The organism is Caulobacter sp. Root655 (genome assembly GCF_001427665.1).
Lineage (GTDB): Bacteria > Pseudomonadota > Alphaproteobacteria > Caulobacterales > Caulobacteraceae > Caulobacter.
This window is the reverse complement of sequence record NZ_LMHC01000022.1, coordinates 112,705-170,375: the sequence shown is the minus strand read 5'-3', so window position 1 is coordinate 170,375 and position 57,671 is coordinate 112,705. Positions and strand designations below refer to the sequence as shown.

32 protein-coding genes and 1 pseudogene (1 of these 33 running past the window's edge) are annotated in these 57,671 nt (G+C 66.2%); 15 read left to right on the top strand and 18 right to left on the bottom strand.

Annotated features, from left to right (window positions below):
• Both ASD79_RS14590 and ASD79_RS14585 read right to left on the bottom strand, forming a co-directional pair.
• Positions 1-697 carry the 5' portion of a TorF family putative porin gene (locus tag ASD79_RS14590; protein ID WP_056722858.1) on the bottom strand. The gene continues 20 nt to the left of window position 1, outside the view, so the window shows 697 of its 717 coding nt (coding positions 1-697); it begins with the start codon at positions 695-697; the stop codon falls past the left edge of the window.
• 256 nt (positions 698-953) lie between these two features.
• On the bottom strand, positions 954-1,757 hold the full coding sequence (locus ASD79_RS14585; RefSeq protein WP_056722856.1) for an SDR family NAD(P)-dependent oxidoreductase: 804 nt from the start codon (positions 1,755-1,757) through the stop codon (positions 954-956).
• Positions 1,758-1,847: 90 nt separating this feature from the next.
• Between ASD79_RS14585 and queF the strand changes: the two genes are divergently transcribed.
• Positions 1,848-2,303 (top strand): preQ(1) synthase, encoded by a 456-nt coding sequence (gene queF / locus ASD79_RS14580; RefSeq protein ID WP_056722854.1) that lies wholly within the window; start codon positions 1,848-1,850, stop codon positions 2,301-2,303.
• Between the two features lie 132 nt (positions 2,304-2,435).
• Here queF and ASD79_RS14575 read toward each other — a convergent pair whose 3' ends face one another.
• Complete coding sequence (locus ASD79_RS14575) at positions 2,436-3,050, bottom strand: nitroreductase (RefSeq protein ID WP_056722852.1); 615 nt, start codon at positions 3,048-3,050, stop codon at positions 2,436-2,438.
• 76 nt (positions 3,051-3,126) lie between these two features.
• Here ASD79_RS14575 and ASD79_RS14570 point away from each other — a divergent pair, with 76 nt between their 5' ends.
• Positions 3,127-3,750 carry an NUDIX hydrolase gene (locus ASD79_RS14570; RefSeq protein WP_056722850.1) on the top strand — a complete coding sequence of 208 codons (624 nt, stop codon included), beginning with the start codon at positions 3,127-3,129 and terminating at the stop codon, positions 3,748-3,750.
• A 104-nt stretch (positions 3,751-3,854) separates the two neighbouring features.
• A complete protein-coding gene (gene cysE, locus ASD79_RS14565; RefSeq protein ID WP_056722849.1) occupies positions 3,855-4,685 on the top strand; it encodes a serine O-acetyltransferase in 831 nt (276 codons plus the stop codon).
• A gap of 222 nt (positions 4,686-4,907) precedes the next feature.
• Here the strand turns inward: cysE and ASD79_RS14560 are convergent, their stop codons facing one another.
• Entirely contained in the window at positions 4,908-5,846 is a 939-nt protein-coding gene (locus ASD79_RS14560) for a hypothetical protein (protein ID WP_056722848.1), read from the bottom strand.
• 185 nt (positions 5,847-6,031) lie between these two features.
• Between ASD79_RS14560 and ASD79_RS14555 the strand changes: the two genes are divergently transcribed.
• Positions 6,032-6,580, top strand: a complete 549-nt coding sequence (locus tag ASD79_RS14555) for a PAS domain-containing protein (RefSeq protein ID WP_056722847.1) — start codon at positions 6,032-6,034, stop codon at positions 6,578-6,580.
• 110 nt (positions 6,581-6,690) lie between these two features.
• Here ASD79_RS14555 and ASD79_RS14550 read toward each other — a convergent pair whose 3' ends face one another.
• Together ASD79_RS14550 and ASD79_RS14545 are read right to left on the bottom strand one after the other, a co-directional pair.
• Positions 6,691-7,638 carry an aldo/keto reductase gene (locus ASD79_RS14550; RefSeq protein ID WP_056722845.1) on the bottom strand — a complete coding sequence of 316 codons (948 nt, stop codon included), beginning with the start codon at positions 7,636-7,638 and terminating at the stop codon, positions 6,691-6,693.
• A gap of 192 nt (positions 7,639-7,830) precedes the next feature.
• Positions 7,831-9,510: a choline dehydrogenase gene (locus tag ASD79_RS14545; RefSeq protein ID WP_056722843.1), complete on the bottom strand. Its 1,680-nt coding sequence runs from the start codon at positions 9,508-9,510 to the stop codon at positions 7,831-7,833.
• A gap of 307 nt (positions 9,511-9,817) precedes the next feature.
• Between ASD79_RS14545 and ASD79_RS14540 the strand changes: the two genes are divergently transcribed.
• Entirely contained in the window at positions 9,818-12,523 is a 2,706-nt protein-coding gene (locus ASD79_RS14540) for an RHS repeat domain-containing protein (RefSeq protein ID WP_235524468.1), read from the top strand.
• Positions 12,524-12,534: 11 nt separating this feature from the next.
• Positions 12,535-13,302: a hypothetical protein gene (locus ASD79_RS23955; RefSeq protein ID WP_156400512.1), complete on the top strand. Its 768-nt coding sequence runs from the start codon at positions 12,535-12,537 to the stop codon at positions 13,300-13,302.
• Positions 13,303-13,517: 215 nt separating this feature from the next.
• Here the strand turns inward: ASD79_RS23955 and ASD79_RS14535 are convergent, their stop codons facing one another.
• The gene (locus ASD79_RS14535) at positions 13,518-13,745 is read right to left on the bottom strand and encodes a hypothetical protein (protein ID WP_056722840.1); all 228 of its coding nucleotides are present in this window, start codon (positions 13,743-13,745) and stop codon (positions 13,518-13,520) included.
• A gap of 92 nt (positions 13,746-13,837) precedes the next feature.
• Between ASD79_RS14535 and ASD79_RS14530 the strand changes: the two genes are divergently transcribed.
• Positions 13,838-15,628: an RHS repeat domain-containing protein gene (locus ASD79_RS14530; RefSeq protein WP_056722839.1), complete on the top strand. Its 1,791-nt coding sequence runs from the start codon at positions 13,838-13,840 to the stop codon at positions 15,626-15,628.
• Between the two features lie 239 nt (positions 15,629-15,867).
• On the opposite strand, the gene ASD79_RS14525 is transcribed toward ASD79_RS14530, so the two are convergent.
• Genes ASD79_RS14525 through ASD79_RS14515 form a run of 3 tightly spaced genes read right to left on the bottom strand, consistent with a single transcriptional unit; the run spans position 15,868 to position 23,752 of the window.
• Positions 15,868-18,159 (bottom strand): pentapeptide repeat-containing protein, encoded by a 2,292-nt coding sequence (locus ASD79_RS14525; RefSeq protein WP_056722838.1) that lies wholly within the window; start codon positions 18,157-18,159, stop codon positions 15,868-15,870.
• A complete protein-coding gene (locus ASD79_RS14520) occupies positions 18,156-19,832 on the bottom strand; it encodes a hypothetical protein (protein ID WP_056722836.1) in 1,677 nt (558 codons plus the stop codon). Before ASD79_RS14520 ends, ASD79_RS14525 begins: the two co-directional genes overlap by 4 nt.
• A 23-nt stretch (positions 19,833-19,855) precedes the next feature.
• Positions 19,856-23,752, bottom strand: coding sequence for a hypothetical protein (locus ASD79_RS14515; protein WP_156400511.1), 3,897 nt, complete (start codon positions 23,750-23,752; stop codon positions 19,856-19,858).
• 505 nt (positions 23,753-24,257) lie between these two features.
• Between ASD79_RS14515 and ASD79_RS14510 the strand changes: the two are divergent.
• Positions 24,258-24,428, top strand: a pseudogene (locus tag ASD79_RS14510) (integrase); the annotation flags it as partial.
• A gap of 84 nt (positions 24,429-24,512) precedes the next feature.
• Here the strand turns inward: ASD79_RS14510 and ASD79_RS14505 are convergent.
• Entirely contained in the window at positions 24,513-24,986 is a 474-nt protein-coding gene (locus ASD79_RS14505; RefSeq protein ID WP_082584948.1) for a GatB/YqeY domain-containing protein, read from the bottom strand.
• Positions 24,987-25,484: 498 nt separating this feature from the next.
• Between ASD79_RS14505 and ASD79_RS14500 the strand changes: the two genes are divergently transcribed.
• A complete protein-coding gene (locus ASD79_RS14500) occupies positions 25,485-26,432 on the top strand; it encodes a helix-turn-helix domain-containing protein (protein WP_235524455.1) in 948 nt (315 codons plus the stop codon).
• A 27-nt stretch (positions 26,433-26,459) separates the two neighbouring features.
• Here the strand turns inward: ASD79_RS14500 and ASD79_RS14495 are convergent, their stop codons facing one another.
• The 3 genes from ASD79_RS14495 to ASD79_RS14485 form a co-directional block, all read right to left on the bottom strand.
• Positions 26,460-27,740, bottom strand: coding sequence for a CynX/NimT family MFS transporter (locus tag ASD79_RS14495; protein WP_056722825.1), 1,281 nt, complete (start codon positions 27,738-27,740; stop codon positions 26,460-26,462).
• A 194-nt stretch (positions 27,741-27,934) separates the two neighbouring features.
• On the bottom strand, positions 27,935-29,332 hold the full coding sequence (locus ASD79_RS14490; RefSeq protein ID WP_056722823.1) for an amidohydrolase family protein: 1,398 nt from the start codon (positions 29,330-29,332) through the stop codon (positions 27,935-27,937).
• 64 nt (positions 29,333-29,396) lie between these two features.
• On the bottom strand, positions 29,397-31,769 hold the full coding sequence (locus tag ASD79_RS14485) for a TonB-dependent receptor (protein WP_235524454.1): 2,373 nt from the start codon (positions 31,767-31,769) through the stop codon (positions 29,397-29,399).
• Between the two features lie 167 nt (positions 31,770-31,936).
• Here ASD79_RS14485 and ASD79_RS14480 point away from each other — a divergent pair, with 167 nt between their 5' ends.
• Positions 31,937-34,543: an acetamidase/formamidase family protein gene (locus tag ASD79_RS14480; RefSeq protein ID WP_235524453.1), complete on the top strand. Its 2,607-nt coding sequence runs from the start codon at positions 31,937-31,939 to the stop codon at positions 34,541-34,543.
• A gap of 15 nt (positions 34,544-34,558) precedes the next feature.
• Here the strand turns inward: ASD79_RS14480 and ASD79_RS14475 are convergent, their stop codons facing one another.
• Positions 34,559-36,088: a carboxylesterase/lipase family protein gene (locus tag ASD79_RS14475; protein WP_156400510.1), complete on the bottom strand. Its 1,530-nt coding sequence runs from the start codon at positions 36,086-36,088 to the stop codon at positions 34,559-34,561.
• Positions 36,089-36,393: 305 nt separating this feature from the next.
• On the opposite strand from ASD79_RS14475, the gene ASD79_RS14470 reads away from it, so the two are divergent.
• The 5 genes from ASD79_RS14470 (at position 36,394) to ASD79_RS14450 (ending at position 55,296) form a co-directional block, all read left to right on the top strand.
• Positions 36,394-38,022, top strand: a complete 1,629-nt coding sequence (locus ASD79_RS14470) for an ABC-F family ATP-binding cassette domain-containing protein (RefSeq protein ID WP_056722818.1) — start codon at positions 36,394-36,396, stop codon at positions 38,020-38,022.
• 543 nt (positions 38,023-38,565) lie between these two features.
• The gene (locus ASD79_RS14465) at positions 38,566-42,690 is read left to right on the top strand and encodes a hypothetical protein (protein ID WP_056722817.1); all 4,125 of its coding nucleotides are present in this window, start codon (positions 38,566-38,568) and stop codon (positions 42,688-42,690) included.
• Complete coding sequence (locus tag ASD79_RS14460) at positions 42,687-45,455, top strand: RHS repeat-associated core domain-containing protein (RefSeq protein WP_056722815.1); 2,769 nt, start codon at positions 42,687-42,689, stop codon at positions 45,453-45,455. The genes ASD79_RS14465 and ASD79_RS14460 overlap by 4 nt, the downstream gene beginning before the upstream one ends.
• A gap of 18 nt (positions 45,456-45,473) precedes the next feature.
• The gene (locus ASD79_RS23950; RefSeq protein WP_156400509.1) at positions 45,474-45,833 is read left to right on the top strand and encodes a hypothetical protein; all 360 of its coding nucleotides are present in this window, start codon (positions 45,474-45,476) and stop codon (positions 45,831-45,833) included.
• Between the two features lie 766 nt (positions 45,834-46,599).
• A complete protein-coding gene (locus ASD79_RS14450; protein ID WP_056722812.1) occupies positions 46,600-55,296 on the top strand; it encodes an autotransporter outer membrane beta-barrel domain-containing protein in 8,697 nt (2,898 codons plus the stop codon).
• A 97-nt stretch (positions 55,297-55,393) separates the two neighbouring features.
• On the opposite strand, the gene ASD79_RS14445 is transcribed toward ASD79_RS14450, so the two are convergent.
• The 3 genes from ASD79_RS14445 to ASD79_RS14440 form a co-directional block, all read right to left on the bottom strand.
• Positions 55,394-56,491: a 3-deoxy-7-phosphoheptulonate synthase gene (locus tag ASD79_RS14445; protein ID WP_056722810.1), complete on the bottom strand. Its 1,098-nt coding sequence runs from the start codon at positions 56,489-56,491 to the stop codon at positions 55,394-55,396.
• A 95-nt stretch (positions 56,492-56,586) separates the two neighbouring features.
• On the bottom strand, positions 56,587-56,670 hold the full coding sequence (locus tag ASD79_RS23940; protein WP_145688053.1) for a hypothetical protein: 84 nt from the start codon (positions 56,668-56,670) through the stop codon (positions 56,587-56,589).
• A 159-nt stretch (positions 56,671-56,829) separates the two neighbouring features.
• The gene (locus ASD79_RS14440; protein WP_056722809.1) at positions 56,830-57,606 is read right to left on the bottom strand and encodes a transglutaminase family protein; all 777 of its coding nucleotides are present in this window, start codon (positions 57,604-57,606) and stop codon (positions 56,830-56,832) included.
• Positions 57,607-57,671 lie beyond the last annotated feature (65 nt).

The window sequence follows — 57,671 nt, the reverse complement described above, 5'->3', positions numbered from 1 at the left end:
AGACGGTCAGGGCCGAGCCGTACAGGCTCTTGCCGAACTCGTGCTGGTCGGTGTCGGAGTAGCGCAGGTCGCCCGTCAGGTGCTCGGTGATCGCCGCCGAGATGCCCAGGTTCCAGGTGGTGTACTTGTTGCCCACGCCGGAGAAGTAGCCGTCGGCGTCAACGCTCTGGTGGCCCACGGCGCCGCTCAGGGTCAGCTTTTCGCCGATCGGAGCCGAGCCGTTGACTTCGAAGTAGAACGCTTCGCCACCCTCGCTCGGGAATTCCGGCGAGTAGTAAAGCGCGGCGCCGATCGTGCCCGGACCAACGGCCTTCGAGGCGGCGGCCTTGACTTCGACGTAGCTGTACGAGCCCGGGATGCCGTTCTTGTCCTTGGAATAACCGTAGTAGATCATGCCGAGGTCCAGACCGACGTCACCGACCGTCGGCTTCACGCCGGCGTAGACATCGATTTCGGCTTCGGGGTTCTCGGTGCCGAAGTCGACGTTCGAGGCCCAGACGCCCGCGTAGCCGATGCCGTAGGTGGCGTCGACGCCGCCGAACACTTGCGGATCGTTGTTGGTGTTGCTGATGCCGCGGAAGATGTAGTCGCTGGCCACGCCAACATTGTACGAAAGCTTCAGTTCTTCAGCCATCGCGGCGCCGCCCATGGCGACCGAAGCGGCGGCGGCGACCAGCGCCAGTTTCAGAAATTTCATGTGTTCTATCCCCTTATCTCTGTTTTGCCGTTCGAAGGGTTTTGGAGCCTTCGACGTCCAGCGACGCCTGCAAGCGTGTTTGGGCACAACGGGAGTAGTTGTCGGCAACGCCCTTGTTGCAATCTTGCTGGTTAAATCGCCAGCAGAAACGCGCCCGGTGGTGCAAAGTTTGGGCGTAGTGTGACGATTTTGCTTCAGAACTGACGTTGGGCGCCACAGTGTCGAGGTCTGGTTTGTTTACGCTTTACCTGCGGCTTTAACGCATCGCCAGACTCGCCCCGCCCAGGTGCAGGCCGGCGTCGACCAGCAGGGTTTCGCCGGTGACGTGGCGCGAGGCGGGCGAGGCCAGGAACACCGCCGCGCCGGCCACGTCCTCGGCGGTCGAGGCGACCTTCAGCGGCGTGGCCGCCGCCGATTTAGCGCGCAACCGGTCGGTGCGTTCCTCGTCCATGACCTTGCTGAACCACGGGGTGTCGATGAAGCCGGGACATACGGCGTTGACCCGAATGCGGGGCGCCAGGGCTCTCGCCAGCGACAGGGTCATGGTGGTCAGCGCGCCCTTCGAGGCGGCGTAGGGCACCGACGAGCCGTTGCCGACCACGCCGGCGATCGAGGCGGTGTTGACCACGGCGCCGGGTTGGGGCGCGGCCTCCAGCAGGCTGCGCGCGGCCCGCACCATCTGGAAGGCCCCGACCACATTGACCGCGTAGAGGTTCAGGAAGTCCTCGGCGCTGACCGCGTCGAGGTCGGCGTGGTCGGGCGCGAACTTGGTGATCCCGGCGTTGTTGAACAGGGCGTCGATGCGGCCGAAGGCGGCGGCGGCCTGGGCGATCCTGCGGCAGTCGGCGTCCTGGGCGACGTCGCCCTGCACCAGCACGGCCTTGCCGCCCTCGGCGGCGATCAGCCGGGCGGTCTCTTCGGCCTCTTGCGCGCTACGGGCGAAGTTGACGACCACCAGGGCCGCGCCGCGCCGGGCGGTTTCCACCGCCATGGCCCGTCCCAGGCCCGTGGAGGCGCCGGTGACCACCACCGTGAACCCGTCGAAATCCCGTCCGCTCATCTGTCGTCTCCGCCTAAACGTTTGTTTGAGGCGACGATAGCGACACCGCGCGCGCTTGTCTCGCTGGGCCGCGAGGCCTAAATCCCGCCCATGACCGAACTTCACGTGACCCAGCTGGGCCAGGCCGTCCGGCCCGCCGCCAGCCCTGACCAGGCCGTCCTCGAGCGCGTGCCCAACCCGCAGAGCGACGTGACCTATCTGGCCCGCTTCGTGGCCCCGGAATTCACCTCGCTGTGCCCGGTGACCGGCCAGCCCGATTTCGCGCACCTGGTCATCGACTATGCGCCCGGCGACTGGCTGATCGAGAGCAAGTCGCTGAAGCTCTACCTGACCAGCTTCCGCGACCACGGCTCGTTCCATGAGGACTGCACGGTCAAGATCGGTCGCAAGATCGTCGAGATCGCCCAGCCCCGCTGGCTGCGGATCGGCGGCTACTGGTACCCGCGCGGCGGCATCCCGATCGACGTGTTCTGGCAGACGGGTCCGGCGCCGGAAGGCCTGTGGGTGCCGGAGCAGGGCGTGGCGCCGTATCGCGGGCGGGGGTGATCTGCACTCACCCGCTCCAACATTGTCATCCCGGACGGAGCAAAGCGAAGATCCGGGACCGGCGCGTGAACGCCGCGCTTCCGGCGGTCCCGGATCTTCGCGCTACGCGCTCGTCCGGGATGACAGAGAAAGCTACGCCGACCACGTCGTGGTGATCGCCGCCACGTCCGGCCGCGCCCGCTCCTGCGGGGCCTCGGTGGCCGTGCCCAGGTACAGGAAGCCCGCCACCTGCTCGCCGGCCTCGACGCCGAGGATCTCGCGGCCGCGCGGATCGTAGCTGTACCAGTCGGTGATCCAGTTGGCGCCCCAGCCCATGGCGGCGGCGGCCAGCAGCATCTGCTGGCAGACGGCGGCGGCGCTCAGGCGCTGCTCCCACTCGGGGATCTCGCCGGGGAGGTAACGCGAGATCACCGCCACCGCGACCGGCGGCCGCGTCAGCTTGCGCAGGGCGGCGTTGGCTTTGGCCGGATTGGCCTGGCTGTCGGCCAGGGCGGTGATCTTGGCGGCGAAGGCGTCCTTGGCCGCGCCGCGCAGGATCACGAACCGCCAGGGCGACAGCTTGCCGTGGTCGGGAACCCGGGCGGCCAGGCGCAGCAGGTCGGCCAGCTGGTCGTCGTCGGGGCCGGGCGCCGTCAGGGTCATGGCCGAGGCCGACCGGCGCTTGGCCAGGAAGTCCAGCACCGCTTGCGAGGGCTCGATCGGCAGGATGTCGCCAAATTGCGGGGCGAGGGGAACGGAACCGGTCAAGACGACCTCCAGGAAGCGCGCTAAGCCTGCACACCTATGGCCGCGCTCCGGTCGCCACAAGTCGCGAGTCGTTCGCATGTCCAATAAACCCGCCAGCCCCAAGCCAGAATGGCTGAAGCCGCACGGCCAGCCCTGGGGCGCCGACGGCGGGAAGACCGTCTACGACAACCCATGGATCACCCTGACCGAATACCAGGCCATCGCCCCGACCGGCCGTCCGGCCCTGTACGGCAAGGTGGCGTTCAAGAACCGGGCGATCGGCGTCGTGCCGCTGCACGACGACGGCACGGTGACGCTGGTCGGCCAGAACCGTTTCCCGCACGGCAACTACAGCTGGGAGATCCCCGAGGGCGGCGCGCCGCTGGACGAGGAGCCGCTGGACGGCGCCAAGCGCGAACTGGCCGAGGAAGTGGGGCTGGAGGCCGCCGACTGGCGCCAGATCCTGACGATGGAGCTTTCCAACTCGATCACCGACGAGTTCTGCCACGGGTTCCTGGCCATGGGCCTGACCCCCACGGCGACCGCGCCGGACGAGACCGAGGACCTGGCGATCGCCCGCGTGCCGTTCGGCGAAGCCCTCGACGCGGCGGTGGCCGGACACATGCCGGACTCCTTGACGGTGGCTTTACTGCTCCGGGTGCACCATATGGCGGTCAGGGGCGAGCTGCCGGCCGATCTGGTCAGGCGCGTCCTAGGGTAGGGCGGCGACCGCGGACGGTTTCGCGCGTTGGTCGTCAAGAGTCGTGGGACTGGAGCATTTCCTAAAAAGATGCTCTTGTATCGCGAGGCAAGAGGGAGATCCCGGTGGCCAAGCATCTCGAAGTCGTGACGCACGACGCCACGCCCCCCGTCTGGGCGGCGCTGCGCAACCAGGCCGAACACGCCGCCAAGGCCGAGCCGGCCCTGGCGTCCCTGCTCAACGCGGTGATCCTCAGTCACGACAACCTGGCCGACGCCCTGACCTTCCAACTGGCGCGCAAGCTGGGCGACCAGGAGATGCGGGCCATGACCGTCCGCGAGTTCGCGGCCGCCGCCTTCGACAGCGACCCGGCCCTGGTGGCCGCCGCCGAGGCCGACCTGATGGCGGTGTTCGAGCGCGACCCGGCCTGCAAGGGCTATGTCCAGCCGTTCCTGTTCTTCAAGGGCTTCCTGGCCCTCCAGACCCATCGCGTGTCGCACTGGCTGTGGAGCCAGGGCCGCGAGACCCTGGCCTTCTACCTGCAGAGCCGGGCCAGCGAGGTCTTCCAGGTCGACATCAATCCGGCGGCCCGCATCGGCCAGGGCGTGTTCATCGACCACGGCACCGGCATCGTCATCGGCGAGACCGCGGTGGTCGGCGATGACGTCTCGATGCTGCACGGCGTCACCCTGGGCGGCACCGGCGCCGAGCGCGGCGACCGCCACCCCAAGATCGGCAAGGGCGTGCTGCTGGGCGCGGGCGCCAAGGTGCTGGGCAACATCACCATCGGCGAATACGCCAAGATCGCCTCGGGTTCCGTGGTGCTCAAGCCCGTGCCGCCGCACTGCACGGCCGCCGGCGTCCCGGCCCGCATCGTCAACTGCCCGACCTGCGAAGAGCCGGCCCGGACGATGGATCACACCCTGGCCGACGTGGTCTACGACTACGTGATCTGACGCCGACGACCTTGGCCGATCGTCCCTCCCCCTTGCGGGGAGGGTGGCGGCGAAGCCGACGGGTGGGGGCCGGTGCAGGGCGCCTTGAGTCAGCAAGCCCCACCCGACCCCTTCGGGGCCACCCTCCCCATGAAGGGGAGGGAAAGCGCTTAAAGCTTGGACCAGATACGAAAAGGGCCGCCTCATCGGCGGCCCTTCTGCATTCTTGAGCGCGCTCGGCGCCTAGTACACCACCCCGCCGACGCCGCCGTCGAGGCTGAGGCTCATGCCCGACATGCTCGACTCGCGGACCGTTTCCTCGCGGTAGGCGGTGTATTTCTCGACGGTGAGGATCGTCAGGATCTTCACGCCGGCCCCGTAGCGGCGCAGCAGCGAGCGCTCGTTGCAGTCGCGGGCCGAACGTTGCGGACGGCAGCTGACCGCGCCGCCACGACCATCGGGACCGCCGGCCAGGCCGGAATCGCCGCGGCCGCCGCCGCCATAGTAGAGCGCTTCGTTCTTGCCGCAGAGATAGGTCTCGCCGCCCGAATTGATGTCGCTGATCCCCTCATAGGCGCCGACGACGTACTGCATCCGCGAGCCGGCGATGCAGCGATAGAGCTCGCCGTCGTAGCCGCTGTCGATGTCGCGGTCGGGGGTGACCTGCGAGGCGGGGTGGGGGATGTCGCGGTCGTCCAGGCAGACGGCGCGGATGACCACGCGCTTGAACCTGGTGCGGGTGGCCTCGTAGGCGGCGCGACGGCGGGCTTCGCCGCCTTCGACATTGAGGCCCTGGATGTAGCCGGTCGAGACCGGGCCGGAATAGTAGCCGCCGTGCGTGCCGCCGCCGTAATAGACGGTCGAGCCGGCGGAAGCTCCCGCGCCGGCTCCGGCGCTCGAACCGGCCGAGGCGTTGCTGGTCGCCGAGGCGCTGGCGTTGACCACGATCGAGCCGCCGACATGGATGTTGATGCCGGGGATGTTGACGTTGTGACCGCCGCCGCAGGTGTTGCAGCCGGGCGGTGGCGCGGGCGGACGCGGCGGGGCGGGCGGCGGCGCGCAGCAGGGCGGCGGCGGCGGCGAGCAGCACTGGGCGTAGGCGACCCCGCCGAGCACCAGCGCGCCCAGTCCGGCGGCCAGGCTGAGCACCAGCTTGGGCAAGGTCATTTTCGGCGCCTGCATCAGCGTATCCCCTTCACAACTCGTCGGCGTCGCGCGTGGCCGAAAGCCAAGCAAGAACCACGCCATGCCCGCCGCTCCATCGGATAACTGTCCCAGGACGGCACGGTCCGGGGGCTGGTCCGATTCTCCTTGCAAGCTCGATGCGGTCGAAAAGGACCGCGGAGCGAGCCGCGAGGGGAACGACGATGTTCCATCCAAGCACACAACGGTTGATAGACTATTGGCGTGGCCGGGCCGTTAACGACGCCGTGCCGACCCGCGCCAGCGTCAATCCCGGTGATTTCCTCGACCTTCTGCCGCAGATCTTCATCCTGGGGCGCGACGGGACCGGCCGCTATCCGGTGCGCCTGGCCGGCGGTTTCGTCACCGACCTGCACGCCCGCGACCTGCGCGGCGAGGACGCCCTGGGCCTTTGGGCCCTGTCGCATCGCCTGGAGGTCAAGTCGGCCCTGGAGGTCGCGCGGCGTCGAGGCGAGCCCATGGTGGTCACCGCCGACATCCGCGCCGTCGGGGTCCCCTCGGTCGGCATGGAAGTGCTGTTCGCGCCGATGACCGGCATGGACGGCCAGACCGACCGTTTCCTTGGTCTTTACCAGCCGGTCGCCATGATCCAGCGGCTGATGGGCCGTCCGGCCTCGGAACTGGGCGTGCGCGAGATCCGGAGCCTGGGCCCGGCCAACGAGGAATCGCCGCGTCTGCGGCTGGCGACGCTGCACGGGCGGCGGATCGCCTGACGACATCGAGCTTTTCCGTCCGGGGGGGCGGAAAGGGACGGCGCGCCGCAGGGGGCGCGCTGTTGATGGGAAGGGGGCGCTGGAAAGCGACCCCTTCCCATTTTTACGTTTTAGGCCGTTTCCGCCGCGTTCAGCTTGGCGATCACCTCGGCGGGCAGGACCAGTCGCGCCGCGCCCATCAGCTCGGTCAACTGCTCGACGCTGGTGGCGCTGGCGATCGGGGCGGTGACCGACGGGTGGGCCATGATCCAGGCCAGGGCGACCTGGGCCTGGCTGGCCGACACCGCCTTGGCGGCCTCATCCAGCGCCGCCAGGATCTTCAGGCCCTTGGGGTTGAGATAGTCCCGGGCCACCGTCCGGCCGCGCGCCTTGCCTTCCAGGTCGGCCGGGGTGCGGTACTTGCCGGTCAGGAAGCCGGCGGCCAGGCCGTAATAGGGGATGACGCCGATCTCTTCCCGGGTCGTCACGGCGTCGAGCGCGCCCTCGACCTCGCCGCGGTCATAGAGGTTGAACTTCGGCTGGATGGTCTCATAGCGCGCCAGGCCCTTGTCGGCCGAGACCTTCAGGGCCTGGCCCAGGCGGCCCGGCGTGAAGTTCGAGGCGCCGATCGCCCGCGCCTTGCCGGCCTTGATCAGCCGGTCGAAGGCCTCCAGCGTCTCGTCCATCGGGGTTTCGGCGTCGTCCTGGTGGGCCTGGTAGAGGTCGATGTGGTCGGTTTGCAGCCGCTTCAGCGAGCCCTCGACCGCCGAGACGATATTGGTCGCCGACAACCCCGGCTGGGCCGGCCACATGGCGACCTTGGTCAGCACCAGCACGTCGTCGCGCCTGCCCCGCGCCTTCAGCCAACGGCCGATGACGCTCTCGGACTCGCCGCCGGTGTGACCCGGAACCCAGGCCGAATAGACGTCGGCGGTGTCGACGGCGTTGAAGCCGCCGTCGACGAAGGCGTCGAGCAAGCGGTGGGACATCGCCTCGTCGGCCGTCCAGCCGAAGACGTTGCCGCCGAACACCAGCGGGGCGATCGACAGGCCGGAGCGGCCAAGGGGGCGGTGGTTCATGGGGTGTCCTTCGCTTTCTTGATCCTCTCTCGGGGGAGAGGAAGGGGCCCGCCGCGCAGCGGTGGGAAGGTGAGGGGTCACGCTCTCACCGGCCATCTCAAACGCCCTGCCGGCACGCCGTTCGACGTCTAAACCCCTCACCCTCCCAACTGCTCCGCAGTCGGGCCCCTCCCTCTCCCTTTGGGAGAGGGTTTACGCCGCGACCGCCCGCCCGTCCTCGAACACCGGCACGTCGATCGGCGCGGCCACGGCCTTGCCCCGGATCAGGTCAGAGGCCCGTTCGGCGATCATGATCGTGGGCGCGTTGGTGTTGCCGCCGATCAGGGTCGGCATCACCGAGGCGTCGATCACCCGCAGGCCCGCGATCCCCTGCACGCGCAACTCGCCGTCGACCACGGCCAGCGGATCGCCCGCCGCGCCCATCCGGCAGGTCCCGACCGGGTGGTAGATGGTCTCGGCCTTGGCGCGGATCCAGGCATCGAGCTCGGCGTCGCTCCTGACGTCGGCGCCCGGCGCGTATTCGGCCTCGCGATAGGGGTCCAGCGCCGCCTGGGCGACCACGTCGCGGGCGATGCGCACGCCCTCGCGCAGGGCCCGGCGGTCCTCGTCGGCGGCCAGGTAGTTGGCCAGGATGGTTGGGTCGTCGAACGGGTCGGCCGAGCGCAGCCCGACCTTGCCGCGGCTCTCGGGCCGCAGCTGGCAGACATGCAGCGTGAAGCCGTCCTTCTCGATCAGCGTCTTGCCATGGTCCTGCATGATGGCCAGCACGCCGTGGATCTGCAGGTCGGGGCGATCGAGGTCGGGGCGCGACTTCAGGAAGGCGCCCGACTCCAGGAACTGCTGGCGGCCCAGGCCCTTGCCCAGCAGCATGTAGGACAGGCCGGTGCCCAGTTTCCGCAGGCCCTTGTTGGCCGAATAGGCGGTGGTCAGGCCCCGGGTGGTCCACGACAGGCAGACGTCGAGGTGGTCCTGCAGGTTGGCGCCGACGCCCTTGGACTCGTGGACGGTGGCGATGCCGTGGGCCTTGAGGTCGTCCGGGGCGCCGATGCCCGACAGTTGCAGGATGTGCGGCGACTGCACCGCCCCGGCGCTGAGCAGGACCTCGGCGTCGGCGTGGGCGACCTGTCTCTCGCCGCCCCCCTTGTCGCCGATCGGCCCGACCACATACTCCACGCCGACCGCGCGGCCCTTCTCGACCAGGATCCGGGTCGTGCGGGCCTCGGTCACGCAGGTCAGGTTCGGGCGGGCCAGGATCGGGGTCAGGTAGGCGGCCGCCGCGCTGCAGCGCTGACCGTCGCGGATGGTCAGGTCGTAGGGGCCGAAACCCTCCTGCTGGTAGCCGTTGAAGTCCTTGGTCACCGCGTGGCCCGCCTGGCGGCCGGCCTCGATCAGGGCCCCGTAGAACGGGCTCTTGGACTCGCCGTGCGAGACGTGCAGCGGGCCCGACCCGCCGTGATAGGCGTCGCCGCCGGCGTGGTGGGTCTCCGAGCGCTTGAAATAGGGCAGGACCTCCGCATAGGACCAGCCCGACAGACCCATCTGCCGCCACTGGTCGTAGTCGCGGGCGTGGCCGCGAATGTAGATCATGCCGTTGATCGCCGAGCTGCCGCCCAGGCCCTTGCCGCGCGGCCACCACAGCTTGCGGTCATTCAGGTGCGGCTCGGCCTGCGTCCAGAAACCCCAGTTCTGGTCGCCCTTGGCCTTGATCAGCTCGCCGACCCCGGCCGGCATCTTGACCAGCAGCGAGGTGTTCTTGCCCCCGGCCTCCAGCAACAGGACCTTGACGCTCGGGTCCTCGGTCAGGCGCGCGGCCAGGACGCAGCCGGCCGAACCGGCGCCGATGATGACGTAGTCGTAGCGCGCGGTGGACATGGCCCGACGTCGCCTCCCTGGAATGTTATCGTTGTTAAGGCAGAGAGTGGTCCGGGTTCTCGCGGCGGGCAAGAGGGGTTGGTTGTCGCGGAGGGCTGGAGCGCACAGCGAAAAGGCGCGCCACGGATTTGACGCCTCGCCCGCGTGCAAACTCTGGGTGGTTTTTGATCAATCCGACTTAGAGATCTTTGCGGCCAAGCTTTATGTTCGAAGGGTGCCTAGGGTTGAGCTCTCTCGACTCGGCGTCGGATGCGTTCTCGCGGCGATACGGCGTGATCGACGATTTGCAGGGGCGTGGTTGACTGAAGTGGGGCTGGCGATGCGGGGAAGCGGACTTTGGGCGTTGCGGCGTCGTCTGGACCGGGCCGGCGCGATATGGCGCGACCTCTTCCCCTTCCCGCTGATCCCAAGGCTTTCCCGTGATCTCGAAGTCCTTCGTTCCGCGGGCCGATGCGGCTGCCGCCGCACCTCGACAAAAGCGTCCCCAATGAACCGGCGTGTGAAGAACCGAACGCGATGGGCGTTGCTGGCGGCGGCCTTGACGGCCGGGACGATCGCCGGCGCGGCGCGGGCCCAGTCGACCGAGGACATGACGATCTATAACCGCTGGGACGCCTCGCGCCGGCTGGAGATGAAGATCGGCGCCGACCCTGACGAAACAGGCCCGCTGAAGCGGCGCGCCGAGAAATATGCCTATGACCCCGACGGCCGGGTGATCCGCGTGGACATCGGAACGACGACCAACATCACGGGGTCTGATTTCCTGGCGTCGCAGAGCATATATTTTCGATACGATGCGGTGGGGAACAAGACCCAGGCCTATAGCAATCCCGGCTCGTCGGTCGCCAACCTGACCCAGTTCAGCTATGACGCGCTGGACCGGCCAGTCTGCACGGCGATACGGATGAACCCGGCGGTGCTCCAGGCCTTGTATGACGCCACCGATCGTCCGGCCGCCTGCACCGTGGGCACGGTCGGCGCGACCGGCGAGCCGGACCGGATCACCAAGGCGCTCTACGATTTCGCCGGCCAGAAGACCGAGATCCTGCAGGCCTTCGGAACGGCCGACCAGCGATCCTACGCCGTCTATACCTATACGCCGAACGGCAAGCAGGCGAGCGTCAAGGACGCCAACAACAACCTCACCCAGCTGACCTATGACGGCTTCGACCGGGTGTCTCAGCAGACGTTCCCGTCTCCGCAGCGCGGGACCCAGACGGTGAACGGCGCGGATTACGAACAGTACGGCTACGACCCCAGTGGCAACCGAACCAGCCTGCGAAAGCGGGACGGCTCGGTCCAGACCTTCACCTATGACGCCCTGAACCGCGTGGCGATCAAGAGCGGCGCGAACATCGCCGGCGTCACCTACGGTTACGATCTCCTGGGCAAACCCACCTCGATCCTGTTCACCGGCAGCGGTCTGGGCGTGTCGTCCAGCTACGACACCGCCGGCCGCCTGACGGGCGAAACCAGCTATGGCCTGGCGCAGACCTACGAGCTCGACAAGGCCGGCAACCGGACCAAGCTCACCTGGCCGGACACCAACTACGCGACCTTCACCTATGACGGCGCCGATCGTCCCCTGACCGCCGCGGCGAACGGGGCGTACGTCTCCAATGTCTATGACAACCTGGGACAGCGCACGTCGGTCGAGCGCGCAAACGGGGCGCGGGATCTCTTCGCCTACGACGTTCCGGGGCGCCCGGCCGGCTCGACTCTCGACGTCGCCGGCGTCCAGGACGATCAATCCGAGACCTTTTCCTACAATCTGGCCAGCCAGCTTACCGCCGATACGCGCAGCAACTCGCGCTACGACTGGCGCTCGGCCCCGCGCACGCTGAACGCCACGGCCGACGGCCTGAACCGCGACGCCGCCACCGTGTCCATCGGCGGGTACGACGCCAACCAGAACCTCACCAAGCTCGCCGACCGGGTCTTCGCCTATGACGGCGACAACAGGCTGGTCTCCGTGACCGGTCCGGTGTCCGGGACCTTGGCCTACGACCCCGCGGGCCGCCTGCGCCAGACCACGTTCAACGGGTTCACGACCCAGTTCCTCTATGACGGTGATCAACTGGTCGCCGAATATGATGGAGCGGGGGTGATGCTGCGTCGCTACCTGCATGGGGCCGGGGTCGATGACCCGCTGATCTGGTTCGAGGGCGCGGACCTGTCGAACGCGCGCTACCTGCACGCTGATCGCCAGGGCTCGATCGTCGCCTGGACCAACAGCGCCGGCGCCAGCCAGGCGACCTATACCTATGGCCCTTATGGCGAACCGGGCGAGAGCTGGAGCGGATCCCGCTTCCGCTACACCGGCCAGGCGGCCCTGCCGGAGCTGGAACTCTATCACTACAAGGCCCGGGTCTATGATCCGATGCGTGGCTGGTTCCTGCAGACCGACCCCATCGGGTCCAAGGATGACCTGAACTTGTACGCCTACGTCGGCAACGATCCGGTGAACAAGAGTGATCCGAGCGGGACGATGGGGTGTGGCACTCTAACAAGGACCGACTGTGAGACGTTTAAGGCCGCTCAAGAGACGCTGAAAAAGGATCTCGGCGTTCTACAACAAGCCTCTGCGGCATATAAGCGCGCGAAAGCTTCTGGAGAGCAAACAGCGCTATCGGCCGCTTTCGAGAAGGGCTGGTCCAAATTCGCGGCCAAGGGCGAGGCGCTCAATAGCAAGAATTTGGCAAAATTCGATAGGCAGGTAGCTCACGTTTTAGTTGTAGCTAATAATAATGTAAGGTATCAAGCAACTTACCAAGCTGCGGGTGTCTCGAGTAGTACGGATAATCAACATTGGGCTTTCTTCGAGCCGTCTGAATTCAAGCAAAATGCACCTCGTCTGGAGCGCGTTATTGGGCACGAATTCAACCACTTCGATGGGGCTCCAGTGGGTGGGGCTGGTGATTTTTCTCATCCAATATATCCCAACAATCTCATGTTGATGATGCTTGGCATTGTAGGGAAGAATTGCACCGCTCCGGCTTGTGCCGGCCGATGAGGGGCGTGCCGATGTCGAGAACGCTCGCCGCTTTTTTGATCGGAATGTGCGTAGTCGGTTGCACTGAGGGTGAGCCGCGTCCTGGGGGAGGCGGGCAATCCATTGCCATTCGGTCGGGGGAATTCACTGGGAAGCAAGCGATCGATTTGGCCCGTGAAATTCCTATTCCGAATGCCGGTCAAATCGAAGCCGCTCATGTTCAATCTACGCCGGTCGGAACCGAGCGCTCTTCAAGCTACGTAGTGGACTTTTGGGGGCCGGTCGCAGCGAGTGATGCTTCTGATTTATGTACGGCCCAAAAAGTGTCGCTCATCCTAGAGCGTAAGTTTGCCGCCGACGCATCTCAGAAAGATCTTCTGAAAGATTATGCGGTCACCGAGGTACGAGCGGCTCCTGTGTTTAAAATGAAGCAGAAGTACTCTAACCAAGAAAAGGGAGCGAGAGCAAATGTTTGCTCGTTCGTGAGTAAGGAGACATTCTTCTCTGCCGAGAATTATTCTGTGGCTTTCTTGGGGTATAGATTCTTTACTGATATGATGGGCAGCATGGATTATCCGCTCGTTCCCGGATCTCACCTACAAGATGTACGATCGATGCCATGTGAGACTGATGGGGCTGTGGCCGAGCAATGCCTTTCTATAACTGTTTTGCGTAACAAAGCTGCAGGCGAAGAATTTTATGCCGACATCATCGCGAAAATAGAATTGGGGCCAGACGGTGTTGGTGGAGAATACAAGGTAACTGAAAAGAAAGTCATTCTTCGCAGGCGTGTCTTTTAGGGCCAGGGATTGTCGGGCTTTCGTCGACTTGACGACTCGCGTTCTCTTTTGGGCCGGTGATGTGGGGTCGCTCCAAGCTTTCGTCGGCGCCAGAAGCCGCCCCAAAGGCAATCGGCGCTCCGGGCAAGTCTCGCCCGTGCGAGCCACCGCAGAGCCAAGTGGCATGGGGGCTAAGCGCCTAATCTAGAAGGGGCGCATCGGAGGAATCTGTTCCTCTAGACCGCCCCTATCGCGTTCGAACGGAACAACCGGCTGCGCTCCGTCTGGGACGATGGGCGCACAAAGAAGAATTTCTGGGGAACAAGATCATGGACGCCGAAGAAGTCGCTCGCCTGAGCAAGGTGGTTCAAGATGAAATCGTCGGTCTCGAGATAACGGGCTTCGTCCTGTAAAAAGACGAGAAGGAAGCTGTGATGAAATTCTCCAATGGACTGGTGTTCCATCTCTACTCAGAGGCGGATCTTTTCCTGGTGGACAAGTCCTTCAAGGCTTGAGTGAATTTAAAATGGGGTCCGGTATGGGGTGGGAGAAGTCGATGTCCGAGAACGCCAGCGTGAAGCCCATGTCGGATCTGGCGCGCCGGGCCACGCGGTTGTCGAAGTGGGCAGGGGGGAAGCGGGCGTTCGCGGCGGTCCTGGCCATCGGCCTGGGCCTGGCGCCGATCGGCGCGCTGGCCCAGTCCTACACGCCGCCGAGGCCGGACAATCTGGCGGGAGCGACCGACCAGGGCGTCAACGTCACCACTGGCTCGTTCTCGCTGACGTCCAAGGATCTGACGGTCGGCGACGAAGACAACATGCTGGTCGTCTCCCATACCTACGCCGTGCCGGCGGCCGAGCGGGCTGGCGACTACATCACTTATTACGGCTTCATGGGGATCGGGAACCTGATGAACCTGTTGCCCACCATGTATGTCTACGCGGATCCGGATAGCGGCCCGTCGCACGCCTATGTGACGATCGGCGACCATTCCTACGAGTTCTACGGCTTCGATCATTGGCTCAATTACAACACGTCCGGCGTCTACCTGGGGGGCGGGCCCACCGCGGCGCCCAGCGGGCGCCCCCTGGGACAGTACACCGCGGAGTTTCGCGACAAGGACGGCAGCCGGATCATCTTCTCGCCGATTGGATCCTCGTCGCAGGGCCTGGTGATCGGCACTCCGATCGTCTTCACGCCGGTACTGATCGAGTCCCCGAACGGCGAGAGCACGACGATCGTCTACGAGAACTCGACGACGTCCAATACCAACCTGTTCTATCTGCGCCCGGCCTATGCGGTGAACACCAAGGGCTTCGGCGTGCGGTTCTACTACACCCAGCCCGCCGGCGGCGGCAGCCTGATCAACCGGGTCGAAGCCTATCGCAACACCTGCGCGATCGCCCAGACGTCCGATTGCGACAAACCCAACCTGGCGAACGTCTATTTTGGATACACCGTGCTGACGGGCAGCGGAGCCAACAGCGTTCACGGTCTTACGTCCTACACCGACCCGAGCGGGGCGATCACGACCTACCAGTACGACTCGTTGCAGCGGCTCCAGTCGATGCGCAAGCCCTCCGCCCCATCGACCAACGTGTTCTTCAACACCTACGACAACCAGAACCGGGTGGGGTCCCAGCGGGACGCCCTGAACCGGACGACCACCTACACCTACGGCGGCGGCATGACCGACGTGGTCGACCGCGACGGCAAGACGACGACCTATGAAAACAGCTCCCTTGGCCGTCCCTGGGCCATTATCGACCCGTTGGGCCGCCGGACCGACTTCCAGTACGACCCGGGCGATCCGCGCATCACGACGTTCCAGAAGAACCCCGAGGGCGACACCGTCACGCGCACGGTCGATACCCGCGGCAACGTGACCAGCGTCGTCCTCAAGGCCAAGCCCGGCTCGACCCTGCCTGACATCACCATCAGCGAGACGTTCGTCGAGTGCACCGGAACCAACTACAAGGTCTGTAACAAGCCCGTCTCGCGAACCGACGCCAACCAGAACGTGACCACGCTGAGCTGGGACACCGCGACCGGAAACCTGCTGTGGGAGCAGGGGCCCAGTGTCGGCGGGGTGAACGCCAGGACCGACTACGCCTACACGACCCTCGCCGGTATCGAGACGCCGGCCTTCAGCGCGCTGTCGTCGATGACGCGCAAGGCGACCGGGACCCGCAACGAGGTGATCGCCTATGAATATGACAGCCAGAACGGCCAACTGCTCAAGGCGGTCATCAACGATCCGAACGGCGTGAACATTCGCCAGTGCCGCGCCTATGACGGCATCGGGAACGCCCTCACAGCCTCGAACCCGCGCTCACCCAGCTGTTGATGGGCGAGCGGTTGGTGGGCGCCGTCCCCTTTGCGCGCCAGTGGGACGACACGCTGGGACAGCTGAGGACGCTCGTGGAGCACGACGCCCCTTGAGCTGTCATCTCGGGCGTAGCGAAGCGAAGACTCGGGAGACCGCGCGAAAGCGCATTCGTTTGGTCCTGCGGTGACGGCGGTGGGCGAGTGGCTGGACGAACGAGGTTCCGAGGCCGCCGCGTGCCTCGACCTGAAGCGTGACCGCTAGGTCCCGATCAGGAAGCTCGTCCAGTCGATCTTGCCCGCGGCGACCCAGGCCATCGGCAGGCCGCTGGGTCCGATGCTGGCGGGATTGAGCGCCCCCTGGATCGCGTTGGTCGCCGCGAAGGCCAGTCCCCCCGGATATTGCGGCCAGTCGCGCATGCGCAGCAGCGTGGAGCCCAGCACGGTCAGCACCGGATCGCCAGGCGTGATGGTGAACTGGCTATAGGCGAAGGCGAGCGGCGACATGGCGTCGGCCCCGGCCTTGAGGGTCCAATAGGATATGGGCGCGATCCCGGCCGTCGCGACCAACCCGTAACCAGCCTTCGAGAAGGCCTGGATCAGCAATGATGCGGGATTCGGCTTGGCCAGCTGGACGGCGAACGAGGCGGGCAGGGCGAAATAGTAGGTGTTGGACAGGCCGTCGAACACCTTCAGGTCAGTGGCGCCGGTACGCACCAGATAGCGGCGTGGGTTCGAAGGGATCGGGTCGCTGCTGTTGTTGATCGTCCAGCCCTTCACGGCGGTGACGGTCGGATCGGTTCCGAGCGGATAGCCCGCCTCGTCGAAGACCGGGGCCAGCGTCGGCAGGCCCTCCGGGGTCAGATAGGCGGCGTCGGACGCGGGCAGGGTGAACAGCGGCACGCCCTGGGCCAGAGCCACGCCCGCATCGGTCAGCAGCACGCCCAGCAGGTTGGCGTTGGTGAAATCCGCGCCCTGGAGCTGCGCGCCCTGGAGCGACAACGGCTGGCGGCTGGCGCCGAGCCCGATCTGGCAGCCGCGGAATACGGCCTGGACCAGCACCGAGCCGCTGAAATCGCATCCGGACAGGAACGCCTGGGTGAAGTCGGTCGAGGCGCACAGGGCCTGCGACAGGTACGCACCCTCGAGGTCGGCGTGGTCGAGCGTCGCGCCGCTGCCGTACCAGCGCACGCCGCGCAGGTCCGCGCCCGACAGTCCCGCGCCTGGCGCCTTGGTGCTCAGGCACAAGGCTCCCGCCAAAGTCGCCGGCGTCATGTCGGCCGCGGCGAGGAACACCTGGATGCCGGCGCTGGTGACGATCAGCACATAGGGGCCGCGAGGGTCGTCGATCTCCCATCGCTCGCCGCGCGTGATCACCATGATCGGGGCCTGGGGGGATAGGGTGACGCCTTGCTTGGTGAAGGCCGCGATCACCGCCGCATTGGGATAGGCGTTGCCGTCCAGGTCCTTGGCCAGGGATGAGGCGATCTCGAACAGGAAGGCGCGCGCGCCCAGTTGGGCCTGGCCCAGATCGGCGCCCGACAGGTCGGCGTTGGTGAAGTTCGCGCTCTGGCCGCGCACGTTGCGCATGGACGCCCGGCGGAAGACACCGCCCAGCGCGACGACGTTGCTCAGATCGGCGCCGTCGAGCATCGCGCTGGTCAGATCTGTGCGCACCAGCACCGCTCGCCCGGCCTTGGCCTTGCCGAGCTGCCAGCCGGTCAGGTCGGCGTCGGTGAAATCGCCTTCGGTGAGGATCGCCTCGGTGCAGTCCAGCTTGTCCTTTTGTCCGCCCAGGATCGCGCCCGCCGCATGGCATTGGGCGAGGACCAGTCCCTTGGCGCTGAGCGGCGCGCCCCAGGATGGCGCGGCGAGGGTGGCGCGCGTCATGTCGGCGGAATCCAGGCGGGAGCCGTCGAAGCGCACGCCGCTGAGGTCGGCGCCGACGAAGGTCGCGCCGGTCAGGGCGCACCCCGTCAGGGTCGCGCCGACCAGGCTGGCGTCGTCGAAATGCGCGCCGGTCAGGTCGACCTTGGGCAAGTTGGCGCCGTCCAGGCGCACATGGGTGAGGTCCACGCCCCGTCCGCTGCCCGCCGCCACGAGATCGGCCACCGAGGGGGTGATGAGGGTCGGCGCGAAGCTGGTGGTGGCGTCGTCGAGATTGGTGGTCAGGACCGGCTCGGTCAGGTCGGGATAGTAGCCCACGGGGAGATAGCCGTTGGGCGTCTTGATCTCCCAGCCTTGGCCGAGCGGCGAGCCGGCCAGCCTCAGCGGCGCGGCTTGGGCGATATCCGCGACGAGCACCAGATAGCCCAGCGGACTGAGCGCGATCCACATTAGGTTCTTGAGCTGAAGCTGGAAGCCGCCTTCGGGGAGCGCGTAGGCGATGCAGGGAAAGGCCGCGGCCTCGCCCTTGCCGGTCATCATCGGCAGATAGGTGGTCTCATTGCCGTCACGGCGCGTGACGACGTTGAGCCATGCCGTGCGCGCGCCCGTGCTGGCATAGGCGATCTTGCCCGCGAACTGGGGCCGATCAGCGGCCTTCGCCGTCATGTCGGCTTGTACTGCACCTGGGATTTGATCGAGACAAAGCCCTGCTGGACGCTGAGCTCGGCCTTGTCGAACAGGAACTGGAAGCCGCTCATGATTGGTAGGGGCACCCCTTTCTTGCCCATCGCCGCCACCGTCTGGCTGTAGTTGGGATCGCCCACCGTCCCCCAGATCATCGCCATCTGGTCGCCTGGGAAATTGGGGATGGTCGAGCTGATGAAGGTCGCTCGCGAGTTCACCTTGGCGAAGCCGAACTGCATCGTCTGGGCCGGGCCGGCGATGCCCAGGGCAAGATCGGTCAGGATGTCGGTGCGGGTGACGTTGAAGGTGAGCGTCGGCTGGGGTTGGGTGGGGGTCAGGATCGTCAGCACCATTTGGATGGTGCTGTCATCGACCATGCCCATTGCCGAAACGCCGCGTTCGATCGTCGCGAAATTGGTCGAGTCGACGCCGAGCGCCGCCAGGTCGGCCTCCACCGCTTGCAGGGTGACGTAGTAGTTGCCGACCATGGAGCTGTTGAGGATGTCCCACACGTTCACGGGCACTTGTGGCTTGAGCGCGTCGATATTGGCCTGGTTGAACAGCCAGACCTGCTGGAAATGGCTGGTCGGCGCGATCTGCGGCTTGATGTCGGCCTGCATGCTGAAGGCGATATAGGGTCTCAGGGCGCTGATGAACTGCGCGTAGGTCTTGACCTTGAGCGCGTCGGGATCGGGGATCGTGCCCGGCGTGGCGACCGAGTTGAGCAGGCCCGCCTGGTGGAAGGCCCATTGCAGCGCATTGATCTCGTAGTCCGAGACATAGGTCTGCAGGTAGTGGGCGGCGGTGGGCGCCGGAATCGGCGGGATCGGCAGGGTCGGCGGGGGCGCGCCCTGATAGAAGGTCCCCTTGTAGCTGACGCGTCCGGTGATGCCGACCGAGATGCCGCTGTTCGACGGGAAGGTCAGTCCGGAGTCGCCGAGGCCCCACTCGAAGACGATGCCGTTGCCGAGATCGCCGCTGGACGGGATTGACTTGAGCAGCGCCGGCACCACGGTGTTGATCGCCGAGCCGAAATCGATCGTCGAGATGCTCTTTGCGGTCGCGTCGCTGACCTGCGAGGTGAAGCAGCCGGAATCCTCGTTCTGGATGACGCTGCCGCCCGGGATATTGGGCGTGACATTGGTTGAGGTCGCGCTGCTCGAAACCGTGGTGATCGTCCAGCTGTTGGTCGACTGCTGATACTGGAACGCGGTCGTCACCTGGACTGCCAGATTGCCGATCTTCGGCGAATAGTTGTAGACCTTGTCCTTGTAGTCGCGGCTGTGGCACGAGGGGAATTCGCCCCCCGTGTAGCAGGTCCAGGCGTGATAGCTCTCGGTCCAGGTATAGTCGGCGGTAAAGTTGCCGGCGTTGAGCGTGAGCGCGAACTGGCTGCCCGACGGCGTTCCGCTCGCGAGCTGGGCGACGCCCTGGTAGGCCGGCGTGAAGCCTTTCAGCTTGCCGTTTGTCAGCCGGATATTGATATTCGAGTAGGTGGCGGTGTAGCCGAAGCCGATCGTGAAGAAATCGGCGACCTTTGGCGCGTTGTTGGGCGGCTGCATGCTCGCCAACGCCGACACCAGGTGGTTGGCGACCAGTGTCCGGGCGAAAAAATCGATACCGACCTGGCCGATGGAAAGCGTCATCGCCTGCATGTCGAGGTTCCCCTTTCCTTTGATCAGGCCGGGACGGCGTAGACTTGGAGGCCGTCGCCCGAGCGGTAGACATGGTAGATCGTCGTCTGGTCCTTGACCTGCCAGGCGCCGTTCGGATCGTCGACGGTGATGAACGCCTGCTTGGACAGCGTGATCTTGTGCTCGGCGAAGGCGTCCGCCACGACGCCGATGTTGAGCTCGTTGAACTTAAGCTGCAGGGTCAGCGACAGGGTGAACAGTGGCGGCGTCGGGATCCAGTGGCCGACGCCCGGTTGCGGCGTATCCCAGGGCGAGGTCAGCGTCTCGTAGGTCAGGCCGTAGAGGTTTCGCCAGACGTCGACCGTGATCTTGCCGGCCACGATGTTCTGCGGCTCGCGGGTCACCGAAGGATCGGGCGACCGCGAGCAGAAGCTGCCGTCGGGCGCGTAGATGTCGAGGAAATAGTCGGTGGTCTTGGAGCCATCCCCCCAGTGGGACAGGACATAGATGTAGCCCTGCGCTTCAACCGCCATGTCCAGGAAGGTGACGGCGCCGACACGCGGCGCCTTCAAGGGGAAGAACGACAGCGCCAGGGAGACCAGCGCTTGGGTGGGGTCGGCGCTCGAGCGCTCGATCTTCCAGGCCAGGAAGCTGGCCTGGTCGACCACCATCCAGCGGGAGCCGGCGGTGAGCACTTGGATATCGGCCTTGATGAGCCGCTGGCTGACGGTCAGGAGGCCGTCGGTCAGCCGGACATCCCAGGCGAAGCCGCGCGGATCGGTGATGGTCCAGTTCTCACCCGGCGTGACCACGGCGATCTGCGCGCTCTGCTTGGGATCGTCCATGAACTCGGGGTCGTAGGCCAGGATCACCCCGGCGGCCCCCAGGGCGGCGATCAACGGGTCCTTCTCCGGTGCGAAGCGGTGCGCATCGAGTTGCGGGATGAAGTCGGCCGGCAGCGAGAACAGGTAACCTGAGTTGTTGGCCACGATCGCCTGGGCCAGGGCGTCGGGCACGCGCAGCTTGTCCAGGTCGGCGGCGATCGCGGCGAGCGGGACCTGGAAGATCGATGGGCTGGGCGTGAAGCTCTGGATCGGGTTGCCCTTGATGTCGAACGCCTGGACCCGAAGGTTCTCGCTCTCCAGCACCAGGATCCGTCCGTCGGGGGCGACCGTCATGGCCTTGGGCCCGCGAACCAGCCCCTGGCGGATGCCCAGGCCCGAGACCAGCAGGGCGGTGGGCGCCTCGGCGTCGGGCGATCCCTTGTCGGGGATCGGCAGGATCATCAGCTTGGAATCCTTGAACGACGCGGCGAGCACAATGTTGCTGGGGTGCACCGCCAGCGCGTCCAGATTGGCCAGCGGGAACCGGCCCCAGCTCAGCAAGCCAGGCTTGCCCAGGCCGAAATCGCCGATCACGCCGTCCAGCGTCACGCGGCGCAGGTTCATCACGCTCTGGCGCGGATCAAGGATGAAGTTGGTCTGGTCGATCTGGTTCTGGGCGTTGTACGAGGGCGCGTAGGCCAGGCCGGGGCGGTTGACCAGGCCGATGTCCGACTTCTTGAGCCGCGAGCCGGGCTCGGCCAGCACCGACAGGTTCTGCATCACGAACAACTGCTCGTTCGACGGCGGCGCCGAAGCGTCGTTGGGCGGCAGGTTCTGTCCCGAGGCGCGCCAGGCATAGCCCACCTGGAAGGCGCTGTTGTTGATCGTGATCGAGACGAGGTCGCACAGCGACTTTGGCGCGGCGCAGTTGAGGCTGGTGAGCGTCACGGCGGGCGGGGCGCCGGCCTTCCAGGCGAACCCGCCATCGGCGGCGGCGATGCGTTCCTTGAACACATATTGGGTGTCGGGCGCGAGCGGAACCAGGTTCTCTTTGATTGCGTGCTTGCCAAGCTCGAGCGTCGTGCCCTGGTTGGGCGTGGCGACGATCCAGTCGCTCTGCCAGGATCCGGCGAGCCAGCCGCTGTTGCTGTAGACGCCCGCCAGGATGCGGAACTCGCCGCCCGCCGGCACGTCGACAAAGCGCAGCGGCAGCGGCGTCTTGTCCGTCGTGTCGGGGAAGACGCCCATGAGCTGGCGGGTGGTGCCGCCCTTGTATTCCAGCGTGACGACGTACTTCTGGGCCAGGGCGGGCCAAACCGCGGTGGTGGGGTCGCCGACCTCGCCGTGCTTGGGGTCGGGCAGCAGGATCAGCGAGACGTCGATCGCCCGGGTCACCGTGGCGGTGATGCAGGCTGGCGACGACAGCACCTCGCCGGTGGTGATGGCCATCATCTCGAAGTCCATCAGCGTCGCCGCCGCGCGGAACACCCAGCCCACGGGGCCGAAGGCGTTGGAGATCGCGCCCGCCGCGACCTGGGCGGCGAGCCACTTGCCTAGCGTCTCCATGCCTTTCTGGACGACGATGCTGAGCACCACGTCCGCGAAGCCGAACAGCACCTTCTTGGTATTGCCCAAGGCCGCGGCGGTCGGCACGCCGCCCCCGACGACGGCGAAGGCGATGGCCAGCGCCGCAGCGCGAAGGTCCTTGTCGTTAACGATCTTGTTGAAGGTCGAGGTGCTGGTGATTGCCTTGCCGGCGATCAGGAACACGACGGGGACCCCGTACTGCCACAGCCCGGTCAGCAACGCGCCGCTGGTGCTGACATCCTCGTCCCAGTTGCTGGTGCCCAGGCTGCCGAAATAGAGCTTGGCGCTTGTCGCCTGTGCCATGTCGAACCCAAGCTCGGTCGGGTCGGTCGGCACCGGGATGCCCAGGATCGTGTTGGTCGCCGAGATCGAGGTGATCGAGGTCTTCTTGCCGATCGGCGCGCCCTTGTCGTCCAGCAGCTGATAGGCCGTGTAGAGCGTGCGCAGGTAACTGTTGTAGGCGTCGATCGAGAACTTGTTCTTGTCGTCGATCTTGATCGAATGCTGGTCGACCGAGACGCCGTGGTGATTGGTCTGCTCGTTGACCACCCACTTGAAGGTCGGCGCGCCGCCCTCGACCGCGGCCTCGAGCGTCGAGGGCGGGGTGTCGACCTGCTTGGCCAGGGACGCGGTGCCGCTGTTGGGAGCCCAGGTCTTGTTGGCCAGCGTCATGTCGTTGGAGGCCGAGCGGTTCGCGCCGCCCACGGCCGGGCCAAGCTGGTCGGCGACGCCGTCGTCCAGCCCGTAGGTGAAGAGCGGCTGTCCTGCCTTGAACCCGCCGTCGTCGGGCTCCAGATCGTAGCCGGCGCTTAGCGGCGCGCCGTGCTGGTCGGTGCAGCGGATCACCGGGGCCCAGTCGTCCCCCGCGGCCGTGATCGCGGCGGCCAGGACCTGCATCGCGTTGTACTGGTCCGGATCGATGTCGGGATCAGGCAGGATGTGGTCGTGCAGCAGCGTCGCCGCGGTGCTGGGCTGGATGTTGTTGAGATTGGGATGGTGCGACACCAGCAGCGCGGAGGTGTCCAGGGTGGTCACCAGGAACTGCGAGGCCACCAGCAGATCGGTCGTCTGGTCGTGATCGTCGCCCAGCCCGCTCAGGCCCAGGGCGGCGAGCTTGGCGCTGCAGGCGCGAGGACGACGGCGCACGCCCGCGCGGTGCAGCGAGCGTACGCGGTGCAGCGGCTGGGCGTAGAATTGGAGCTGGCGCTTCCAATAGGCCCGCAGCGCCGGCTCCGGGATGAGCAGGGCCATCGCCACGACCTTGGGCAGGTGGACGCCCTCTTCCTCGGGCTGCACGACGTGGAGGTGCGCGACCGTGTCCGTGTCGAGGTGAAGCGCCGCGATGTCGCCGAAATGGGTGAAGCTGGCATGCGCCTGGGGCGTCAGCGCCCCTAGCGCGATGTTGCTTTGAGTAGCCTGCAGCAGGCTGGAGTCGTTATGGCTCTGAAGAGGGTAGCTCTTGCCGTGCACCCTTAACTCGAGACGATCGGTCTTCTTCAAGTGCCGCAGATCGACATGAATCCGTTTCATCGGGCGCTCCATCACTCGCACGCAGTCAGGCGCGTAAACCAGCGATCCGCTCCTATGCGCGGACAAATCCGATCCGGCCCTGCTTCTTTGGCTTCCCTAGCTAAGCCGCATAAACGCAAGTTTTGGAAGTAGTTTGATCCAATGCGCGCATAAGTATTATCCCGCCGCCGTGGCGGAGCGACCAAGATCGAAGCGTGAAAGGAATCGCCGGCCATCCGACTGCGCGACTCGGCGCCGGCCGCGTAGGTGAACCTTGGCAAGCGGGTTGGACGTAAGGCCGCAAAATGAATTTGTTCAATCGTAAATTGTGAAAAGGCATGCCACCCGAATATGGGGTGCTTAGGCGCTCCTTCGACTTCGTTGTCCTCGCCGCGAGAGCAGTCGTCAGTCTCCGCGTCCTGACCGGAGAGAAGTCAGCAACCTTGGGGACTAAACCGCGGCCCTCGATAACGGCGACAAGGCGGCCGTGACTTCTGCGGCTGAAGAACGACGAGTTTGCTGTGGCTACGGGACGCACAGCCTCAGACGAACCAAGGTCGCTTTGATCTACAAGAAGGCGGGCAACCTGCGAGCCTGCCAACTTTTCCTCGGGCGCCGGAAGCTGGAAAGCACGGTTCGATATCTCGGCATCGAGGTCGACGACGCCCTTGAGATGTCTGAGGCGATCGATTTGTAGGTCCCGTTCGCCCCAGAACAGCGCTTCAGTAGAGGGCGATCATTGGGTGCGTCTGCTCGGCGAGACTGCGCAGTTGCCCTCAATTTAAGCCTTGGCCAACGCGCTGGCCGCCTTGCCGTCATACTGGCCGCCGAAGCTAGTCTTCAGGTGGGCCATGATCGCCCCGACGTTGGCGCCGGGGTTCTTGGCCCGGAAGTCGTTGATGGCCTCGCGCAGTTCCGTTTCCGTCATTTGCTTTGGGCCATACGAGGACAGGATCGCCAGTTCGATTTCAGCCGCCCTGGTCCGCTCATCCACCTTCGACGCATCGCCACCGGCTTCGATCAGACGCGCGCGTTCGGTCGCGAGGTTTTCCAGCGTCAGCTTCGTGTTCTTCAAGAACTTCGCGACGGTTGCGACAACCTTTTCGTCAGTGACTTCCGTCACGCCGCGCTTGAATTCTTCGGTCGTGATCTGCGTAGCTTCGCCGATCAATGTGGTGAGCACGTTAGCCTTAAGACGGTCGCTCAGCTTGCGCGCTGTTAGTTGGTCAGTTTTGAGCTCGTCGAGCAAAGCCATGTCGTCGTCCTTTCAGTTCACTCTATTCGATAGTGCTGTAGTGGATGGTGGCCGCAGCTCTTCAAGAGCGCGGGCGAGGCGTAAGTCACGAGGAGTTATCCCAGTTAAATCCCCGCCCCGTTAGCGCAACGATCTTATATATCTCGGATAAAGCAGGGGCCCATGGCTGAACGCATTTCGCTGCCAGCCCTCTTGCGCAACGAGGTCGCGCCGGAAAGCACGGGCTTAGGCATTTCCGCACATGACCCTTCTGCGGTGAGCGAGCTGAAAGACAGGTGTCCAACGTCAACTTCCTGGAAGCACGTCAGGGGCGGCTTCTGGCGCACGCCTGACTCGCCGCCAGCGGCGCGACAACTTATTGGACGTGCCTGGGCAAGATGGAGATGAGCGCGGCTCCTAGCGTGGGTGAAACGATCGGGAGCGCGGTTCAAGATGGCATCTGTCCAACGGTCCGAGCGGCTCAAGGCCCAGCCTGCTGTTCCGAGCTCTGGACAGACCTTGAACCGAAGTGCGCCCTCCGCGGCGGCGTGGTCATTTAGCATCAATGGTCAGGCAAGCGCGGGCCAATGGCGCGACACGATGAAGCGATTGGGCTTCCTGGTGAGCGGCCCTCCAGACGTCGAGCCCCAAGCTGCTTCGGTGCTGTGCCTTACGTCGCCGCTCGGTGTAGAATTCATTCTCATCGACGCGGAGAACCAGTTGATTTCCGGTAGGGCCAGCTTGGAGCCGCGCGCCACGTGGATGGCCACCTTGCTAGGCGGCCGGGCAAGCCTTGCCACGGGTCAACGGGACGAGGCCATGTCACCCGGCGACATCGCCTATGGATCTGGCGATCAAGCCGTCGCGGTCAAGCTGAAGGCACGGTGTCGATTGATGTTCGTTCGCGCGCCGCAGGTCGTCACCGACCACCAAGCGGACATCACAGGTGATGTGCGCGTCAGCTATCTGGCCACGGCGGCGGGCAGTGTCCGCATCCTGTCGGGCCTGTTGCGAGCGACGGGCCACGTCTTGCAAGATCTGACCGCCCGACAACTCAGGCCCGTTGAGTTGGCGTTGACCGAGTTCTTCACCCTCTGGACCGTCGAGCGCGAGGGTCATGACCTGGAGAGCCGCGCCCATCTTCGCCGGTTACGTCAGGCGATTGAAAGCCAGATGCCCGATCCCAGACTTTCGTTACGCCGGCTTGCCGACAGCGAAGGGGTCACAGCCCGTTACGTGCAGAAACTGTTCGGGGCGAATGGCGAGACATTCAGCGGCTATTTGCGCATGAGACGGCTTGAACGCTGCCGCCTGGACCTGACGAGTCCACAGCACGCCATGCGCTCGATCCCGGAGATCTACAACCGCTGGGGCTTCAAGGGGGCGACCCAATTTAGCCGGGCCTTCTGCCGGCGCTTTGGCGCCTCTCCTCGTCAGGTGCGTCGCCAGGCCAGGGTTGATCTCTAGACGCCCGTACTCCCTTGCCGGGCGCCGTCATTCGGCGGCGCTCAGCGACGGTGCGCTAACGGGTTGGCGCCCAGTGCGATCGCCCGTCGGCTGGGCGCTCGCGCAGGGCGTCGGCGGCCGCAGCAGGAGGGCGGTGACCACCACTGTCAGGGCCAGCAGGCCCGCGAAGATCAGGAACACCGGAACGAAGCTGCCAGTATTGTCGGCGCTCCAACCGGCCACCAGCGGGCCGAGGACGGCGAAAGTCGTCGCCATCGTGGCCATCGCCACCATGTCGCCGGCGATGGCCCCGCCGAAATAGCGCAACAGCAGCACGTGGGCGCTGAGCCAGGACAGGCCCCAGCCGACGCCGAACAGCAGAGCGGCGACATAGGCCCAGCCTGGCACGACGCTGAACGAGAGCAGGACCATGGCCGCAGCCTGCAAGGCCAGGCCCCAGACCAGGAGCGGCTTCGGATTGACCTTCTCGCTCAAGGCGCCGGTCACGCCCTTGGTCAAGGTGGCCATCAAGGCCAGCAGGCTCATGGCCAGCGCGCCGGGGGTCGGGCCATGGCCGAGGCTAGCGACATGGGCGACGAGCGAGGAGTGCATGGTGGTGACGACGGTCTGAACGATCATCATGGCCAGGGCCAGCAGAAGGAAGGATCGGCTCATCAGCGCCTGGCGCACGGTCCACGGGGCGACCTCGGTGTTGGCGGCCGTCTCCGCCATGCCCGCGTTCTTCACGTCGGAAACGGCGGTGACGGGAACGGCTTCCTTGATCGTCGCCAAGCTGATGAGACCGACCACGAAGGCGGCAATCGACATCACCGTCCAGTGCACTCGCCAGCTGCCGGTGGTGGAGACGATGGCGCCGACCACCAGGGGGCCGACCACGCCGCCAAAGGCGCCCGCCATGAAATAGAAGCCGATCATCCGCGACGAGGTCTTGGGAAACCAGGTGGCCAGCAGGTACACCGCCGGCGAGGGCGCGATCAGCGAGAAGCCCACGCCCATGAAGGTGGTGGCGACGAAGAACACCAGAATGCTATGCACCGTGGCAGCCAGCAGAAAGCCCGCACCCAGCACCACGCCGCCGAGGAACATAGTCAGGCGCGTTCCGATCCACTTCATCATCATTGGAGCCAGGGGACTGCTCAGCCCGCAGGCCAGGCCCAGGAATGAGAAGCTCATGCCGGCGGCGGCCTGCGACCAGCCGAGATCGGCCACCATCGTGTAGAGCACGTAGCCCAGCGAGGTGAACGTCGTTGCCGTGACGAAGAAGAAGCCCAGCGAGGCCGCGATCATGATCAAGATGCCGCGCGACATGCTTCCACTCCTTGCCCACCGCCGCTGCCGCGTCCGGGCGCCTCCACGGCCATGGGCCGCATGAGAGGGTGTCGAACGTGACAAGGCGCGCCTTTTTCAGCGTCCCAAAGGTGCGCTCGCTGCGATGCTCAGGCTTGACGCTTCGCGCCTCATCGCTTGACGATCGGCGAAGCAGTTGGCGGCCTTCGAGGCCGTCAGAGGACGGGCCAAACCTGCCGATCGGGGAGGCCCGCGCGGGCGATCAGGGCCTTGGCGGCGACCTGAACCTCGGCATAGAGGCGGTGTTCGTCCACGGTGGTGACGCGGTAGTCCTCGACCACCCTGCGCCCATCGACCCAGACGCTGTGCACGCCGCGCCCGTCGGCCGACCAGACCAACTGGGCGACGACGTTGAGCAGCGGCCGCCACTCGGGCCGATCGGTGTCGTGCATGACCAGGTCGGCCTTCTTGCCGACCTCCAGCGAGCCGATCCGGTCGCTCATCTGAAGCGTGCTGGCGGCGTTGACGGTGGCCATTTCCAGGATCGTGGACGGCGGGAACAGACGATTGTCCTGGCGCGCGTCGCGAAACAGGCCAGCCGCTAGGCTCATGCAGCGGATCAGGTCGCCGCTGACCCCAGCGTCGGTGCCCAAAGTGAGGTTGACGCCGCTGGCCGCCATCTCGGGAAACAGGCCGATCGCCGTGACGCCATAGCCGCCCTTGAGCGCCGCCATCGGACAGTGCGCGACACTGGCGCCGCTCGCCGCCAACAGCGCGACTTCGCGCGCGTCCAGGTGCGCCGCGTGGGTCAGGCTGACATTGGACCCGAGCACGCCCAGGTCAGCCAGATGCTCGACGGGCCGGCGTCCGGTGTGGGCCAGGTACCACTCCGCATCAAGGGCCGAGGGGCTCATGTGGGCCGATACGCCCAGGCCATGCTGGTCGGCCAGCTGCTTGGCGAAACGCCATGTGGTGTCGGTGTTGGTCTGGTGGCCGACCAGGCTGGGCCAGGCGGCGATCAGGGTGTCGTCGCGCAAGGGGTGGCGGACGATCTCGTCCTGGAGGGTGCGAAGGGCCCGGTCGGTCAGGGCGGTCTGGTCGTCGGCGGGGTCGAAGGCGCGATCCATCACCCATTCCGAGATCAGCCCCCGGATACCGGTCTGGCGCAGGCTGTCGGCGACCTCGTCCAGGGCCAGGATGGTTCCAGCCTCCAGGAAGCAGGTCGTGCCGCTGCGCAGCATCTCCACCGCCGCCATCTGGGCGGCCAGGCGCTGGTCGTCCGGAGTCTGGGCCTGGTGCAGCCTGGTCGCCCAACCGAACACGACCTCCATGAAGTCGAGATCCTCGGGGATGAAGCCGCGGATCAGCGGGTCGCCGGTGACGTGGACATGAGTGTTGATCAGGCCGGGTGTGACGACGAACCCGCGCCCGTCCACGGTTTGGCGGGCCTCCACCTGAGCGGCGATCGTCTCACGCTTGCCGATGGCGACGATGCGGTCGCCGAGGATCGCCACCGCCCCGTCGCCGATCACGCGACGCTCGGCGTCCATCGTGACGATCAAGGCGCCGGAGATCAGCGTATCGACGGCCTGGCGCGGCAGGGGCTCGGTCATGGACGTCTCTGCGCGACGAGGCGCGGACGACCGATGACGGCTGCCCGCGCGCCGTGCTGATCGATCAGAACTTGTAGCCGATCGAGGCGATCCATTGCCGCGGCGGGATGAAGGTGTCGGTCACCTGGGCGCTGCCATACGGGTCGCTGAAGCGGGAGTTCAGGCCGGCGGAGTCGAACAGGTTGGTCACCGACAGCGAGGCGCTGATTTTGCTGTCGTCCGGCTCGTATTTGAAGAACAGGTTGACCACGTCGTAGGAGGGCACGGTGTCGATCGCCCCTTCGTTGAACAGACGGTACTGGTACTGGCCGCGGTAGGTGTACTCGGCCTTGGCCGTCAGGAAGCCAGGGCCCACATGATTGGTGTAGGTCGCGCTGACCGAGCCCTGCAGATCGGGCAATTTGGGGACGTCGTTGCCGTTGATGTTCTGGCGGGCGGCGTCGCGCGCCAGAACGGCGGGGAAGAAATTGCTCCAGAACAGATAGCCGGGGTAGCCGGCGGCGTTCTGAGCGGCCTCGGCCTTGGCCTGGTCCAGAGCGTAGTAGTCCTCGTCGAACTCGCCCTTCAGCAACGAAACTGAGCCTTCGACCCGCCAGTGCCGCGAGACCAGCCAGGAGGTCTCTGCCTCGAGACCATAGATCCAGGCGCTCGGCGCGTTGCTGGCGCCTTCGCCGTAGAGGATCGGGTCCTCCTCCAGGAACTGCATGTCCTTGTAGTCGTAGAGGAAGGCCGAGAGGTTCAACTGCAGGCGGTTGTCCAGGAAGCGGTTCTTCGAACCGATTTCCAGCGAGTCGACGACCTCGGGCTTGAAGGTGGGCTTGATCGAATAGGCGTTGCCGGACGCGGCCGAGCTGTTGATCCCACCGGGCTTGTAGCCGCGTGTATAGCTGGCATAGACCATGTTGGCCGGCGTGTACTGGTAGTTCAGCGCGATCTTGCCCGTGGTTTCCTGCGTGGTCAGGCCCTCGGTCGGCGCGGGCTGGAGATAGGCCCCGGACGTGGCCGAGCCGTTGCTGGCGCTCTCGCCGCTATAGCGGTCGTCGTTGTAGCGCAGGCCCGCGGTGAGGCTGAGCGCGTCGGTGATCTGGTAGGTCCCCTGGAAGTAGGCCGCCCAGGACTTGCGGACGATCGACGACAGTTCGGCATAGGAGACGGCGGCCACGCGCGGATCATTCCACGCCGTGTCCTCGGGCAGCGGCGGGGTGACCAGGTTGTTATCGTCGGCGTTGTACTCGACGATGTACTGCGCGTTGGTCGACTTCAGATAGACCGCGCCGGCGATCCACTGGAACGGCCCGTCGGTTTTGGACGTCAGGTTGAATTCCTGGGTATAGGACTTGCCCCGGCTGCGCCACAGGGCGACGTGGTCGTAGCGATAGCCGCCGAAGGTCAGGGGACTGTAGGTCTGGGCGTAGAACAGGTCGGCCGTCAGGGCGTCGCCGTCCCAGGCCTGCTCGCTGAGCAGCTTCTGATAGCTGCTGATCGAGGTCAGGGTCGCGAACGGCAGGTCGTATTTCACCACGGCGGAATAGAGTTTGGTGTCGACCAGCGACCGGCCTGGATAGTCCTGGGTCAGTTCGCGGGGATTGGGGTTCGGGTCGAGGATGTTCTTCTGGGCGGGGCCATTGGTGTCGCCCTTGTACTGGATCGTGCTGAGGGTTACCGAGAGGTCGTCGGTCGGCTTCCACAGGCCGGACAGCTTCCAGCCGGTCTCGTCGGCCTGGTCCAGCTCGTAGTCGGGACGGCCGGCGACTCCGGTCGCCTTGGCGTAGCCGTCGTGCTTGTAGCGCTGGACCGCGCCGCGGATCGCGACGGTGTCGCCGAGCGGGACGCTGACCGCCGCGTCCCCCTTGAACAGTCCGTGATTGCCGCCGCCGAGATTGACCGTGCCGTCGTAGTGGCTCAGCGTCGGCTTATTGCTGACCACATTGATCGTGCCGCCGGTCGAGCCCTGACCGAACATCGTGCCCTGCGGTCCGCGCAGCACCTCGACCTGGGCCACGTCGATGAAGGCGGCGTTGGCGGCGATCGAGTTGAAGATGTAGACGCCGTCGACGTGGTAGGAGACGCCTGGCTGGGTGTTGGTGTTTTCCGGGGTTTCGGAGCCGATGCCACGGATCGAGATGACGCGCTCGCCGCCGCCGCTGCGGGCCACGACCAGGCCGGGCACCATGCCGTTCAGGCCCGTGATGTCGGTGATGTTGCCCTGGGCCAGGGTCTCGGCGGTCACCGCCGACACCGACAGGGCGCTCTTTTGCAGATCGATCGGCCGCCGTTCGGCCGTGACCACGACCTCCTCCAACTGGGCGGCCTGCTGTTCATCGGCGACCGGGTCGGCCGCCAGGGCGGGTGTCGTCAGGACCGCGAGCGCGGACATCGACGTCGACAGCAGCAACGCGACCTTGGTGGTCGCCGTTCTGGAAGATTGGAAACGCATCAGCATGCCCCCTGTGCATTCGGCTGAACCGGTTTTGGCGCTGCCCGGACGAGCAAACCTCACCCCGGCGAGGTTGGGGGGCGGGGCGGGATTCATCTTGACGTCCGGCGCCCCATTTCTTGCGCTGCGCCACCCACGGCCCCTTCGCGCCGGGATGAGGTTGCACGATGAGCCGGGTTCTCGTGCCTGGATCGGCGCTCAACGCCGGCCGCGTGCGTGTTTGTGCAAGAGCTGAGGGCGTCAAGACGCAAGCCAATCGAGGGTTTTGCCTCCAAACAGCGTCGGCGGAGACCCAGCCGCGGCAATCCCCGGCAATTGCGTCGCCGCCAGGATTTGTGATTGCCCCTGCATCGCGCTGCCCGAACTTGAAGGGAACAGTCGATCCAAGTCCGGCCGGTGGTCAGTTCCGCGCAGGTCGGAAATCTGCTTCGAGATCATGCCCCGTGCGGTTGACGACCAACGCCTACCCGAAAGAGGAACGCCAGGAGGCTTGGCGCTTCGCGCTCCAGCGCCTGTCGGTCGAGTTGCTGGAGAGCCAATCGGAGATCTATGGCGAGCTGGTCACGTTCCGCTCCGCCCTGGACATGCAGTTCATCCGGATCGCCGGCACGCGGCAGTCCCTGGGGATCGACTTCAGCCAGAGTACGCCCTGTATCTGGCTGATCCTGCTGCTTGATGGCGAGCTGACCGTGACGAGCGGAGTAACGGTACGCGCTCTCGCCGAGGGCGACATGGTTTGCGGTAGCGATCTGGTCGGAGCGCGTCTGGACCTGCACGGTGACAGCCGGCTCTTGATCACCCGTGTTCCGCAATCCTTGCCCGCGCTGAAATCGCGCACGCCGGCGCCCGCCGTGATCACCTACCTGGACGGGGCGACCGGGCTCGGCAGCATGTTTTCGGGCTTGCTGGCCTCGGTCGCTGGAACCCTCGACGACGTCGAGGCCGATCAAATGCGACCCGTCGAAGCCGCCTTGCCCGAGTTCATCGCCGTCCTCCTGCTCGACGCGGCGGCCGAGAAGGATCGGGGCGGCTCTGCTGGCGGACGGGCGTCGTTGCTGGACCGCGTGTTCCAGACCATCGAGATGCGGCTCAGCGATCCCGACCTGGATCTGCAGCAGGTCGCCAAGGAGCACGGGATATCGTCACGCTATCTGCAGAAGCTCTTCGCCTCGATCGACGAGAGCTTTGGCCATTTCCTCAAGGCGCGGCGACTGGAGCGTTGCCGTCTCGACTTGGGAAGTCCGCTTCACGCCCAAAAGTCGATCTCGGAAATCCTCTTCCAATGGGGGTTCAACGACTCCGCGTCCTTTAGCCGGGCCTTCCGGGAGCAATATGGCGTCAGCCCGCGCGAATACCGCAAGACGCCCACGGCCAATGACGAGGGCGGACGGGTTCTGCTGCGTGGCTCGCCCGCCTCGGCTCGGAAACTCAAGCGGGGAGCGGCGCTCCCCCCGCCGGTCGAGGAAGACGACACGGAGATCGCCGAGTTCGCGCCACCCGAGGACGTCGTCGCGCCGCCCGTCGGACGTGGCGTGCGCCACCATCATCTGCCGGCCTCGCCCGAGACCATACACTGGGGCTATTTCAGCCGCGCGCTCAAGCCGGTGATCGAGGTCGAGTCCGGCGACTACGTCACGATCGAAACCCTGACCCATCACGCCTATGACGACTATGAGCGGATGATCGAAGGCGACGCCGGGGCCGAGAGCGTCTTTCGCTGGACGGCGGAGGGCAAGGCGGTCGACCGGCGCGGTGCGGGCCCGGTGGACGGCTCGGCGCTGGGGCGCGGCGCGGGGGAGGGGTTTGGCGTGCATATCTGCACGGGACCGATCGCGATCGCCGGCGCCAGGCCCGGCGACGTGGTCGAGGTCAAGATCCTGGAGATCACGCCGCGTCCCAGCCAGAACAGCCGCTTCCTCGGGCGCACCTTCGGTAGCAACGCCGCCGCCTATTGGGGCTTTCACTACAACGACCTGCTGACCGAGCCCAAGCCGCGCGAGGTGGTGACGATCTATGAGGTCGAGCACCAGCACGGCCGATCCTGCGCGCACGCCGTCTACAACTACCGCTGGACGCCGCAGACCGATCCCTTCGGCGTGGTGCACGATCGCATCGACTATCCCGGCGTGCCCGTGAATTTCGACACCGTGGTGCGAAACTTCGACGTGCTGCGCGACGTCGAGGTGCCGGTCCGGCCGCACTTTGGCGTGGTCGCCATGGCGCCCAATCACCCCGATCCGGTGGACTCCGTGCCGCCCTCCAATTTCGGCGGCAACATCGACAACTGGCGGCTCGGCGCCGGCGCCAGCATCTTCCTCCCCGTGGCGGTGCCTGGCGGCCTACTTTCGTTGGGCGATCCCCACGCTTCGCAGGGCGATTCCGAACTGTGCGGCACGGCCATCGAGTGCTCGATCACCGCGGTGATCCAGATCATCCTCCACCCGGCCAAGACCGCGCGCGAACCGCTCAAGGATCTTGACTATCCGCTGCTCGAAACCAAGGACGAATGGGTGATCTTCGGCTTCAGCCACCCTGAATATCTGAAGGAAATGGGACCGTCGGCGCAGAGCGAGGTCTATAAGAAATCCTCGCTCGACCTGGCCATGCGCGATGCGTTCAGGAAGGCGCGGCGGTTCCTGATGACCACGCGCAATCTCAGCGAAGACGAGGCGATTTCGCTCCTTTCGGTGGGCGTCGATTTCGGCGTCACCCAAGTAGCGAACGGCAACTGGGGTATCCACGCCATCATCCGCAAGGCCATGTTCGCCAGCTAGGGCGCGTTGCTTGCGCTACGGCGCCGGCGTCCAGGATTTACGATCGGCGTAGGCGGCTTCCAGCAGATCCAGGCGGCTTTTCCCAAACCCCTCGGTCGCGACCGGACCGACCTTCGAAAACGCCATCAGGGTGTCGTTCGCGAGGGTGTAGGCGGGCCAGGTCGGCAGGCCCGGGCCATTGGGGTTTCCGGTCCGCGCGAAGTTGATCCAATAGCCCTGAATCGTTTCGGCGATCGCCGCGTCGCGCGTCGACCAGGGCTTGGGCCATCTCTGGTCGGGGTTGGCGAAAACCACCTCGATTTCCGCGTCATGGCCCGCGCCGGTCGTGGTCTCCGGCGCCGCGTCCGGCACGTATCCATAGCGATAGAGCCAGGTGGCGACGCCCCGCCGCGCCGTTTGCCGGGCTCGGAAGCGCGCCGGTTCGACCATCGCCGCCTCGCCCCAGAGCTTGGCGACGGCGGATTTCCGATCCAGCCCCTCGGTCTCGTAGAGCGAGAGGGCGGCGTCGCCGCGCTCGCCCAAGGTCTTGAGGAACGCCTCGTCAAGGCCAGGCAGCCAACGCAGCAGGCTCTCCTCCTGGCTATTGGCGCCGACCAGATAGGGGATGCGGGCGAACGCGCCGGCGTGGAAGGCATCGTCGGTGGATTGGGTGACGACCGTTCCGTCGATCACCGGAGAAGCCACGACGGTGACGGGCCCGTCCCAGACCCTGTCGGCGGGTAGGGCGCGCAAGGCCTTGATGTCTTCGGCGACTCCCGCCGTCTTCGCCCAAGCCGCGCCCTCGGCTTCGGCGGCGGCGAAGGTCTTGAGGTCGCTGCTCGAGCCGCCCGATTGCGCGATCGCCTTGGCGAAAAGGCCCTCCGCCAAAGGTGAGGCCATCAGGAAATTCACCGAAGAGGCGCCGGCCGATTCCCCGAAGATCGTGACGTTGGAGGCATCGCCGCCAAAGCTGGCGATATTGTCCCGCACCCACGCCAGCGCCGCGATCTGGTCGAGGAGGCCAAAGTCCGCGACAGGGTGGTCCCCCTGCTCGCGACGCAAGGCAGGATGAGCGAACGTGCCGAAGCGCCCTAGCCGGTAGTTCAGGGTCACCAGGATCACGCCCCTGCTGGCGAAGGCGCCGCCGTCGTAACTGGGGAAGGAGCCCGCGCCCATGATGAACGCGCCGCCATGAATCCAGACCATCACCGGCCGTCGATCGCCTGAGGCTCGCGGTCGCCAGACATTGAGATAGAGGCAGTTTTCGCTGGTGGAATTGATGAAGCCAGGGCCCGGCGGCGACGACATTGGCTCTTGGATGCAGTCTGGGCCGAAACGCTTGGCCGGTCGGGCGCCTGTCCACGGGGCGACGGGAGCGGGCGGGCGCCACCGCAAGTTTCGCACGGGAGGGGCCGCGAATGGCACGCCGAGGAAGGCCAAAACGCCGCCTCTATCCACCCCCTCAATGGCGCCGCTCTTCGTGGCGACGATGGGCCCGGCAAGGGCGCTTGCGTGTAAGGTCACGGCGACGAAGAGAACGCCGCAATATCGGATGATCCCGCGCAAGTCGCCGACTCCGGTTTGAAACGGCCTTACGGCCGCGGTCCTTTTCTCACGAGACCGCCCGCCGGACTTGTTGGAGGGCGTACAAGATCTTGTCGATGCGCCGGACGCTTGAATGAACGGTACGATCGTCGGATCAGCTTCAGTCCGGCCTCTTGAGGCTTGTGTCTTCTATCCAGGAACGTCTCGGTTTCGATCTTCACGCCCGACGCCGCCAATTGATTGACGGCGCAGGCGATAGCCGCGCTTGGAATTGGCATGGCTCTAAGGCTGGCGTTCTCCTTCCACCCGCGTTAGCAGACCGCCCCATGATCCGCCTCGACAACATCTCCAAGCAGAACGGCCACCAGATCCTGTTCATCGAAGCCTCGATGGGCATCCAGAAGGGTGAAAAGGTCGGGCTGGTCGGTCCGAACGGCGCCGGCAAGACGACGCTGTTCCGCATGATCACCGGCCAGGAGCAACCCGACGACGGACTGGTCGCGATCGATCCCGGAATGAGGATCGGCTATTTCAGCCAGGATGTCGGCGAAATGTCGGGCCAGAGCGCGGTCGCCGCGGTGATGGATGGCGTCGGTCCCGTCAGCGCGCTGGCCGCCGAAATGGCCAGGCTCGAGGCGGCCATGGTCGATCCGGACCAGGCCGATGAACTGGACGCGATTCTCGAACGCTATGGCGAGGCGCAGGGGCGCTTCCAGGAACTGGACGGCTATGCGCTGGACGCGCGGGCGCGTGAGGTGCTGGCCGGCCTGAGCTTCAGCCAGGAACGCATGGATGGCGATGTCGGCCTGCTGTCCGGCGGCTGGAAGATGCGCGTGGCGCTGGCCCGCATCCTGCTGATGCGGCCCGACGGCATGCTGCTGGACGAGCCCAGCAACCACCTCGACCTGGAAAGCCTGATCTGGCTCGAGGCCTTCCTCAAGACCTATGACGGCGCCCTGTTGATGACCTCGCACGACCGCGCGTTCATGAACCGCATCATCGGCAAGGTGGTGGAGATCGACGCGGGAACGTTGACGAGTTATTCGGGCGATCTCGATTTCTACGACCAGCAGCGCGCGCTCGGCGAACAGCAGCGCCAGGCGCAATACGAGCGCCAGCAGGCCATGCTGGCCAAGGAAATCAAGTTCATCGAGAAGTTCAAGGCGCGCGCTTCGCACGCCGCCCAGGTCCAGAGCCGGGTCAAGAAGCTCGACAAGATCGAACGCGTCGAGGCGCCGCGCCGTCGCCAGTCGGTCCAGTTCGACTTCCAGAGCCCGCCGCGGTCGGGCGAGGACGTGATCAACCTGCGCGATGTCCATAAGGGCTACGGCGCCCAGTCGATCTATGAGGGCCTCGATTTCCTGGTGCGCCGCAAGGAACGCTGGTGCGTCCTGGGCGCCAACGGCGCCGGCAAATCGACTCTGTTGAAGCTGGTGGCCGGCGACACCAAGCCCGACCAGGGCACGGTCAACATCGGCGCCAGCGTCAGGATGGGCTATTTCGCCCAGCACTCCATGGACCTGCTGGACGGCGAAGAGACGATCTTCGAGTCTCTGGAGCGCTCGTTTCCGCAGGCGGGCCAAGGGAGCTTACGCACCCTGGCGGGGTGCTTCGGCTTCTCCGGCGACGATGTCGAGAAGCCCTGCCGCGTCTTGTCCGGCGGCGAGAAGGCGCGTCTGGTCATGGCCAAGATGTTGTTCGATCCGCCGAACCTGCTGGTGCTCGACGAACCGACCAACCACCTCGACATGGCGACCAAGGAGATGCTGGTCGCGGCGCTGGCGGACTTCGAGGGCACCATGCTCTTCGTCTCGCACGACCGCCATTTCCTGGCGGCCCTGTCGAACCGCGTGCTGGAACTGACGCCCGAGGGAGTCCATCAGTACGGCGGCGGTTATACGGAATATGTCACCCGCACGGGCCAGGAAGCGCCGGGGCTGCACCCGGGAGGGTAGGGGGTTTTTGAGCTTTTTCTTGCGGATTTATATATCGATATGTTTGTTAATTGGGATATTCTGTTCGAAACTTAGGTTTGTATATTAAAGAAATGGGCGAAATAGACAGTAATTAGGACATCGCCTTAGGCATTGGGTGCGGCGACTGATCCGCCGCATCCGGCGTCATCTGTCGAGAATCCCGCGCATCGGGTGTGGCGGGTTGTCGGGATGGTTCCTGATAGGGCGCAGCGGGGGCAGAATCTTCGCTGAGAAGGTGGCTCACACAGACCGAAATCGCATCCCCCGACTTACAACGCTGACGAGCAACTGCTAAAGCTTGACCATTGTAGCTGCGAGAGCGTGAGGCGGTGTTTGGTGAGTAAGTCTGTCCGAGCCGCGCGAAGCATCCCGCTCAACGTTGAGCTTCCCCTGATTCCCGAAGGCCCGACCATGCCGGACACAGGCATGGGACCTCGAACATTCGTCCCACGACCTCGAGCGCGAACCGGTCTCGGACGCATCGTCCTCATAGCCGCGTTTAGCCTGTTGGCGGCGGTAAAGATGGACGTTTCGCGCGCCGAAGCCGCCGTACCGGCGAGCCACCGCGTCAGCGGCGCGGGTGTCGCCCCCGCTACGGCCTGGGGCGTATATGGCGGCGCCACCACCCACACCACGGGCGTCGCGGCCTGGACCTCGCCTTCACCTGAAATCCGGGCCTTGGGCCGGGCGTTAGGCGCCAATCGGCTGCCCGCGGATACGTTCGCGCAGAACGTCGCGCGTTATGTCCGAAATAACATCGCGACCGAGTTTAGGTTCGGCCTATCCAAGGGCGGACGCGGCGCGCTCATCGATGGGTCCGGCACGGCTTTCGATCAAGCCGAACTGATGGTCCAATTGCTGGCGCAGGGAAACGTCGCGGCCTCTTATCAGATTGGGACGATTTCACTGTCGGCCCAGCAGTTCGGCGCGTGGACTGGTCTGGTCAAGGATCTGGACTCGGCCAATCAGGTCTTTTCCGTAGACGCCCGAGCTGCCTGCAAATTTCTGGCCGACGGCGCGATCCCCCTGGCCATTGGCGGCAGTAGCGACTGCAACGCGATAAGTGGCAATCTGCCGACGACCGCGAACGCTGTCACCCTAGGCCATGTCTGGGTCACGGCGAACGGCAAGGCGTATGATCCGGCTTTCAAGGTCAACCGGCTGAAGGCTGGGGTCGATATCGCGGCGGCCGCGGGCTGTGGAACCCAGGCCTCCAACACCTGTGGCTCAGGCCTCGTCGGCGCGATGATGAACGGGGCTTCGGCCGTGACCCAGGGGGGCATGGACACCCTGACCAGCCTGAACGAGCCCGCGCTGGGCGACAAGCTTCAGGCCTATGCGCAGAATGTGCAGACCTATGTCGCCGCCACTCTGCCGGCCGCGAACCTCAGTGACATCGTCGGCGGAGCGGAGCTCGACCAGACCTATGACCCGGTCCCCGCCGGCGCGTTGCCCTATGTCAGTCAATCGGTCGTCGAGATCAGCGGCGCCGTTCCGGACCAGTACCGCACCACGCTGCGCGTCGCGGCCGCGCCTTTCGACGTGACGTTCTTCGCCGATGAGATCGCCGGCCGGCGCACCCTTCTGGTGCCCTACGCCAAACAGTTGTTTACCGACGACATCCTCGTGCAGACGGTTTCAGGCGCGCCGGCAAAGACCGTCACCCTGACGGCCACGCACCCCTACGTCTCGTCCACCCCGGGCCACCGCACCGAAACGGCGTCGCTCGACTATGGCTACGGACCCTGGGTCGACCCCATTGCTTCTCATAGCGGGCCCATTTTGATCATGGCGTCATGGGGAGACACCATGCCAAGCGCGGCCAGCTACTATTCCGCGCTGCAGAAGGCCAATCCCAGTCCGTTTGTTGGATCTTCCGGCGCGCCCGCCGGCGACTGTCGAGCTAATCTGCGACACAAGGGGGGCAATACGACAGACGTCCTGGACTCCTGTCGCGCCGACTCCGCTCTTTCGAGCGCGGCGCAGTTGGTCATCCAGCAGGCGCTTGCGCGCCGAATGCTGGCCCGCGTGGCCGGTGTCTCGATCACCCAGCACCACAGCCTGGGCATTCAGGTCAACAACGTGCTGAACTCCGGCACGACCATCTACAAGGTGTTCAACGAGGTCAGCAGTTGGTCGATCGAGAGTCAAAAGAGCGACGTATCGGCCGAGACCGCCACGTTCGCCGCCCTGGCGTCGCTAAGCGCGATGCAGGAAGGCTCCGTCCTGCAGCAGACCGCCGACACCAATCATGCGGGCAGCACGGCGTCGGCCTTCTTTCTGGCCAACCGCAACGGGGCGACCTTCTACGATGTGCCGGCGGCGTCGATGGCGTCGTTCGCCCCGACCCTGAAGGGGCCATATATCTATTCGACCGGCCCCTACGCGCTGAAAAACATACCTGCCGAATATGTTTCGATCCTCAGTGGCGCGGCATCTTCTGGCACGCGGTTCATCGTCCCGCAGTACACGGCTTTGCCGACCCTCAACGGCAGCTACATGCCGGCGGGGCCGGGCGCGAGCGTCGGCCAGGACGCCAGTGGCGGCGTGTCCTACCTGTTCAACATGACCTACAAAGGGGGGGCGGACGCCTTGCGTCGCGACCCGGCCAAGGAAGCGCAGGATCTGATCAAGCAGACCGCGGCCGCTCTGGCCGCCAAGAGCTACGCGTCAGTCGACTTGGCCAGCGGCGACCTGAAGATGAGCCCGCCGGCCGATCTGGTCACCGGCGTGGGCGGTTTTCCTTTTGCGCTGGCGATGCAGCGAACCTATGTGTCCGGCGCGGAGACCAGCGAAACCAACGAACTCTATGAGCGCTCGGTCAACTATCAGCCGGTGCCGCCCAAGACCATGGGCACAAAGGGCGTCGCGCCGACCTACGACTATACCTACGACGGTCCTGACGCGGACGTGGGAGGGCGTATCGGCGGCGGCTGGACCTACAATTTCGCGATCTCCGCGCGAGTCGGCAACGACGCCATGGGGCTGTTGGGCAAGAGCGGCGGTCTCGATGCGAGCGCCGCGATCAGTACGCTCTACGCCCTCGTCGAGCTGAATCGGTCCACCGGCTTCCAGGTGCGGATGGCCGACATCCTAGCCAACCACTGGCTAGGCGCCCGCTTCATGCGTAACGCGATCACCGTGCGGGTCGGCCCGGAAAGCAAATCCTTTCACCTACTCCCCGACAAGACCTACAACGCCGCTCCGGGCCAGGCTGACCGGATCGTGATCGTTAACGGCGTCGGCATCCAGAACGACATCATCAAGAGTTACAGCACTTCAAAGTTCGAATACGTCGACGCCAGCGGCAATCGCCTTCGCTTCAACCCCACGCATGGCGACGTTTACATCGGCGATGGCGCCGCCAACTGCGCATCAACCCAAAGCGCGAACTTCCTGCCCGACGACTGGGTGTTTGTTGGCGGGGTAAAGGTCACGTTCACCTACCAGGGAAATTGCGTCACCTATCGTGAGATTAGCGATAACACATGGTTGGAGGAACCAAGCAGCACCTACATCGGAAAGACGTTCCTGCTGACGAAGGTAGCCAACTCCACAGGTCGATCGCTCACATTCTCATACCCCAGTCAGTACTCGTCACTGGGTCAGCACATCACTGGCGTGACGGATGAGAACGGACGGACCGTGAGCTATGCCCTGACGGACTGTCCGCCGCTCTACGCCAACAATGGTGGCGGCCAGGCGACGGAGCGCTACCTCACCTGCAACAACCTGACCGTGACCGCGGCCGAGGGCGTCACCCGCTACAGCTATGCGCCCGGCGCGGACTCGCCCGACCCGGCCGGGGCCGTTCGGCCGACCTATCGTCTGCGGCGATGGTACTCGCCCTTGAACACGGCGACGCCCTTCGAGACGGTTGTCTACGATGATCTCTACCACGTCGCGTCGATCACCGACGCCAACCAGCATGCGGTCCGCTACTATCTCGCGACGGTTTCGCCCGCTGACGCCTTCAAAACCGTCGACATTCTGGACGCTTCGGGCGCCACCAGCACAACGCGCTTCAACGCGGCGAGCGCGCCGATCGAAGCGATCGACCCGCTCAATCGTACGACGCGCTGGGTCTATGACGGTCTGAACCGCAAGTCGCTTGAGGTGCGTCCGGAAAAGGACTCCACCGCGTGGACGTATGACGTCCGCTCCAACCTGGTGTCGACCACCTCGCACCCGAAGCCCGGCAGCGGGCTGGCCGATATCGTCACGCGCACGGTCTACGGCGAGGAGGAGACCGTGCGGCTCTGCGTCAACATACTGGTCTGCAACAAGCCGATCCGCGAAGTCGACGCCAAAAACGCCGCGACCAAGCTGGAGTGGGACGCGTCCGGCACTCTGTCTTGGATCGAACCTCCGCTCGACGCCAATGGCGGGGCGCCGCGTACGGACTACGCCTACCAGAGCTTCACCGGAACAGACGGCGTCGCCTTCATGCTGTTGAGCGGCAAGACCGACAGGATCGGCGCAAGTCAAACCCTGGTGACCACCTATGACTATGACACCACCAACCACTTCACCTGGAAGTCGGCGACGGTGGACCCCGGCCACCTCAACCTGCGCACCTGCTTCAAGTTCGATGTGGTCGGCAACCTTATCGGGACCACCGATCCGCGCGCGGGAGTCTGTCAATGAGCCGCCTGATCGCCTGTCCCGCGGCGGGCAGGGTTTGGAGCGTCGCGGCGCTGCTGCTGGCGGCCGTGATGGCGCTGGGTGTGATCGCACCGGCCCGGGCCCAGACGGCGAGCGACTATACCACCTACTACCAGTGGGATTTCCACCGCCGCCTGACGATGAAGATCGGTCCTGACCCGGACGGGTCGAGCCCACGTCCTGACGGTACGGCCTCGGCCAAGCGGCGGGCCGAGAAATACACCTATAACGCCAATGGTCAGCTGATCCAGACGGACGTGGGGACGGTGACTTCGGTGGCGGTGTCGGCCACGGGCGTGGTCTCTGTCACCGATTGGACGGCCGAGCAGAGCGCCCAGGTGCGTTACGACGCGGTCGGCAACAAGACCCAGGTCTATGCGGCAGGAACCGCGCCGACCCTGACCCAGACCGGCTATGACGCCGATGATCGTCCGATCTGTTCGCGGGTTCGGATGGATGCCTCGCAATTCGCCAGTCTCTATGCGGCCACGGACACGCCCGACGCCTGCGCCGCGCCGCCCGTGAGCCAGAACCCCGACCGTATTACCAGGACGTTCTACGATCCCGCCGGTCAGGTCACGAAGGTGGTCCAGGCGCTAGGCGTCAAGATTTCGGCCGGTTTCGCTTCCGAGGACGAGAGCGAACACGCGACCTATACCTATACGCTCAACGGCAAGCCGGCGACGATCGAGGACGCGCGCCACAACCGTACCGCCTTGCGCTATGACGGCTTCGACCGGCTTTGTCGCCAGGAGTTCCCGTCGACCGCGGTCGGGGCCCAGACCTCCAACGGTCCGCCGGCCCCGCCAAACCAGGACTATCTGGCCTGCCGCGCGACCCTGGTCGACGCCCAGGTCGCCACGACCGGCGACTTCGAGGAATACGGCTACGACGCCAGCGGCAACAAGGTCTGGCGGCGTAAGCGCGACAACGGGGGGCAGAGCTACACCTACGACGCCCTCAACCAGATGACGCTCAAGAGCGGCGCCAACATCGCCGCGGTCAACTACACCTACGACCTGATCGGCAAGCCCGCCGCCGTGACGTTCGGGGTCGGCGGTCCGGGGGTCGCCTATGGCTATGACACCGCGGGTCGCTTGACCTCCGAGGCGAGCTATGGCCGCGAATTGCAGTTCCAGTACGACGCGGCCGGCCACCGCACCAAGGTCACCTGGCCCGACGGCGCCTACGCCGCCTATGCCTATGATGCGGCCGGCCAGCCCAAGACGGTGGCGGGGTGGACGGGCGGCGCGAGCGATACGCTGGCGGCGTCCATGACCTATATCCATGACGACCTGGGCCGGCGCAGCGACCTCAACCGCGTCAGCAACGCCAAGGACCACTTCGGCTACGACAGCAATAGCCGCCCGACCAGCTGGAGCCTGACCTTCGCCGGAACGGGCAAGAACCAGAGCGACGTGCTGGGCTACAATCCTGCCAGCCAGCTGGTCAGCGAGGCCCTGGGCAACGACCTCTACCTGTGGACCGGCGTCAGCAACAGCCTGGCGGCCACGGCCGACGGCCTCAATCGCGACGCGGGGATCGTCGCGGTCAGCGGCTACGATCTCAACCAGAACCTGATCAAGGAAAGCGGCCGTACCTTCACCTATGATGGCGAGAACCGCCTGACGACGGTGACCGGTCCCGCAAGCGCCACCCTGTCCTACGACCCGCTCGGTCGGCTGCGCGAGACCAGCGTCAACGGCCTGGTCACCCAGTTCCTCTACGACGGCGACAAGTTGACCGCCGAATTCAGCGGCTCGGGAACCACGCCTCTTCGCCGCTACCTGCACGGGGTCGGCGCGGACGTGCCGTTGGTCTGGTTCGAGGGCGCGGGCCTGACCGACGCCCGCTATCTGCACGCCGACCGTCAGGGCTCGATCGTCGCCTGGTCGGACGCCGCCGGCGTCTCCCAGGCGACCTACACCTACGGTCCCTATGGCGAGCCGGGCGACAACTGGGCGGCGGGCTCGCGCTTCCGTTATACAGGGCAGATCGCCCTGCCGGAGCTGAAGCTCTACCACTACAAGGTCCGGGTCTATGATCCGGTGCGAGGTTGGTTTCTCCAAACCGACCCCATCGGCTACGGCGATGGCCTGAATATGTACGCCTATGTGGGCGATGATCCGGTCAATGGCACGGACCCGACGGGCACATTCGGCGTGCTTAACAACAAATGTCCAGCGGGTAGTCGCTGCACAAGCACCAATCCCCAGGCTTCGAACATGGCCGCGGGTGGCGGGTCGCCCAGTGGTGGGATCGGTGGTGACATCAATTTTGGTGCGAGAGAGTCGGCGAGCAACGTGTCGAACCTGTACTCGAACCTGGGGCGAGGCGGCGACGATGAGATGCATCAATTCGGCGCCGCGGCCACGGACGCCGGCCTGCGCGGCATCACCGAGACATGGGAAAATGGCCTTATAAAGATACACGACACCGCCTCATTGTTTTGGGGGGCGGGCGAGGCTAAGGCGGCTTGGTCTGCGTACAGGCTTTCCCGCAGCGCCAGCTATATGCAAATCGAAGGTTCGGGCTTCAGAATATCGAAGTACTACTACGCAAAGCTCCTAAGCGAAGGCCGGCCCACACCCGCGCTCGTGGCGAGAGAAGTATTGTCGACTTACAAAACCAAAATCCCCGATCCGAGCGGTTTCTGGGGTTTTGAGAAGTATTCAAATGGTCATTGGGAATTGATATATAACAAGTGGACCGGAGTAATATCCCATCTACAGCCAATAAAGCCGTGAATTATGTGCGAAGAAATATTGGATAAAATGTTCTGCCGCGCGGTGAAATTCGTTGAGGCGAATTCATCCGGGGCCGATATCGAGTTTTACGTAGAAAAAAGAGAAGATGAATCCGAAATTGGGACTCTTTTTTCAGAGCCATGTATTGAATACGTTCGTCTGAAATTAAGGAACGTATTGCAGGATTTGAGTGGCGTTGAATTTTCCGAAAATCTTGAAGTGTTTACGAGGATTGAGGCTTTGCGCCATATTATAGCCAGGGCGGTTTTCCTTTACAGGCTGAACGTGGGCGATGATTTGGAGGCGTTTTGCCGTGAGTACGACCATCTCCATGAGGCGTGGGAGCGCAGGAAGCTATGGTCGGTGATGCAAAAGTGATTGTGATTGCGGCGGCCGTTTGGCGGCCTGCCGCTTCCGGGCTTTGACCAAGGGGTCGGCGACTTTGAAGGGCTTGGTCTAGTTGGTCGCCGGTCGTGCTCGGACAGGGCGAGGCGATGTTCGCCGGCATCGATCTTCCGACGCTCGGCTTTCGCGTCGCCGAGCACCAGGCTAGCGAGCATGCTCCCCATTGTGTTCGCCCGGTAGGTCGGTGGCCAGGGCGCGTAATCCGGCCTGAGCCGGGACTGAGAATCTTTGCCGGAATGTCCTGTTTCTGGCCGCGCCGCGATGTCCGCGACTGCCCGATCGCCTCGGCCGTTTTGACGTGGATGGCGCGAGGCGGGCTCAAGCAGGCTCAAGGCGGATATGCCCTTTGGCGGCATGCGGCGCTATCCGCGATATTTTCAGCGCGGATGAAAGCCAAAGCTTGGAAATTTATAGTAAATCTCAACGTTGCTTGCAGCTTGTAGTCTCCGTGCGCATTTCCGCGTCGATCAATTGTAAAAAACTCGCGAATTCCGTCGGGCTTACTGTCTCCGTAACCTTCCCTTAACGCCTCGCGGACACCTTCGCGCGAGTTGGTTGCCGTTGGGGCAGGAGGTTGCGTGAGGACCCGCTTTTCAGCCGCGCGCTCGCGACTGGCCGGGCGCCGCGCCTCCTCGCCGCCTTCCCCCATCGCCTTCCGAATTTCCCCCATTTCCGTCCTGACGCACGCCTCGGTTCCGAGGCGCGGCGCGTGATGGACAGCTTGTCGAGGACGCCGCCCATGAACGCCCAGGCCGCCCGCGTGAACACCGCCCGACGTTCCGGCCGCCGGGGCGGACTGCTCGCCGGCGCCGGGGTGGCGGCGCTGACCCTGGCCCTGCTGCACGCCGCGCCCGCCCGGGCCGCCGAGTATCCGGTGACCACCTATGGGGACCTGATCGCAGCGATCAACACGGTGAACGGCAACGCCGACCCCAACCCGACGATCGTCCTGACCGGCGACATGGTGGTGACGAGCACCGCCCTGCCGTTGATCACCAAGCCGATCACCATCGACACCCGGGGTCACACCATGTTCGGCAGCGGGACGAACACCGCGGGAGTGCTCAGGCCGTCGGGACCCTACACGACCGGAAGCCTGACCTTGGTCGGTGCGCTCACCGGCATCAGCGGCGGCGTCGCGAGCACGGTAACGGGTGGAGCCGGCCTGCAGGTGAGCTTGGGCGCCGTCGTCACCAACAACGCGACGATCACCGGCGGCGCCGGCGGTCAGGCCGGCGGCGTGGGTGGTCGTGGCGCCACCGTGACGGGGGCCAATTCCACGCTCGTCAACAATGGGACGATCACCGCCGGCATGACCTATATCGGAACCACGTCCGTTGCGGGCGTTCATGTCTTCGCGGGCGGCACGCTGGTCAACAACGGGGTGGTTCAGGGGGCGAACAGCCCGGGCGGCTTCTCGGGCGTAGGCGTCGATCTGGGCAGCGCCAGCGCGCCCAGCACGCTGGTCAACAACGGCGTCATCCGAGGCGGCTCCGGTTCGAGCAGCTCGAGCAACGTTGGTCTTGTCGTGCGCGTCGCCAACCAGCCGATCGTCAATACCGGCGCGATCGAAGGCGGAGATGGATCGGTCGCGGTCACCGCCAACGGCGGCGCCTCGGTCACGCTGATCAACAGCGGCGCCCTGCGGGCCGGGGCCGGCCAGGCGACGGCGCTGCAGATGGGCACGGGCCAGCTGACGCTGGAGCTCCAGTCGGGATCGGTGATCCAGGGCAATGTCGTGGCCAGCGCGGCCGGGACCACCGACATCCTGCGCCTGGGCGGCGCGCCCACCGCGACGTTCGACGTCTCGACCGTCGGCGCGACGGGCCAGTACCGGAACTTCAACGTCTTCCAGAAGGTCGGGATCGGCGCCTGGAGGCTGGTCGGCGAAGGCACGGCGACCACCAACTGGGATATCCAGCAGGGCGTCCTGATGATCGGCGACGGCGCGACCAGCGGCAGCATCATCGGCGACGTGGCCAATGCCGGCTCCCTGGCCTTCAACCGGTCCGACACGCTGACCTATGGCGGGGTGATCAGCGGCAGCGGCGCGGTCAGCCAGTCGGGGCGGGGCACGCTGATCCTGTCGGGCGTCAACACCTATACCGGCCTCACCACGATCACCGCCGGCGTGCTGGCGGTGTCGAGCGACGCCAATATGGGCGACGCCAGCGGCGGGATCGCCCTGACCTCCGGCACGCTGCGGACGACCGCCAGCTTCACCAGCGCCCGCACCGTGGTGCTGCCGCACGTGGGCACGCTGGAGACCGACGCCGGAACCACCTTCACGCTGGGCGGCGCGATCCTCGGGGCCGGTCAGCTGGTCAAGGCCGGCGGCGGAACCCTGGTGCTGACGGCCGACCAGACGTATTCCGGCGGCACGGTGATCAGCGCCGGCGCGCTGCAGCTGGGCGACGGCGGCGCGGCGGGCGGGGTGCTGGGCGATATCGTCGACAACGCCGAGCTGATCCTGAACCGGGCCGGCGTCACCACCGTCTCCAACCGGGTCCTGGGCACGGGCGGCGTCCGCAAGATCGGCGGCGGGACCGCCATCCTGACCGCCGACAACACCTATGCCGGCGGCACGACGATCAGCGCCGGCGTGCTCCAGCTGGGCGACGGCGGGACCAGCGGCTCCATCGTCGGCGACGTCGTCGACGACGGGGGCCTGGCCTTCGACCGTTCGGACGCGGTGACCTTCGCCGGCCTGATCTCGGGAACGGGCGGCGTGCGCCAGATCGGCGGCGGGACCACCATCCTGACCGGAAGCAACAGCTATGCGGGGGCGACCGACGTCACCGCCGGCACGCTGCGCGTCAATGGCGACCAGTCGGCCGCGACCGGCCCGACCACCGTCTTCAACGGCGCGCGGCTGGGCGGCTCCGGCGTGATCGGCGGCGACGTGACCGTGGCCGGCGGCGGGATCCTGGCGCCCGGCAACAGCCCTGGCGTGCTGACCATCAACGGAGACTTGGTCCTGTCGTCCGGCTCGCTGCTCGACTACGAGTTCGGCCAGGCGAACGTCGCGGGTGGGCCGCTCAACGACCTGACCGTGGTGAACGGCGACCTGACTCTGGACGGCGCCATCGACGCCACGGTGACGGCCGGCGGCAGCTTCGGAGCCGGCGTCTACCGGGTGATCAGCTACAGCGGCGCGCTGACGGACAACGGCCTGACCATCGGCGCCATGCCGCCAGGCAGCGTCGTCGGCGTCCAGACCTCGGTCGCGGGCCAGGTGAACCTGGTCAATTCGGCCGGGGCGACGGTCAATTTCTGGGACGGCGCGGTGGGACCGAAGCTGGATGGCCAGGTCAACGGCGGTAACGGCGTGTGGCAGGCCAACGCCGGCAACGACAACTGGACCGACATCACCGGCACCTTCAACGCCGGCTACTTCGATGGCTCCTTCGCGGTCTTCATGGCCGCGCCGGGCACGGTGACGGTCGACAACGGCCTGGGCGCGGTCACCGCGTCGGGCCTGCAGTTCGCCAGCAACGGCTATGTGATCACCGGCGGCGACATCACGCTGATCGGGCCGCAATCGATCGTCCGGGTCGGCGACGGCACGGCGGCGGGCGCGGGGATGACCGCGACGATCGGATCGGCGCTGACGGGCGCGAGCCAGCTGGTGAAGACCGATCTGGGCACGCTCGTGCTGACCGGCGCCAACAGTTACGCCGGCGGCACGCGGATCGACACCGGCACGCTCCAGATCGGCGATGGCGGCGCGACCGGCGGCGTCACCGGCGACATCATCGACAACGCCGCGCTGGTGGTGAGCCGCTCGGGGGCCATCGCGCTGGACGGCGTTATCTCGGGAAGCGGTTCGCTGACCAAGCTGGGCGTCGGCGCGCTGACCCTGACTGGAGCCAACACCTATACCGGCGGCACCACCATCACCGGCGGGGCGCTGCAGATCGGCAACGGCGGCACGACCGGCGGCGTCGCGGGCGACATCGTCGACAATGGCGCGCTACGGTTCAATCGCTCGGACACGCTGACCCTGGGCGGGGCTATCTCGGGCAGCGGCTCGGTCAGCCAGGCGGGACCGGGCACGACGATCCTGACGGGCGCCAACAACTATGCCGGCGCGACCGACGTCACGTCGGGCACGCTGCTGATCAACGGCGACCAGTCGGGTGCGACGGCGCTGACCAGCGTGGCGTCCGGCGCGACATTGGGCGGCGTCGGCACGATCGGCGGAAACGTGACGGTGGCGGACGGCGGCACGCTGGCGGCGGGTGACACCGGTGTCGGCACGCTGACGATCAACGGCGACCTCACGCTCGGCGGCGCCTCGCGGATCGCCTTCGAGTTCGGTCAGGCCGGCGTGGTGGGCGGCGCGTTCAATGACCTGGTCAATGTCGGCGGCGCCCTGACCCTGGACGGCACGATCGACGTGACGCAGAGCGCGGGCGGCAGCTACGGCGCCGGCGTCTACCGTGTCCTCAACTATGCGGGCGCGCTGACCAACAACGGGCTGACCATCGGCGCGCTGCCGCCCGGCGCGACGGCCTTCGTCCAGACCTCGGTCGCCGGACAGGTCAACCTGGTCGATGTCGGTGGGCTGAACCTGAACTTCTGGGACGGCGTGGCCGGACCGAAGTTCAACGGCGTGGTCAATGGCGGCAGCGGCGTCTGGCAGGCCCATGGCGGCAACGACAACTGGACCGATCTGAACGGTGCGGTCAACGCAGGCTATTCGGACGGCGCGGTCGCGATCTTCTCGGGCGCGCCGGGAACGGTGACCGTCTCCAACACCCTGGGCGCGGTCACCGCGTCGGGCATGCAGTTCGCCAGCAACGGCTATGTGATCACCGGCGAGGCGGTGGCGCTGGCGGGGCCGCAGGCGTCGATCCGCGTCGGCGACGGCAGCGCGGCGGGCGCGGGCTACACCGCCACCATCGCCAGCGCACTGACCGGCGCCAGCCAGGTGGTGAAGACCGACCTCGGCACGCTCGCGCTCACGGGCGACAACACCTACACGGGCGGCACGCGGATCGAGGGCGGCGTGCTGCGGATCGGCAATGGCGGCGCGACGGGCAGCATCATCGGCGACATCGTCGACAACGCCGCGCTGGTGGTGAACCGCTCGGGCGCCCTGACCCTGAACGGCGTGATCTCGGGCTCCGGCTCGCTCACCAAGCTCGGCGACGGCGAGCTGACCCTGACCGGCCTCAACAGCTACGTTGGCGGCACGACCATCAGCGGCGGTGCGATCAGCATCTCGCTCGACGACCATCTGGGCGCCGCGACCGGCGGCGTCACCCTCAGCGGCGGCACGCTGCGCACCACCACCTTCAGCGTGACTTCCGACCGGGCCGTCAATCTCGCGGGCGCCGGCACGTTCCTCACCGACAGCGCCCTGGTGCTCCGCGGCGCGGTCTCGGGCGTCGGCCCACTCATCAAGGACGGCGCCGAAGCGCTCTTCCTCACGGCCGACAACGGCTACACCGGCGGCACGACGATCAACGCCGGCATGCTGCAGCTCGGCAACGGCGGCGTGACCGGGAGCGTCACCGGCGATGTCGTCAACAACGGCCGGCTCGCGTTCAATCGTTCGAACACGCTGAGCCTGGGCGGGGTGATCTCGGGCAGCGGCTCGGTCAATCAGGCGGGACTGGGCACGACGATCCTGACGAGCGCCAACAGCTATGCCGGCGTGACCGACGTCACTTCGGGCATGCTGCTGATCAACGGCGACCAGTCGGGCGCGACGGCGCTGACCAGCGTGGCGTCTGGCGCGACATTGGGCGGCGTCGGCACGATCGGCGGAAACGTGACGGTGGCCGATGGCGGCGCGCTGGCGCCGGGCGCCGGCGGAGCAGGCGCGCTGAGGATCAACGGCGACCTGTCGCTGGCCGCGGACTCCAAGCTCGCCTACGACTTCGGCGCCGCCAACGCGGCGGGAAGCCCGCTCAACGACGTGGTCAATATCGGCGGCGACCTGACGCTGGACGGCACGGTCGACGTCGCGATCACGCCAGGCGGCGCGTTCGACATCGGCCTCTACCGGATCGCCAACTATGGCGGCGTGCTGACCAACAACGGGCTGGCGATCGGCACGACACCAACGGGCGCCGACGTGTTCGTTCAGACCTCGGTCGCGGGCCAGGTGAACCTGGTCAACACCGGTTCGGCGGTCCTCAATTTCTGGGACAGCGGCCCCGCGTCGAACAAATTCAACAACGCTGTCGATGGCGGCGGCGGCGCGTGGCTTGCCGCCACCGGCGACAGCTGGACGGACGCTACCGGCGCGGTGAACGCGCCCTATGAAAACGGCGGCTTCGCGATCTTCACGGGCACGGGCGGCACGGTCAGTATCGACAACAGTCTCGGCGCGGTCACGGCCTCGGGCCTGCAGTTCGCCAGCAACGGCTATCGGTTCATCGGCGGCGCGCTGACGCTCACCGGGCCGCAATCGACAATCCGTGTCGGCGACGGCACGGTTGGCGGCTCGGCCTACACCGCCACGATCGACGCGCGGATCGCGGGCGCCGCTCAGCTGGTCAAGACCGACCTCGGCACGCTGGTGCTCGCCGGAGCCAACAGCTTCACCGGCGGCGTCGCGATCAACGGCGGCACGCTGCGGATCGCGAGCGACGCCAATCTCGGCGCGGCCGCGGGCGGCCTGAGCTTCAATGGCGGGACGCTCAACACCACGGCCGACGTCAGTTCGGCCCGAGCGGTCAACCTCTTGGGACAGGCCGTGTTCTCCACCGACGCGGGCACGACGCTGACCCTGACCGGAGGCATTGCCGGCGCGGGCAGTCTCGACAAGGCGGGCGCCGGCACGCTCGTGCTGGCCGGCGCCGGCAGCTACACCGGCGGCGCCACGATCGGCCAGGGCACGCTGCTCGTGAACGGCGACCACGGCGCGGCCACGGGGCTCATGACCGTCGGCGGCGGAGCGACGCTGGGCGGCGTCGGCGCGATCGGGGGAGACGTCAGCCTGAACGGGACGCTGGCGCCGGGCGCGGGGGGCGTCGGCACGCTGACGATCAACGGCGATCTGGCGATCGGGTCGGCCGCCATCCTCGCCTATGAATTCGGCCAGGCGAATTTCGCGGGCGGAGCGCTCAACGACCTCGTCAATGTCGGCGGCGACCTCACGCTCGACGGCACGATCAACGTGACCGTACCGGCCAGCGGCGCGTTCGGCGCCGGTGTCTACCGCGTGATCAACTATGGCGGCGCGCTCACCGACAACGGCCTGACCCTTGGCGCGCTGCCGGCGGGCGGCGCTGTCACGGTACAGACCTCGATCGCGGGCCAGGTGAACCTGGTCAACGCCTCGGGCCTTGCGCTCAACTTCTGGGACGGGGCGGCTGGCCCCAGGAACAACGGCGCCATCAACGGCGGCGGCGGCGTCTGGCAAGCCAGCGGCGGCGACAACTGGACGGACACCGGCGGCGCGGTGAACGCGGCCTATTCCAACGGCGCCTTCGCGGTGTTTGGTGGCGCGAGCGGTACGGTCACGGTCGACAATGGCCTTGGCCAGGTGTCGGCGGCGGGCTTGCAGTTCGCGACCGGCGGCTACACGATCACCGGTGGCGCGATCGCGCTGACCGGGTCGCAGGCGACGATCCGCGTGGGCGACGGCAGCACGGCCGGGGCCGGCTACACCGCCACGATCAACGCGGCGCTGTCGGGCGCCTCGCAACTGGCCAAGACCGACGCCGGGACGCTCGTGCTCGGCGGGACCAACAGCTATGCCGGCGGCACGCTGATCAATGGTGGCGTGTTGCAGATCTCGAGCGACGCCAATCTCGGCGCGGCCGCCGGGACCGTGACGTTCGACGGAGGGACGCTCGCGACCAGCGCCAGCCTCTCCAGCGCGCGCGGCTTCGCGGTCGCGGGCGCCGGCGCGATCTCGACGGCCAGCGGCACGACGCTCACCCTCACCGGCGCGCTCTCGGGCGGCGGGACCTTGACCAAGACGGGCGGCGGCGCGTTGCTGCTGGTCGGCAACGGCGGGGCCCATGTGGGCGCGACCATCGTCGGGACCGGGACCCTCACGGTGGACGGCGTGCTGGGCGGCGCGACCACCGTCGCGGCGGGCGGTCGGCTGGAGGGCGTCGGCCGGGTCGGAAGCGTCGTCAACATCGGCGTGGTCGCGCCGGGCGGCGAGGCGCTGGGGACTCTGACCCTGACGGGCGGCTATGCCGGCAACGGCGGCACGCTCGAGATCGCGACCGCGCTCGGCGGGGATGCGTCCCCGACCGACCGGCTGGTGGTCAATGGCGACACGTCAGGCGCCACCGAGGTCGTCCTGACCAACCGGAACGGACTGGGCGCCCAGACCGTCGAAGGCGTCAAGATCATCGACGTCGCCGGCGCTTCGAACGGGGCGTTCACCCTGCGCGGCGACTATCAGTTCCAGGGCAGTCCGGCGGTGATCGCCGGCGCCTATGGCTATCGCCTGTACAAGGGCGGCGTGGCCACGCCCGCCGATGGCGACTGGTATCTGCGCTCGGCGCTGCTGGTCGGCGGGGGGCCGCAGGTTCCACTCTACCAGCCCGGGGTTCCGGTCTACGAGACCTACGGCCAGACGATGCTGGCGCTGAACGCCTTGGGCACGATGCAGCAGCGCATCGGCGAGCGGCAGTGGGGGACGACGCAGGACGGCCAACGCTCGGGCCTCTGGGGCCGCGTGCAGGCCAACCGCTACCGCCCCAACGCGACCGTTTCGACCAGTCTCGCCGATCTCGACCTCGACAGCTGGAACCTGGAGTTCGGCGCCGACCATGTGCTGAGCGAGCGCGAAGACGCCACCCTGGTGCTGGGCGTGCTCGCCGGCCTTGGCGAGGCCGAGGCGGAGATCGGCTCGGTGTTTGGCGACGGGAGCATCAAGACCAAGGACTACAGCGCCGGCGCGACGCTCAGCTGGTACGGCCCCCGAGGCTTCTATGTCGACGGCCAGGTCCGGGCGACCTGGTTCGACAGCGATCTCAGGTCCACGGTGCTCGGCGCGCTAACCGACGGCAATGACGGCCACGGTCAGGCCTACAGCGTCGAATTGGGCAAGCGTTCGCCGATCGACGCCAAGCTGTCGTTCACGCCTCAGGTCCAGGTGATCTATTCGACTGTCGGGTTCGACCGGTTCGCCGATCCGAACGATGCGGAGGTCTCGTCCGGCCGCGGCGAAAGTCTCAAGAGCCGCTGGGGCCTGGCCATCAATCGGCAAGACGCCAACAGCCATCTCTATGCCGTGGGCAATCTCAGCTACGAGTGGCTCGATGGAACCGTGTCGAACGTCTCCGCCACGCCAGTCACGCGCGCCAATGACCGCCTCTGGGGCGAGTTGGGCGTCGGCGGAACCCTGACCGTCGGCAGCCTTCGCCTCTACACCGAAGCGTCGGCCGACACCGCCATCAACGATTTCGGCCACAGCTACAGCCTGAAGGGCACGGTGGGACTGAGGCTGGCGTTCTAAAGGCGACCAGGGCCAGAGCCCTTGAGAGCCGCCGACGCCGACCTTGCCACGGGCGCGGCCGGCAGGACGCCGCGTGCGTCCTGCCGTTGCGTGGCGTCTAGCGCTCCATGGCCTGGCGTCCGGCTTGCACCGCCGCCGCCAGATCATCGAGCAACCGCACCGAGGTCTGCCAGTCGACACAGGCGTCGCTGACCGACTGGCCATAGGTCAGCGGCTTGCCGGGGATGATGTCCTGGCGACCGGCGACGAGGTTGCTCTCGATCATCACGCCCATGATCGCGGAGCGTCCGGTCGCCACCTGGGCGCAGAGATCGGCCACGACGGCGGGCTGGTTCTCATGGTTCTTGCCGCTGTTGGCGTGGCTGGCGTCAACCATGATCCGCGGCGCCAGGCCGGCGGCGGTCAGGGCCTCGGCGGTCGCCGCGACGCTGGCGGCGTCGTAGTTGGGCGCCTTGCCGCCGCGTAGCACGACGTGGGCGTCAGCGTTGCCCGTGGTGGTGGCGATGGCGGCGCGGCCCTCCTTGGTCACGGCCAGGAAATGATGCGGCTGGGCGGCGGCCAGCACCGCATCGACCGCCACCTTGACGTCGCCGTTGGTGCCGTTCTTGAAGCCGACCGGACAGGAGAGGCCCGAGGCCATCTCGCGGTGGATCTGGCTTTCGGTGGTGCGCGCCCCGATCGCGCCCCAGGCCACCAGGTCGGCGATATATTGCGGGGTGGTGACGTCGAGGAACTCGCAGGCCGCCGGCAGGCCCTGGGCGCACACGTCGAGCAGCACCCGCCGGGCCAGCCTCAGGCCTTCATTGATCCGGAACCCGCCGTCCAGGTCGGGATCATTGATCAGCCCCTTCCAGCCGACCGTGGTGCGCGGCTTCTCGAAATAGACCCGCATGATCACTTCCAGCTCGCCGGCGTGGCGTTCGCGCTCGACGGCCAGGCGGCGCGCATAGTCGATGGCGGCCTTGGGGTCGTGGATCGAGCAGGGGCCGATGACCACCACCAGGCGGTCGTCGCGGCCGTTCAGGATCTCATGCACGGCCTGGCGGGCGTCGCCGACGATCTCGGCGGTCGACGAGGTGGCCGGCGCCTCGCCGATCACCTGGGCGGGCGGACTGAGGGTCTGAAGACGCTGGATGCGTAGGTCATCGGTGGGGACGGGTAGCGAGACGAGACTGGCGGCGGTCGAGGACGGCATGGCGTAACTCCGGGAAATCTGGGCGTCCGGACGGCCATGAAAAAAGCCGCCCGGGGAACCCTGGCGGCTGGTGAAGACATTCGACGGCGCTGAATTCAGGCCGAACGATCCCCTCCCGGCGCCAGAGGCGTCGGATAGCTAAAATACCAAAACAGCTGTTGGCTGGCGGCGAGGATCATGGATGCGAGCTTAGAGCCAAGTTTGCCGCGTGTCACGCCCACACTGGTCGGGTGACACAATGGCGGCGGCGCCCAAGTCTTTGGGTGAGCAGGACGGAGAAGAGGGCTATTCGATCCTTTGGCTTGGCCGGGGAAGACCTTCGGGGCTGCCGCCGCGCCCTACCCCACCTGTGTCACCGCCACGCTCTGCGCCATCATCGTCGCCGATCCGAAGATCGTCAGGAACGCCACGTCGGCCGCGTCGCGGCCGTAGGCGATGCGGACCAGGCCGTCGACCGGGGCCAGGTGGGTGGGGTCGAGCAGGCGCCAGCGGCCGCCGACGAACACCTCGACCACGGCGTGGAAGTCGGGCCGTTGCAGGCCCGGGGCGTAGACGCTGGCCACCCGGGCCGGGATGTCGCTCGCCCGGCACAGAGTGATGGCCAGGTGGGCGAAGTCGCGGCAGACGCCGGCCCGCTGGACATAGGTCTCCAGCGCCGTGGTCCGCCCGTCGCTGCACGGGCGGTATTCCAGGTGGTCGGCGATCCAGGCGGCGACGGCGGCCACCCGGTCGCCGCCGCGCGAGGTTCCGAACTTCTGCTTGGCGATGGTCTCGAAGGTGTCGGACGGGCAGTAACGGCTGCCGCGCAGATAGGGCAGGGTCTCGACCGGCAGGTCGGCGATGGCGTGCTGGGCCGCGCCGGCCAGGTCCATGTCGCGGGCGGCGATCTCGACCGTGGCGTGGTAGGCGATCTCCACCCGGCCCTGGCAGGTGAAGGCCACGCGGCGCTCGCCGGTGGCCGGGTCGTCGCGGCGGGTGAAGGCCACGGGCGGGGTGAAGCTCAGCCGCTCCTCGACCACCGTCTGGTCGTCGGCGACCGCGACCTCGATCTGCAGCAGCGACTCCACGCGCCGGGGGAAATCGTAGTCGAGCCGCGCTTCGATCTGTACGCGCATGGCTGTTCCCTGGTGAGCCGTCAAAGCGGCCCGCCGGGGCGAAGGTTCACCGAGGCGTCAGTGCT

Excerpts from the sequence above, each read along its gene's own strand:
- ASD79_RS14470 (WP_056722818.1), top strand. The coding sequence starts at position 36,394 with ATGATCCGCCTCGACAACATCTCCAAGCAGAACGGCCACCAGATCCTG.
- ASD79_RS14515 (WP_156400511.1), bottom strand. The coding sequence starts at position 23,752 with ATGAAACGGATTCATGTCGATCTGCGGCACTTGAAGAAGACCGATCGT.
- ASD79_RS14520 (WP_056722836.1), bottom strand. The coding sequence starts at position 19,832 with ATGCAGGCGATGACGCTTTCCATCGGCCAGGTCGGTATCGATTTTTTC.
- ASD79_RS14550 (WP_056722845.1), bottom strand. The coding sequence starts at position 7,638 with ATGAACCACCGCCCCCTTGGCCGCTCCGGCCTGTCGATCGCCCCGCTG.
- ASD79_RS14465 (WP_056722817.1), top strand. The coding sequence starts at position 38,566 with ATGGACGTTTCGCGCGCCGAAGCCGCCGTACCGGCGAGCCACCGCGTC.
- ASD79_RS14460 (WP_056722815.1), top strand. The coding sequence starts at position 42,687 with ATGAGCCGCCTGATCGCCTGTCCCGCGGCGGGCAGGGTTTGGAGCGTC.
- ASD79_RS14525 (WP_056722838.1), bottom strand. The coding sequence starts at position 18,159 with ATGACGGCGAAGGCCGCTGATCGGCCCCAGTTCGCGGGCAAGATCGCC.
- ASD79_RS23940 (WP_145688053.1), bottom strand. The coding sequence starts at position 56,670 with ATGATCCTCGCCGCCAGCCAACAGCTGTTTTGGTATTTTAGCTATCCG.
- ASD79_RS14535 (WP_056722840.1), bottom strand. The coding sequence starts at position 13,745 with ATGGAACACCAGTCCATTGGAGAATTTCATCACAGCTTCCTTCTCGTC.
- ASD79_RS14560 (WP_056722848.1), bottom strand. The coding sequence starts at position 5,846 with ATGCAGGCGCCGAAAATGACCTTGCCCAAGCTGGTGCTCAGCCTGGCC.
- ASD79_RS14505 (WP_082584948.1), bottom strand. The coding sequence starts at position 24,986 with ATGGCTTTGCTCGACGAGCTCAAAACTGACCAACTAACAGCGCGCAAG.
- ASD79_RS14545 (WP_056722843.1), bottom strand. The coding sequence starts at position 9,510 with ATGTCCACCGCGCGCTACGACTACGTCATCATCGGCGCCGGTTCGGCC.
- ASD79_RS14555 (WP_056722847.1), top strand. The coding sequence starts at position 6,032 with ATGTTCCATCCAAGCACACAACGGTTGATAGACTATTGGCGTGGCCGG.
- ASD79_RS14450 (WP_056722812.1), top strand. The coding sequence starts at position 46,600 with ATGAACGCCCAGGCCGCCCGCGTGAACACCGCCCGACGTTCCGGCCGC.
- queF (WP_056722854.1), top strand. The coding sequence starts at position 1,848 with ATGACCGAACTTCACGTGACCCAGCTGGGCCAGGCCGTCCGGCCCGCC.
- ASD79_RS14570 (WP_056722850.1), top strand. The coding sequence starts at position 3,127 with ATGTCCAATAAACCCGCCAGCCCCAAGCCAGAATGGCTGAAGCCGCAC.
- ASD79_RS14585 (WP_056722856.1), bottom strand. The coding sequence starts at position 1,757 with ATGAGCGGACGGGATTTCGACGGGTTCACGGTGGTGGTCACCGGCGCC.
- ASD79_RS14480 (WP_235524453.1), top strand. The coding sequence starts at position 31,937 with ATGAGCCGGGTTCTCGTGCCTGGATCGGCGCTCAACGCCGGCCGCGTG.
- ASD79_RS14490 (WP_056722823.1), bottom strand. The coding sequence starts at position 29,332 with ATGACCGAGCCCCTGCCGCGCCAGGCCGTCGATACGCTGATCTCCGGC.
- ASD79_RS14445 (WP_056722810.1), bottom strand. The coding sequence starts at position 56,491 with ATGCCGTCCTCGACCGCCGCCAGTCTCGTCTCGCTACCCGTCCCCACC.
- ASD79_RS14530 (WP_056722839.1), top strand. The coding sequence starts at position 13,838 with ATGTCCGAGAACGCCAGCGTGAAGCCCATGTCGGATCTGGCGCGCCGG.
- ASD79_RS14495 (WP_056722825.1), bottom strand. The coding sequence starts at position 27,740 with ATGTCGCGCGGCATCTTGATCATGATCGCGGCCTCGCTGGGCTTCTTC.
- ASD79_RS14485 (WP_235524454.1), bottom strand. The coding sequence starts at position 31,769 with ATGCGTTTCCAATCTTCCAGAACGGCGACCACCAAGGTCGCGTTGCTG.
- ASD79_RS14440 (WP_056722809.1), bottom strand. The coding sequence starts at position 57,606 with ATGCGCGTACAGATCGAAGCGCGGCTCGACTACGATTTCCCCCGGCGC.
- ASD79_RS23955 (WP_156400512.1), top strand. The coding sequence starts at position 12,535 with ATGTCGAGAACGCTCGCCGCTTTTTTGATCGGAATGTGCGTAGTCGGT.